Origin of the sequence: Xenorhabdus sp. PR6a, assembly GCF_028599065.1 — a bacterium.
In the GTDB taxonomy this organism is placed as follows: domain Bacteria; phylum Pseudomonadota; class Gammaproteobacteria; order Enterobacterales; family Enterobacteriaceae; genus Xenorhabdus; species Xenorhabdus doucetiae.
Map to the genome: position 1 here is coordinate 1 of NZ_JAQRFJ010000023.1, position 48,472 is coordinate 48,472.

The following is a 48,472-nucleotide window of genomic DNA, read 5'->3' on the forward strand; positions in this document are numbered from 1 at the left end:
TAAACAGGCATTTTGCCATACCTGATTTCATCAAGAGCACGTTTGCCCGGCTCCCGTAAGGTAAGAAAACGATTATGAATGATGCTAAAACCCCTCAAAATCAGCAATTCATTGCTACTCTCACCCATATTGTTGGATCTTCCCATATTCTCATTGAACCCCGAAAGACGGAACGTTACCGCAAAGGCTTTCGCTCTGGACAAGGGAATGCCCTTGCGGTTGTTTTTCCGGGGTCATTATTGGATCTGTGGCAAGTATTTAAAGCCTGTGTTGATGCCGATAAAATTATTTTGATGCAGGCAGCCAATACCGGGTTAACGGAAGGTTCTACACCGAGTGGCGATAATTACGACCGCGATATCGTCATTATTAACACCTTACATATGGATAAAATCCAGATCCTTCAAGCAACGAACCAAGTTATTGCTTTTCCGGGGAGTACCTTATGGCATTTGGAAAAGGTATTGAAACCCTTGGGGCGTGAACCGCATTCCGTGATTGGTTCGTCCTGTATTGGTGCTTCTGTGATTGGGGGAATTTGCAATAACTCAGGCGGTTCTTTGGTGCAGCGTGGGCCGGCTTATACCGAAATGGCACTTTATGGACGTGTCAATGAAAAGGGAGAAGCTGAGCTGATTAACCACTTGGGTATATCGTTGGGTGACCAACCTGAAGATATTTTGGCTTGTCTGGAAGCGCAGCGTTATCGAACCGAAGATATTCAGCACAATGACAAAGTGGCCTCTGATCATGAATATTCCCAGCGTGTCCGTGATGTTGATGCTGACACACCATCGCGGTTCAATGCAGATGAGCGTAGGTTGTTTGAGGCTTCCGGTTGTGCGGGTAAATTAGTTGTTTTTGCCGTCCGTCTTGATACTTTCCCCGCAGAGTCCTCTTCACAAGTTTTCTACATCGGAACCAATCAACCGGATGTACTGACGGAGTTACGCCGTCATATTTTGTCGAATTTCCGGCACTTGCCCGTTGCCGGGGAATATATGCATCGGGATATATTTGATATCGCAGAAATCTATGGGAAAGACACCTTTGTGATGATTGATAAACTCGGTACAGATAAAATGCCAATGTTTTTCAATTTGAAGGGTCGGGCAGATACCATATTAGGTAAAGTGCCGTTTTTACCCTCACATCTGACCGATCGTATTATGCAGGGATTGAGCCGCTTATTGCCTTCTCATTTGCCCGCCCGCCTGAAAGTGTACCGGAACCGCTTTGAGCATCACTTGATGCTAAAAATGTCAGGTGAAGGCATTAAAGAGGCGGGTGAGTGGTTGGAAAGTTATTTTAAGCAAGCGGATGGAGAATATTTTGCTTGTACTCCAGAAGAAGGTGCAAAAGCATTCTTACACCGTTTTGCCGCCGCAGGGGCTGCTATTCGTTACCAAGCTGTTCACAGTCATGAAGTAGAAGATATTTTGCCATTGGACATTGCCTTGCGCCGTAATGATCGTGAATGGTTTGAAACTTTGCCGGCTGAAATTAACGATGCGCTGGTTCATCGGCTGTATTATGGACACTTTATGTGCCATGTATTCCATCAAGACTATATCGTCAAAAAAGGCACCGATGTTCACGCCCTGAAAATAAAAATGCTGGAAATTTTGAATCAGCGTGGGGCAGAGTATCCTGCTGAACATAACGTCGGTCACTTATATAAAGCCAAACCACAGCTTAAACGTTTTTATCAAATGACTGATCCGACCAACAGCTTAAATCCGGGAATAGGTAAAACTTCCAAGCTGAAACATTGGGCAGGAGAATGTGGCTGCCACACGGTTGAGCATCAACAGGATTAGTTTATTTTCATAATGAAAGCAAAATAGAAAAAGACAACACAGTGCTGGTTGCCTTTTTCTATTATTAAACGAATCTTAGTATCTATTGATTTTACTCGGCTAATTGGACGGCGTAATTAACCAATGCTTTTAACTGACGGCACTTTTCTTCATCAGACTGATATTCAATAAAAAGTGTTTCAATCGTTGCAAGATATTGGCTGATGCTTTCGGGTGTTAACGTATCCTGACGATAACGCAGCCAGCGTTGTTGCTCGTCATCATCCAGTGTCGCCGGATAATTTCTCGCACGATAGCGGAATAACAGCGGTTTAATGCGCGCATCCTGAAATGTTAAATCCAGGGCAGGTAAGTTCTGAGGCAACGTTTCCCGGATAATTTCCATTGCCGTTTTATCGGCATCACTGAAAAAACCGCTATAGAGTTTCGTATCGACATTATCCGATTCAGGAAACGCGTCTGGATGAGAAAACAGTTCAACGACTTTTTCTCTGATTTGCGGGTGATTGCGCAGGATAGCCAGATTTTGCTCACATTGGTTGCGATCTAATCCGACTCGCTCGGCATCTTTCGGCCGTAAGGTATTTTCTGGTGCAATAATTGGGCATTTATTAATATGCACCAGTTTAATCGGGACCGAGCTTTGATCGTGCCGTAATTCATCCCGTCGGGTATACAAGCGTTCGCGTAATTCCTCTGCGCTGAGTTGCAGAATTGGCGTGATATCACCGGCCAGATCGCACATGATAACCGCATTACGGTTACTCGGATGCCATGCCAAAGGCGCGACAAGGCTAATATTGCTGCGCAGAGTCCCAAACATGCCTGATACATGAACCAGAGGTTTCATTTGTGGGATATCAATTTGATTGCTGACTTTCTGTTTATTTCTTAGCTGGAAAAAGTAATCGAATAGCTTAGGTTGGGCTTTTTTCACCAACTTAGCCATGGCGATAGTGGCATAAACATCGGACATGGCATCATGCGCCTGAGTATGCTCAACACCATTGGCTTTTGTCAGATGTTCCAGTTTGAAGCTAGGTAATCCATCCTCATTTTCTGGCCAGACAATCCCTTCCGGGCGCAAGGCATAGCAGGCGCGCAATACATCGAGCAAATCCCAGCGGGAATTGCCTTTCTGCCAGCTATAGGCGTAAGGATCGTAAAAGTTACGGTAAAAGATATTACGGCTGACTTCGTCATCAAAACGAATGTTATTGTAGCCAAGAATACAGGTATTGGGTTTGCTGAACGCTTCATGGATTTGTCGGGCGAACTCCGCTTCGTTGACACCATTTTTCCAGGCTAACTGAGGCGTAATTCCTGTGATCATGACGGCTTCAGGATCGGGAAGATAATCATCAGCGGGAGCACAATACACCACCAAAGGCTCTTCAATGATATTGAAATCACTGTCGGTGCGAACTCCTGCAAATTGTGCGGGGCGATCCAGGGCCGGATGCTTACCAAAGGTTTCATAGTCGTGAAAGTAGAAACTCTGGTTTTCTTTACGGGTATTCAAGGTTGTGTACTCTTCGTTGTCGCCAATTTTAGTATTACTATTTCAGTATTACTACTTCAGTGTTACTACGTATGCTGTACATGGTAAACCATATTATGACGGATCTGAATGATTGAGTATGGATAGCTTGCCGTGGATTTGATCAATAGTTTGATCAATAAATTGTTGAAACTGACTTGTCTATGCGCCACTTGAAATTGTATTGTGTAGTTAGCATAAGAAATTATCGGTCTGATTAAAAAAGGTGTAAAAAATGGACAACACAAATAAACCAACATTCCATAATGTACTGGAATTTGTGCGTATATTTCGTCGCAAAAACAAATTACAGCGCGAAATTGTAGACAATGAGAAAAAGATTCGAGATAACCAAAAACGCGTACTCTTGTTGGATAATCTGGGTGACTACATCAAACCCGGTCTGTCGATTGAAGATATCCAAGGCATTATTGCTCATATGCGCAGTGATTATGAAGAACGTGTTGATGAATATATCATCAAAAATGCCGAGCTATCTAAAGAACGCCGTGAGTTATCCAAAAAACTTAAGGCAATGGATGGTGGCGTTAAGTAAATTTTAGTTGCTTAAACAACCACGCCCAATGGCGTGGTTGTTTTTCGGTTTTAATTCCAATGAGGTTTGAGTTCAGGATCGACTAAGGCATAAATTTGGTAGTAAGTTTGCTCATCTTCCGCCATTTGTGCCAATTGATTTGCCACATCCTCCCGGCTGACCATGCCATGAATTTCTGCTTGATAACGTTTGCAATGCCCGGTGCCGGATTGATCTGTCAGTCCACCGGGGCGGATAATGGTAAAATCCAGTGTGCTGGTTTGCAGGTAACTTTCAGCCAGTGATTTATGCCTGACCGATTGACCAAATAATGATTTGGCCCGTGCTGATAATGACTTCCAGCTTTCACCACACCCAATGGAGGTGACTAATAACATGCGGGAAATTTGCGCTTGTTCCAAGGCATCTATTATTGCCATATTCCCATAATGATCGGCATTTCCGCCGCCAATGGTTGAGAATACAACCAGATTTTCTCCCGCCTGCGCAATCGCTTTTTCTATGCTTTCTCTGTCACAAGCATCACCGTGTATGACGTTAACGCCTACCGCACTGAGTTCCTCAGCTTGTTGTACATTACGAATTAAGGCCGTGACGGGCCGATTTTGTTTTAGGGCAATCGCAGCCAAATGGCGTCCGACACCATTTCCAGCACCAAAAATGAGCCAAGGTTTCATAGACGGGAAGTCCTCCATAAAATTAGTCCGCTTAAATAAACAAGGGTGAATAAAAAATGGCTCCCAATCAGGGAGCCATTTCACCATAAATCACAGCATTCAATTATTCGAATGGCTGTGGCCTAGACATAGCTGAAGTTGCAATACTGGTTGCAGAATGCCCGCCTGCACCGCCTTTGCCTTTAAATGGATAAGCAGGGCGTTGCCATTCAGTGATAATCACTGGCTGGTCCACCCTATTTGGTGCCGGTGCCTTCGTCATTGGGGAATAAGCGTGATGATTTTTTTCCACGATAATCGAAGACTCAATAACTTTTGTCTCTTCCGTTTTAACTTCCTCTGCCTTAGCGCATGTTTCCGTTGCGACAGTTGGCTGTTCTTCATGATGTTCCTGTTCAACAACAATTGGCGTCACAATGATGGAATCCACTGTGTGACGTGTTTCTTCAGAATCAGGTGATACTTTATCCGCTAAAACTTCTGACTGATGTTTTTCATCATGGTTGATGACAGATTCCACGCTTTCTAATTTCGGCTCTGCGGGTAACACGATGGAAGCGTCATCAGTTATTTCAGTGTGAGACACTGCTGTCGTTGATGCGGATTCAGTGATTGACGGCACCAGAATCACGTTTTCCTGTGGTACCGGTGTGGTTTTTTCTTCAACCGTTTCGCTGATGACATCAACAGAAACAGGGAGTTCAGACTCAACAACGCTGACAGGCGTTACAGGATAACGAACCCACACTTTACCTGATGCCAGTTCTGGTGATACGACCGCCATTTTCAATGGGACCGGCGATTGTGTCAGATTACGTTCATCGCGGTAGCGACGGCGACGCTGGCCGCTGACACGCAGGTGGCGCGGAGAACGGCGGGAGCGGCGCGGCATGGTGTTATCTTGCTGCTCACTGTTTTGTGAGGTACTAGTTTGTGAGGCAATAGGTTGTGATGCAGGTGATTGAGAAACAACCGCTTGGGAAACTGCATTTTGTGGTATTGCAGGTTGGTTAGCCGCTGCAACATCAGTAGCAATAACGACGGGGACAGACGCTTTTGTCTCTTTGCCGGCGTTTTCTGCTACCGATTCAGGCAGCACGGCTGGCAAGGCCACAACATTAGCTTCCTGTTTCACTTCGTCAGTGATACGTACTTTTTGCTCAAGCTGACGGCGTTGACGGCGAGGCATAACTGGCTGACGCTCTTCAACTTCTTCTTCGACCACCTCAGGTTGATTGATTGTCTGTTGAGCTTTCGTTTCCAGTTGTTGCTGACGCTTTTCTTCTTGACGACGACGTTGACGTTCAGCTCGTTGTTCACGGCGTTGCTGCTGCTGTGTCTCACGCGCTTCGTTATCTATCGCAGTGCTGTCTTGAACATTGTTTCTCGGTTGGGCATTACGGCCCTTACGCTGTTCATCACGCTCACGGTTGTTGCGTGTTTCACCCTCGTTACGTTCGCGGCGTTGGTTCTGGCGGCGAGGGTTGCGACGTTCTGATGGACGGCGATTATCATTGCCAGAAGATTTTTTGCCCCTTTCCTGAGTCTGTTTTTCTTCTTCGCCACTGAACATCTTTTTCAGGGCACTTAAGAATCGGCTGAACAAACCAGGTTTTTCTGTTGGCTTCTGGCTAGTTGTTACTGCTTTTTTCTCTTTTGTTTTTGCTTTTACTGCCGCGGGTGCTGCTGCTTCTGCCGGCAGATCAAAAGTGGAAATCGCAGGTTGCTCTGGACGCTTGCGTTCATGTTGAACCTCATCCTGAACATGGGCCATTTCTGCTTCATGCAGTTGTGGCAACAAATAGCTTAAAGCTGAAATTTCTTCGCCTTTACGCACACGTAAAACAGAGAAATGCGGAGATTGCATTTGATCATTTGGCACAATGACAACCCCAACACCGCCCTGACGATGTTCAATTGCACTGACCGCCTGACGTTTTTCATTCAGTAAGTAAGAAGCAATCTGCACAGGAACAATCGCATGCACCTGATGGGTGTTTTCTTTCAGTGCTTCTTCTTCGATTAAGCGCAGAATGGACAGAGAGAGTGATTCGTTATCACGGATGGTGCCGGTGCCGCTACAACGGGGACAGACATGGTGGCTGGATTCACCCAGAGATGGGCTTAAACGTTGACGCGACATCTCCAGCAAGCCAAAGCGGGAAATCCGGCCGATTTGAATACGGGCGCGATCTTGGCGCACCGCATCACGCAGCCGGTTTTCAACTTCGCGTTGATGGCGTACCGGGGTCATGTCGATGAAATCGATAACAATCAGGCCACCAAGGTCACGCAGGCGCAATTGACGGGCAATTTCATCAGCGGCTTCCAAATTGGTATTAAACGCCGTTTCTTCAATATCACCACCACGGGTTGAACGGGATGAGTTGATATCAATTGCCGTCAAGGCCTCCGTCGTATCGATGACCACGGAGCCGCCGGAAGGCAGCCGTACTTCACGTTGGAAGGCGGATTCGATTTGCGACTCTATTTGATAATGGCTGAACAGCGGGACTTCGCCACTGTACAGTTTGATTTTACTGGCAAAATCAGGGCGCCCCAGTGCGGTGATATGCTGGCGTGCCAAATCAAGGATTTTGGGGTTATCAATCAAAATTTCCCCAATGTCCGGGCGCAGGTAGTCACGGAATGCGCGCACGATAACATTGCTTTCCTGATGGATCAGGAAGGGGGCGGGATGATTGTCTGCGGCTTTTTTGATGGCTTCCCAATGTTTCAGGCGGAAGTTCAAATCACCCTGCAAGGCTTCGGCAGATTTGCCTACACCCGCAGTACGCACGATAAGCCCCATCCCTTCCGGGACGTCAAGAGAAGAGAGTGCTTCTTTTAATTCGATACGATCATCACCCTCAATGCGGCGAGAAATTCCGCCTGCCCTTGGGTTATTTGGCATCAGAACCAGATAGCTGCCTGCCAAACTGATAAAAGTGGTTAACGCAGCGCCTTTATTGCCTCGTTCTTCTTTATCAACTTGGACGATAACTTCCTGACCTTCTTTAAGGAGATCCTTAATGTTAGGGCGACCGTGGGCGTGATAATTACTTGGGAAATATTCGCGAGCAATTTCTTTTATGGGCAGGAAACCGTGACGCTCCGCACCGTAATCAACAAAAGCAGCTTCCAGGCTAGGTTCAATTCGTGTAATTTTACCTTTATAGATATTTGCCTTTTTCTGCTCATGTCCAGGGCTTTCAATATCCAAATCATAAAGACGTTGCCCGTCAACAAGAGCAACACGCAACTCTTCCTGCTGGGTTGCGTTGATTAACATTCTTTTCATTCTAACTTACTCATTATTTTTTACATTAATATAGAGCTGCGAGTAAAAAAGAGGTGAGCTATCTGGTTACCGATGACCTCGTGTCTTTTACAAAACCGCCAGCCTCACGGCTATCGTCTGTATAGAGGCGCCTATTTGTCGGCGAGCCTGAATTTCATTTGAACACAGTACTCTTTATTGGGATGCTGTAATAAATTGGTACAGATTTTACCCAATCCAGTTAAGCTGCCACCCGCAGCCCATAAATTGTTTGATCAAACATTACGTCTTACGCCATTGCTGCGTTTTTGCCCGATCAAACAGACAACAAACAATTTCAATCTTGCCATTCATAGTTTAGTAAACCGTGGCCAGAAAGCATTATTCCATTGCTATTGGGGTGATAGCAAGGTGACTTTATCGCTTTGCGGGTTTTTTATTAGGAAATAGTGATAAGTTGTTAATCTTTAGTCTTTATCCTAAGACACTTGCAATAATGAAATAGGAAAAATGAATGTTATTTAGACATATTTAAAAATGAGTAGCGCTCTGTTTGTTGGATTATTAGAATCTTGCCCATGAAAATAAATAATCAAGTTGTACAGTTTGTCACGATTGATGACGATGAGGCGGGCCAGCGAGTGGATAATTTTTTGCTGGCCCGTTTAAAAGGTGTACCTAAAAGCATGATCTATCGGATCTTGCGTAAAGGTGAAGTTCGAGTCAACAAAGGAAGAATCAAGCCTGAATATAAATTGGCAGCCGGTGATGTCATCAGAATCCCGCCGGTGAGAGTCGCAGAAAAGCAAGAAACCCCGGTTTCTGCCAAGCTGGATAAGGTTGCTGCGCTGGCGGAGTGTATTTTGTATGAAGATGACCATATTTTAGTCATAAACAAACCGTCGGGAACCGCCGTGCATGGGGGCAGCGGCCTGAGTTTTGGCGTGATAGAAGGGTTACGGGCTTTGCGTCCTGAAGCGCGTTTCCTTGAGCTGGTGCATCGGCTTGACCGCGATACATCGGGCGTTTTGTTGATTGCGAAAAAACGTTCTGCACTGCGGGCATTGCATGAACAATTACGCTTGAAGCAGATGCAGAAAGACTATTTGGCGTTAGTGCGCGGGCAATGGCAATCCCACTGTAAAGTCGTAGAAGCCCCCTTGTTGAAAAATATCCTGCAAAGTGGGGAAAGGGTGGTTAAAGTTAGCCAAGAAGGCAAACCGTCTGAAACCCGTTTCAAAGTTGAAGAACGATATGCGTTTGCGACCTTGGTGCGGGCAAGCCCGGTGACGGGGCGAACCCACCAAATCCGCGTGCATACTTTACATGCCGGTCATCCCATTGCGTTTGATGATCGTTATGGCGATAGCGCATTTGATGCACAGCTTGCAGCAACCGGGCTTAACCGATTGTTTTTGCATGCCAGCTCATTAAAATTTACCCATCCATCCACGGGGGAAACGTTACGTTTCGAAGCCCCAATGGATGATAGGTTGCGGAATTGTTTAAAGATACTGCGGCATAGTCATCATTGAGAACATACCGTCAGTGGGTTTATCCCCTGACGGATAAGCATTTCTGTCAAAGTGATGAGTGGTAAGCCGATAAGTGTGTTCGGATCTTTGCCATCGAGTTTTTCAAATAATGTAATGCCTAAGCCTTCACTTTTGAAGCTGCCGGCGCAATTGAAGGGCTGTTCTTTATTGAGATAATGAATAATTTCTGTTTCGCTAAGATCTCTGAAATAGACATGAAAGAGTTCGCAACGCGTATCAACCACGTTGGTTTTGCTATTAAGTAACGTAATGCCGGTATAAAAAGTGATACATTTTCCACTGGCTTTTTTCAATTGTAAGAGAGCGTTCTCAAAGTTATGGGGTTTGCCGGTAATTTTGCCATCTAAAACACAAATTTGATCTGACGCTATAATTAGATGGCTAGAACATTCACACTGTAATGCACTGGCTTTTGCCTGTGACAATCGCATGACTAATTGTTTTGGGCTCTCATTTTCCAGCGGGCTTTCATCAATATTGGGGGAAACACAAGTAAAAGGTAACCCCAATTTTTTTAACAATAGGCGGCGATATTCAGAAGTTGATGATAAAACAATCGGAAGCATCATTTTTCCATAAAATACGTAGAGAAATATTTGCAGGCATTTTAAACTATACGCCGCTTAATAAGCGAATATTTGACGGAAAGGTGCAGATGTTTGGCCTTTTTCTTTGACTATGTCTCATTACAAAGATAATATGCGCGCCTTATGCAGAAGGTAAAATTACCCCTGACCATTGATGTGCTTCGAGCCGCCCAAAAAAGATTGGATTACCACGGTAGTTACTCTGCTGGGCAGGTTTCTCGTATTGCAGAATCCGTGGTCAGTGTGGATGGTGATGTAGATAGCTCATTATCATTTCAAATTGATAATCAGCGTCTGGCAGTTGTAAAAGGGCATTCCGATGTGGATGTTACGCTTGCGTGCCAGCGTTGTGGCAGTAATTTCAGTCATCATGTTCACACAACGTATTGTTTTAGCCCGATCGTCAATGATGAACAGGCTGAGGCATTACCGGAAGAGTATGAGCCAATAAACGTTAACGAATTTGGCGAAATAGATTTGCTGGCAATGATTGAAGATGAAATAATTCTCTCTCTGCCGGTGATTCCGGTACATGATTCTGAACACTGTGAAGTGTCCGACGCGGACATGGTGTTTGGTGTACTGCCTCCTGAAGCAGAAAAACCAAACCCATTTGCCGTATTAGCCAGTTTAAAGAAAAGTACTTAAGGAGTAAGGTCAATGGCCGTACAACAGAATAAACCAACTCGTTCTAAGCGTGGTATGCGTCGTTCTCATGACGCACTGACTGCAACACTTGTCTCTGTAGACAAAACTTCTGGTGAAACTCACCTGCGTCATCACGTGACTGCTGATGGCTACTACCGTGGCCGCAAGGTAATCAACAAGTAATCTCAGCTAATCATTAGCAAGTTGATATCTTGGCTAATCTAACCTTAGCGTTAGATGCTATGGGCGGGGACTTTGGTCCTCGCGTCACGGTGCCTGCTGCATTGCAGGCACTGGCATCTAATCCACAATTGAAGCTATTGTTGGTCGGTAATCCCGAAACCATCTTTCCTCTGCTTGCAAACCAAAATGCCGAGCTGCTTAGCCGTTTGCAAATTGTCCCTGCGGAACATATCGTTTCCAGCGATGCAAGGCCATCTCAGGCTATTCGTTCCAGTCACGGTACTTCAATGCGTATCGCACTCGACTTAGTTAAGTCCGGCGAAGCGCAGGCTTGTGTCAGTGCGGGAAATACCGGTGCGTTGATGGGATTGGCTAAAATGATGCTGAAATCCATTGAAGGCATTGAACGGCCTGCATTAATGACAGTGATACCTAATCTAAAACAGCAGAAAACCGTTGTATTAGATTTAGGCGCTAACATTAATTGTAATAGCAGTATGTTAGTTCAGTTTGCGATTATGGGTGCTGTGATGGCAGAGTATGTTGCGGGTGTGGATAATCCACGTGTTGCGCTACTCAATATCGGGGAAGAGGAATCCAAGGGGCTGGATAATATCCGCGAAGCCGCTATAACCTTGCGCAATGCCCCGGCGATTAATTATATCGGGTATGTGGAAGGCAATGAGTTACTGACGGGGAAAACAGATGTGCTCGTATGTGACGGCTTCGCAGGTAATGTTACGCTAAAGACAATGGAAGGTGCGATCAGGGTGTTTTTATCTCTGATAAAGTCACCGGATGGTCAGCAGAAAAAATCATCTTGGTTGATGAAACTATTCAAGATGAAGATATTCAAAAAATGGTTGCTAAGACAGGTAACCAAGCGGTTTGGCCATCTAAACCCTGACCAGTATAACGGGGCAACGTTATTAGGGTTGCGCGGCATCGTGATAAAAAGTCACGGTGCCGCCAATGAACGCGCTTTTAAGGCTGCAATTGATCAAGCCATTCAAGCTATAGAGAAGCAGGTTCCTGACAGAATCGCTGCCCGGCTGGATGCAGTATTACCCAAGAGTGAATAAGCATAAATGTATACAAAGATCTTAGGTACGGGCAGTTATTTGCCTGCGCAGGTGCGTACTAACGCAGATTTAGAAAAAATGGTAGATACGTCTGACGAGTGGATTGTCACTCGGACGGGCATTCGTGAACGCCGCATTGCTGCGGCAGATGAAAATGTTGCCATTTTGGGTTTCAAAGCCGCTGAAAAAGCGATTGAAATGGCTGGCATCGATAAAGCACAAATTGACTTAATCGTTGTCGCCACAACCAGTTCAACCCACGCTTTCCCTAGTGCGGCCTGCCAAATTCAGCAATTGCTGGGGATTCCAGGTGTTGCCGCTTTTGATGTTGCAGCCGCCTGTGCTGGCTTTACTTACGCGTTGAGCGTGGTAGACAAATTTATTAAAACAGGTGCAGCTAAACATGCCCTGGTGATCGGTTCTGACATTATTTCACGGGTTGTCGATCCTAACGATCGCGGTACAGTGATCCTTTTCGGCGATGGGGCGGGAGCCATGGTCGTGGGGGCGTCAGAGGAACCGGGTATCCTATCCACACATCTTCATGCTGATGGGCGTTATGGTGATTTACTGTCACTGCCTCATCAAAGCCGAGTGAAGTGTGATACACCAGAATATGTGACGATGGCGGGTAATGAAGTCTTTAAAGTGGCTGTCCGTGAATTAGCGAATATTGTTGAGGAAACATTAGAAGCCAATAACATACCTCACTCTCAGCTTGATTGGCTCGTCCCTCATCAGGCGAATTTGCGTATTATTTCGGCAACCGCCAAAAAATTAGATATGACAATGGATAAAGTGGTTGTGACGCTGGATCATCATGGCAACACCTCGGCAGCATCTGTTCCGACAGCATTTGATGAAGCGGTACGCGATGGCAGAATCCAACGCGGCCAACTAATTTTACTTGAAGCATTTGGCGGTGGCTTTGCCTGGGGCTCAGCGCTGGTACGTTTTTAATTTAACAGGAAAATAAACATGTCTAATTTTGCAATGGTGTTTCCCGGTCAAGGTTCTCAATCTCTGGGTATGTTGGCAGATTTAGCCGCAGAATTTCCACTGGTTGAGCAGACGTTCGCAGAGGCCTCGGCGGTTTTGGGATATGATTTATGGACATTAGTTCAGCAAGGGCCTGTAGAAGAACTGAACAAGACTTGGAAAACTCAGCCTGCTCTGCTGGCAGCGTCGGTGGCAATTTGGCGTGTATGGCAGGAAAAAGGGGGCAAGGCTCCTTCCATCATGGCAGGTCATAGTCTTGGCGAATATTCTGCGCTGGTCTGTGCGGGTGTGATTGAATTCCAGCAAGCCATTAAACTGGTTGAATTGCGTGGGAAGTTGATGCAGGAAGCTGTCCCCGAAGGGCAGGGAGCAATGTATGCCATTATTGGTTTAGATAATGAATCCATTGCAAAGGCATGTGAAGAGTCAGCACAAGGTCAGATTGTTTCACCGGTTAATTTTAACTCACCTGGGCAGGTTGTTATCGCAGGTGAGAAAGAGGCGGTAGAGCGTGCGGGAGCGGCATGTAAAGCCGCGGGTGCCAAACGCGCGTTGCCGTTATCTGTCAGTGTGCCTTCGCACTGCGCACTGATGATGTCCGCAGCCGAGCAATTGGCGGCCGCACTGCAAAAAGTTGTGTTTAATCAGCCACAATTTCCTGTCGTGAATAACGTCGATGTAAAAGTAGAAGAATCTGCCGATGCTATTCGAGACGCCTTGGTTCGTCAGTTGTATAATCCGGTTCGTTGGACAGAATCAGTGGAATATATTGCTGAACAGGGAATTGAACAACTGTTAGAGATCGGACCAGGTAAGGTACTCACCGGGCTAACGAAACGTATTGTTGATACTTTAAGTGCTGTCGCAGTAAATGATGTATCATCACTCACAGTTGCTCTGAATAAATGACTGAGGAAAACATGAGCTTTGATGGAAAAATTGCACTGGTCACTGGCGCCAGCCGTGGCATAGGTCGCGCGATTGCAGAATTATTGGTTGAACGTGGTGCGCGTGTTGTTGGCACTGCAACCAGTGAGAAGGGAGCTGAAGCGATCAGTGCCTTCCTGGGTGATAAAGGCAAAGGTTTTGTACTGAATGTCACAGATTCAGAATCCATTGAAAATGCACTATCGAATATTCGTGCTGAATTTGGTGAAATAGACATTTTAGTTAATAATGCAGGCATCACTCGTGATAACTTGTTGATGCGCATGAAAGATGATGAGTGGCAAGATATTATTGACACGAATCTTTCTTCGATTTTTCGTCTGTCAAAAGCAGTAATGCGTTCTATGATGAAAAAACGTTATGGACGTATTATTTCCATCGGCTCTGTTGTTGGAACGATGGGAAATGCAGGGCAGGCGAATTACACGGCAGCGAAAGCAGGAGTTATTGGTTTTAGTAAATCATTGGCTCGTGAAGTCGCTTCCCGTGGCATCACTGTCAACGTTGTTGCACCGGGTTTTATCGAAACGGATATGACCAGAGCGTTGACAGACGAACAACGTGCGGGCATTGCTGCTGGAATACCTGCCAATCGTCTTGGTGATGCAAAAGAAATTGCCAGTGCTGTAGCGTTTCTTGCTTCTGACGAGGCCGCTTACATCACGGGTGAAACATTACATGTCAATGGTGGCATGTACATGATCTAAAAATGAGCGAACCCCCTGTTTTTGATGTGTTTTTTGTGCAAAAAAAGCAGATTGTGGTTCGACCAGCCGGGATTTGGTTGCATCTTTTCCTGTATTTTATAAACTACGAAAACCATCGCAGAAGCGAGTTTTGATAGGAAATTTAATAGTATGAGCACTATCGACGAACGCGTTAAGAAAATCATCGTTGAACAACTGGGTGTTAAAGAGGAAGAAGTTGTGAACACAGCTTCATTTGTTGATGACTTGGGCGCTGATTCTCTTGACACAGTTGAACTGGTAATGGCTCTGGAAGAAGAGTTCGATATCGAGATCCCAGACGAAGAAGCTGAAAAAATCACTACAGTTCAGGCTGCTATTGACTACGTTGAAAACGCAGGTAAATAAGCACACATACCTAGGCGGTCATTCGACCGCCTATGTTTTTCGTCCTAAATTTTTTCCCTCCCTGGAGGATAACCGTGTCTAAGCGTCGAGTAGTCGTGACCGGACTAGGCATGTTATCTCCTGTCGGCAATACAGTAGAGTCTTCCTGGAACGCTGTGTGTGCCGGACAGAGTGGTATCGGCCTTATCGAACATTTTGACACCGCGAACCATGCAACTAAGTTTGCAGGTGTGGTGAAGAATTTTAATCATGAAGACTTCAATATTTCGCGCAAAGAAGCACGGAAGATGGATCTCTTCATTCAATATGGTATTGCTGCGGGCAAACAAGCTATTGAAGACTCAGGAATCGAAGTAACAGAAGCCAATGCTAGCCGCTTTGGTGCTGCTATTGGTTCTGGTATTGGTGGCTTGGGTCTGATTGAAGAAAATCACAGTACATTATTATCGGCAGGGCCTCGTAAGGTCAGCCCATTCTTTGTACCTTCAACCATTATTAATATGGTGGCAGGCCATTTGAGTATTCTCTATGGTTTGCGTGGTCCGAGCATTTCCATTGCAACTGCCTGTACTTCTGGTGTACACAATATCGGCCATGCCGCTCGCATCATTGCCTATAATGACGCTGACATTATGCTGGCTGGTGGGGCAGAAAAAGCGAGTACTGAGTTTGGGGTTGCCGGATTCGGGGCTGCACGTGCATTATCAACCCGTAATGATGATCCGCAAGCTGCAAGTCGTCCTTGGGATAAAGATCGTGATGGTTTTGTGCTGGGCGATGGTGCAGGTGTTGTTGTACTTGAAGAGTATGAACACGCGAAAAGACGTGGCGCAAAAATCTATGCGGAAGTGGTTGGCTTTGGCATGAGCAGCGATGCTTACCATATGACATCACCGCCTGAAGATGGCGCAGGTGCTGCTTTAGCAATGCAAAATGCCCTAAAAGATGCGGGAATCTCACCAGAGCAAGTGGGATATATCAATGCTCATGGTACTTCAACACCCGTTGGCGATATTGCAGAAGCTCGTGCAGTGGAGTATGTTTTTGGTGAGGGCACTAAGGTATTGGTGAGTTCAACCAAGTCAATGACAGGCCACTTGTTGGGAGCAGCAGGAGCAGTTGAATCTATTTTCACGATCCTTTCTCTACGTGATCAGATTGTTCCTCCAACCATTAACTTGGAGAATCAAGATGAGAATTGTCGTTTCGATTTAGTTCCAGGTAAAGCACGTAAAGTTGAAGGAATGGAATACGCACTGTGTAACTCTTTTGGTTTCGGTGGCACCAATGGGTCATTGATTTTCCGCAAGATCTAAACTCACTTTATGTTTATAAAAGCCTCAACATTTGTTGGGGCTTTTTTATCAAAAATTGGGGAAACTAACATGACGTATTGGATTAATGGTCATCAGTGCGATGACTTACCTGTTAATGATCGTGCTGTACAATTTGGTGACGGCTGTTTTACCACCATAAGAGTTGAGCAGGGGTTACCCGCCTTGCTACCTTTGCACATAAAGCGGTTACAGAGAGGTGTTGAGAAACTCTTTATGCCAACACGGGACTGGCCTCAACTTGAGACTCACATTAAGCAGGTAGCGAAAGGGTGTGAATTGGGTGTGTTGAAAGTCATTCTTTCCAGAGGTGCGGGAGGTCGTGGCTACAGTTTTGATGATACGATTGAGCCCACACAGATCGTATCTTTAAGTTCGTATCCTGAACGGTATATTACTCAGCGTCAAAAAGGGGTTTCATTGTCCCTGAGTCCTATTTCGATGGGAATTAATCCCTATCTGGCGGGCATTAAACATTTAAATCGTTTGGAGCAGGTTCTGATCAAACGGTTCATTGACCAAACCAAAGTCGATGAAGCTCTGGTACTCGATAGTAACGGCCTATTGGCTGAATGCTGTACTGCCAATATTTTCTGGCGAAAAGGAAAAAATGTTTATACGCCAGATCTCAGTCAGTGTGGTGTCGAAGGTGTCATGCGATACAAGATAATCGAATTGTTGGCGGAAAGTGATTATCACTTATCATGTGTCATGCGCTATCCTGAGGTTCTGGCTCATGCAGATGAAGTGTTTATTTGTAATTCCTTAATGCCAGTGATGCCAGTAAATCAAATTCAAGCGCATAAAAACCAATCTGTGTGGGAATATCAATCAAGAGAATTGTGTGAATATTTATTACCTGAATGTTTGAAACCTTAGTGAGTATTCAGAAGCACAAATAAAGTGATGATCGAATGAAACTAAAAAAGCGCATTTTTATCCTGCCCGGATTGATTATCGCGATTGCTGTGATCCTATTTTTTTCTTTTATGAAGAAAATAGAAAACTTTGCTGATCAAGATATTCATCTTAGCCAAGAACTTATATTTACTGTGCCGGCGGGAACGGGACGCGCTGGGCTGGAAGTCTTACTGACTCAGCATAAATTAATTGAAGATAACCAATTACTGTCATGGTTATTTCGCCTTGAACCGGAACTGGCGAAGTTTAAGGCCGGAACTTACCGCTTGCAGAAAGGCATGTCCTTAAGGGCTGTCCTGCAACTGTTTGCCAGTGGCAAAGAAACTCAGTTTGCCATTCGCTTTGTGGAAGGCAGTCGTCTTTCTGATTGGTCAAAAACATTGCAGAATGCGCTCTATGTAAAGCATGAAACAGAAAGCAAAACGCCGAAAGCGCTGCTTGATATTTTAGGGATGAAAGAAGGAGAGTCACTGGAAGGTTGGTTTTATCCTGATACCTACCTGTATACCGCAGGCACAAGTGACTTGGAATTACTCAAACGAGCCCATGACAAAATGAAAATGGTAGTCGGGCAGGCGTGGGAAAACCGGGAGAAGAACCTGCCTTATAAAAGTGCCTATGAAATGTTGATCATGGCCTCTATCATTGAAAAAGAGACAGCAATTGAGTCTGAACGCACCAAAGTTGCCTCTGTATTCATCAATCGTCTACGGTTAAAGATGAGATTGCAAACTGATCCGACGGTGATTTATGGATTGGGTGATAAATATACGGGAACAATTTTCCGCAGCAACCTCAACACATTCACCGCCTACAACACTTATATGATTGATGGATTACCACCTACCCCCATCGCTATGCCGGGTTTGGCTTCAATTAAGGCAGCAGCGCACCCCGCTGTGACACAATACTTATATTTTGTCGCCAATGGTGATGGGGGCCATACATTCACCACCAATCTGACAGAACATAATAAAGCAGTCAGTTTTTATCGCCAAAGGTTAAAGCAGGATAAATGAACAGCAAATTTATTGTAATTGAAGGGCTTGAGGGCGCGGGAAAAACAACAGCAATCCAAACAGTGGTTGAAACCTTGAAACAGTCTGGGATTGCTGATGTGGTACTGACCCGTGAACCCGGCGGAACGCCGTTGGCAGAAAAATTACGTGAGCTGATTAAACAAGACGTTAAAGGAGAATCACTGACAGATAAAGCTGAGCTACTGATGTTATATGCTGCCAGAGTCCAATTGGTGGAAAATATTATCAAGCCAGCCTTGTCAAAGGGAACTTGGGTTGTGGGTGATCGCCATGATCTCTCTTCTCAGGCCTATCAGGGAGGAGGCAGGGGTATCGATCAGCACTTGATGGCGTCATTACGTGAAGCTGCGTTGGGTGATTTTTATCCAGATTTAACCCTCTATCTTGATTTACCGCCGGAAATCGGCTTACAACGCGCTCTCGAGCGCGGTGAATTGGATCGGATTGAAAAAGAGTCTTTGGATTTCTTCCACCGTACCCGTGCAAGGTATCTTGAACTGGTGGCGAAAGATGGCAGTATCAAACAGATTGATGCAACTCAACCTCTGGAAAAAGTGCAGGATGATATTCGCCATACCCTACTTGATTGGTTAAAACAACATGGGTCAAAAGAACAGGAAATTCAGGCATGAACTGGTATCCGTGGCTCAATCATCCGTATCGTCAATTAGTTGAACTCCATCAACAGGGACGTGGGCATCATGCTATTTTGTTTCATGCTCATACGGGAATGGGAGCCGATGCTTTATTGTATGGCTTGAGTCGCTGGTTAATGTGCCAGAATAAACAGGGGACGAAAAGCTGTGGCAAATGCCACGGCTGCCATTTAATGTTGGCGGAAACGCACTCTGACTGGCACGTCCTTTCCCCTGAGAAGGGCAAAAATACCATAGGGGTAGACGCAGTACGCCAGCTCAGTGAGAAGCTCTATGAATATTCTCAGCAGGGAGGCGCCAAAATTGCCTGGATTACCTCCGCAGAATCCCTGACTGATGCGGCTTCTAATGCCTTGTTGAAGACCCTGGAAGAACCCCCAAAAAACACCTACTTTCTGTTGCAGTGCCAGAGTCCGGTCAATTTGCTGGCAACACTACGCAGCCGCTGTTTTTACTATTTTATTCCCGTGCCTGAATTTTCAGTCGGGCTTTATTGGCTACAAAAACAACTTCCCGCGATCGCCTCGTTGGATGCACAAACCGCATTAAAACTCTCTCAAGGCGCGCCACTGGCAGCAGAACAATTGCTCCAGACTGAAAAATGGCAGCAGAGAAACGCGTTTTGCCAAGCGATTGAACAGGCATTACGTAAATGTGATACCCTGTCACTTTTGCCATTGCTAAATCGTGATGATGTACAGCAATCTTTGCATTGGTTGATCAGTTTATTGTCCGATGCAGTGAAATGGCGGCGGCAGGCACAGAATTACTGTGTTAACCAAGATCAACACGTGTTGATCCATTATCTGGCTTCCAGCCAAAGTGTGGAAACATTATTAAATTCCGTTGATGATTGGGTACATTGTCGTCATCAATTATTCTCTGTGGTGGGCGTCAATCGGGAATTGTTGCTAACGGAACAATTACTCAATTGGGAAAGGCAGCTTTGTCCTGCCCAGTCACTTATTTAGATACGAGCATATTATGTTTTTAGTTGATTCGCATTGTCATCTCGATTGCCTTGATTATGAAACACTGCACAAAAGTGTCGATGATGTTGTGGCGAAAGCGTCCGAGCGGGACGTGAAATATCTGTTAGCCGTAGCAACCACATTGCCTGGTTTCCGGCAAATGAAGAATTTGATTGGTAAGCGGGAAAATGTCGCCTATTCCTGCGGTATCCACCCATTGAATTTGGATGAAGGCTACGATTTCGAAGAGCTTGCCCGTCTGGCAGCGGATGAAGAGGTTGTCGCCATGGGGGAAACGGGACTGGATTATTATTATCAGAAAGAGAATGCTGAGCTCCAGAGAACTGCATTTCGTGAACATATTCGCATTGGCCGTGAACTCAATAAACCAGTGATTGTGCATACCCGTGAAGCAAGAGACGATACGTTGATGGTTTTGCGGGAAGAAAAAGTCCAGGATTGTGGCGGCGTGTTGCACTGTTTCACGGAAGATAAAGAGACGGCAAGAGCTTTGTTGGATCTGGGTTTTTATATCTCTTTTTCCGGCATTGTCACTTTTCGTAATGCTGAGCAGATCCGCGAAGCGGCAAAATTTGTGCCACTGGATCGCATCCTAGTAGAAACTGACTCACCTTATCTGGCACCGGTTCCCCATCGTGGTAAACAGAACCAGCCGGCTTATGTCCGTGATGTGGCGGAATATATGGCCGTATTGAAAGGGGTCAGCATTGATGAACTGGCGGCGGTGACGACAAGAAATTTTTGTGAACTGTTTCATATCGATATTAACGCAAACTAAGTTAACCCTATCACACGTTATTTTTAGGTATCACAACCAAAAGGAGAAGTAAGATGGCTGAAGAAACGATTTTTAGTAAAATCATCCGCCGGGAAATTCCTTCTGATATTATTTATCAGGATGATTTGGTCACTGCATTCCGCGATATTTCCCCTCAGGCACCCACCCATGTTTTGATCATCCCTAATGTCTTGATCCCAACGGTGAATGATGTGACCGCTGATCATGAGCTTGCTTTGGGGCGTCTGTTTACCGTAGCCGCTAAAATTGCGAAAGAAGAAGGCATTGCAGAAGATGGCTACCGTTTGATCATGAACTGTAATCATCATTCAGGACAGGTCGTTTTCCATATCCACATGCATTTGGTGGGTGGCCGTCCATTGGGACCGCTATTAGCAAAATAATAAACCGGCAGAATAAATTAACTTATGAGTATCGGTACAAGGTAGCGATGTAACTGGAGTCGATTATTAATGAAAAGAATTCTCTTTGTTATGTTATCAGCAATATTGCTGGCGAGCTGTGTAGCGCCAGAAACTCAGCAGCCTGCTCCTGTTACACCGGCGAAGCCAGAGAAAAAACCGGAGCCGTCGGTAGGGCCATCAGAAAAAGTTCCTCAACCCCCTAAAATTCAGTCGATTGATTGGCAAGGTATTGTTCAGCCATTAGTTGACCAGATGATTAATGCTAATGGTGTGGAAGCGGGAAAATTACTGCTTGTTGATTCTGTCAAGAACAACACGAATAGCTCATTGCGAACCCTGAAAGCTACTGATGCGCTCATGAGTGCAATTAGTAATAAACAGGCTTTTCAGGTTGTACCGAAATCCCAAGTTCATGTTGCCAGACAGGCACTGGGTTTATCCGCGGAAGATAGCCTGGGGTTGCGCAGTAAATCTATTGGCTTGGCCCGTTATTTAAATGCCGATTACGTTCTCTATTCCGTCGTCGCCAATAATCAGGGGCAGCGTGATCTGGAAATGCAGTTAATGCTGGTTAAAACTGGCGAGATACTCTGGTCAGGCCGTGGCGACGTTAACTAACGGCAACGCTTTGCTCAGGGTGTTGTGTCAGTTATGGCCTGATATTCCGGCAGGATCTTGGGAAATCAGGCCGTTAACGGGTCTGACACAGGGAAGTTATTATATTGCTAATCATGATATGACCCATGATGTGCGCCAGATGATTGGACGCGCACAAACATCGCATAGCGAAACACTTGGTGTGGATCGTCAACGGGAAAATCAGATCTTGCGTCGGTTATCTTCCACAGGCATTGCGCCCAGGGTCATTGCTATGCACGGCATCTGGCTATTGCTGGAGTGGTTCACTGGCACCAAAGTGAAATCGGATACATTGGGCCAGACCACTTTGCAGCAATCATTGGCTCAAACGCTCGCTGTTCTTCATAGCCACCCTCTACTGGGCTATCCCCTTCAATTAAAAAAACAACTGGCATCCCAGTGGCAGCAGATTGACAGAAAGCGCCGGTCTCCTGGTTGGCTGCGTCTGCACAAATTTTTTATGGCAACCCGCGTGCCCTCCGCGTTAAAGCTGGCGCCGGCGCATATGGATGTTCATCCTGATAATCTGTTAATAACCGAAGAAGGGCTAAAATTAATTGATTGGGAGTATGCTGCGGATGTCGATATCGGCTTATCACTGGCGGTACTGTTCAAGGGAAATCAATGGGATGAGATGCAGCAAAAAACGTTTCTGAATTATTATTGTACCCAGACATCAGGCTATTCACATCTCCCTCTATTGCAGCGACAAATTCAGCGATGGGAGCCGTGGGTCAGTTATATGATGCTGATGTGGTATGAAGTGCGCTGGCAGCAGACAAAAGAACAACAATTTTTATTGCTGGCGCATCCTTTGCGTCAGGCTTTTAAACTGTCGTAATGAATTAAAATGGCAATCAATAAACAGAAGTGAGGAAAGCTATGGGGCCAGTAATGTTAGATGTTGTTGGCTATGAACTGGATAACGAAGAGCGCGAAATTCTACAGCATCCCTTAGTGGGTGGTTTAATTTTGTTTACCCGCAACTTCCACGATACACAGCAGTTACGTGAATTAGTTCGCCAAATTCGCGCCGCTTCCCGCCACCGTCTGGTGATTGCGGTTGATCAAGAAGGCGGGCGTGTTCAGCGTTTTCACGAGGGATTTACGCGTTTACCCGCCGCACAATCTTTTGCTTGTGTCCATGACATGCGGATGGGAGCCCATCTGGCAGAAGAGTCGGGTTGGCTGATGGCTTCGGAAATGATCGCAATGGATATCGATATCAGCTTTGCACCGGTGCTGGATTTGGGTCATAAATGCACCGCAATTGGTGAGCGTTCATTCCATGAAGAGCCTGAACCTGCAATGGTGATGGCAGAGAAATTTATCAAGGGCATGCATTCTGCGGGAATGCGCTCGACAGGGAAACATTTTCCGGGACATGGGGCAGTAACGGCGGATTCCCATAAAGAAACGCCAAGGGATAACCGTTCCATGGATGCCATTAACTGCCATGATATGCTGATCTTCCGCGATTTCATCCAGCGTAACCTGCTGGATGCCATTATGCCTGCCCATGTTATTTATCCTCAGATAGATCACCGCCCTGCCAGTGGCTCACCCTATTGGCTGAAATCCATACTTCGTGAGCAACTAGGCTTTGAAGGCGTGATTTTTTCCGATGATTTGTCCATGGAGGGCGCCGCGGTGATGGGCAGTTATGCTGAACGGGCGAAAGCCTCACTGGATGCCGGCTGTGATATGATTTTGGTGTGCAACCATCGGGAAGGCGCGGTCAGCGTGCTGGATAACCTTCCGCTGATTGATTCACCCAAAGTCAAGCGGTTATACCATCAAGGAAAACAGTTCAGTTTGGAAGAATTACAGAAATCTGCACGTTGGCAAAAGGCGAATCAGGCATTACATGATTTGTGCGAAAAATGGTTAGGGTGCGAATAATCATAAGATGTTGGATTAGGTAAATTTGTCTTAATAAAATTTGCTTACTCCTTGTGGCACGAGGAGTAAGCAATCCTCATCATTTGCGTGTATGACGATGATAAAAACTGATTTATTCCACCCCAATATTTTTTGTTCTTGCCGACAGCGCAGTTTGACCCCTTTAAGGGCTGCTATTCACATAATATTAACACTGTAAATATCAGTGATTAATAAATCTGATTTATATCTAATTTATTGAAAATCAGTATGCAATTTTTGTGATTGATGTCTAATTAATCAAAAGAATTTAATTGAGGTCATTTTTGGTATGACCAACTGACCGGCCATGATATTCTGGCAATATTTGCGATATGAAATTTGTTTAGCCTGAAGTTATTTAAGGCCGTTATTCAAGGTTTTTACGCAAGTTTTTTACACAAAGAAACTCGTTTAACGCTTTACATAACATTAGTTGTATTTTCAGTGGGGTAGTCATGACAACGCCAAAGACAAGAATTGTCATCATTGGTGGGGGCGCTGGTGGTTTAGAACTGGCAACGCGTTTGGGGCATAAATTAGGGCGTAACAAGAAAGCCGAAATTACGTTGGTGGATCGTAACAACAGCCATTTATGGAAACCACTATTGCATGAAGTTGCAACAGGGTCTCTTGATGATGGCGTTGATGCATTGAGCTATTTGGCTCATGCCAGTAATCATTATTTCAATTTCCAGCTAGGTACACTCACGAATATCCATCGTGAAGAGAAGAAAATTACGCTGGCTGAGATCCGTAATGAAGACAGTGACCTGTTAGTGCCAGAGCGTGAACTGGCTTACGACATTCTTGTCATGGCATTGGGCAGCCAATCTAATGATTTTGGGACGGCTGGTGTGAAGGAAAATTGTATTTTCCTTGATAACCCGCAACAGGCACACCGTTTCCACAATGAGATGTTAAACCTGTTCCTGAAATATTCTGCCAATCAATGTGCAGAAGAAAAAGTGAATATTGCGATTGTGGGTGGTGGTGCGACTGGTGTAGAGCTTTCCGCAGAACTCTATAATGCCGTTAAGCAACTGAACAGTTATGGCTTCGAAAGCCTGAATTCAGATGCCCTGAATGTGACTTTGGTTGAAGCGGGAGAGCGAATTCTGCCTGCATTGCCGACACGTATTTCCAGTGCGGCTCATCAAGAGCTGACGAAACTGGGCGTTAAGGTATTAACCAAAACAATGGTGACCAGCGCCGATGAGCATGGGCTGAATACAAAAGAGGGTGAACAGATCAAAGCGTCCCTGATGGTTTGGGCTGCGGGAATCAAAGCACCTGACTTTATGAAAGAGATCGGGGGATTGGAAACCAACCGTATCAACCAATTGGTTGTAAAACCGACTTTGCAAACCACACTGGATGATCATGTTTTTGCCATTGGAGATTGTGCATCCTGCCCGAAAAAAGAAGGGGGTTTTGTTCCTCCTCGTGCCCAGTCCGCTCATCAGATGGCAAGCCGTTGCTATGATAATATTCTGGCATTGTTAAATGAAAAACCATTGAAAGAGTATGTTTATAAAGATCATGGCTCATTGGTTTCATTATCCAGGTTCAGTACTGTTGGTAGTCTGATGGGTAACTTGATGCGTGGCTCAATGATGGTTGAAGGCCGTATTGCTCGTGTGGTTTACATCTCTTTGTATCGTATGCATCAGGTCGCTTTGCATGGATACATTAAAACTGGCTTGATGATGCTGGTTGGAGGCATTAACCGCGTTATTCGTCCACGCTTGAAGTTGCATTAATTAGCGAAAAAATGGCTCATCTTAAAGTAATTAATTGAGGTGAGCCATTGACCTGCCATTATATTTATTATTATACATACCATAATTATTCTTCTCTAAAGTGACTTCAAGTGTTTATTCTAATGAATAGAACGTATTCAAATAAAATCTGAATCGCATTTCAATTAATTCATTATTGTTATATATAATATTGTTTTTTAAATAATGACCTGATTATCAATCGGTTTTTATAATAGTGGCATACACAATAAGAGTGATTTTTACAAATTATGAGGATAACTTATCAGTATATTTAATTAATCTATCTAATAAGGCTAGATTTGGTCAGGTTACTCTGGTATCACAATTTTGTTCGGTCTGTAGTATTAAGTAGTAAATAGTAATATTAAACCGTAGTATTAAAGGACATTGGAACGATTTTTTATGTAATATGAAATTTGGGGATATTAAATTAGTCTTTATGCACTAAATTCTTATGAAATTATTCTTTCAATCAAATTGTGTGGGAAATTATCAATATATCAAGGTGCTATGTGGTTAAACTAACGATAAGACAGTATGTAATTGGTATCATAATCACTATCATTACTATTGCCATCATTGGTGCCGCGGCAACGTTTTATTTTGACTCTCCACGCCCTGGCGTTGCGCACGTATTATCTTCAAAACCGATCAGATCAACGGTTGTTTTTCGTCAATCCTATTGCCCTGTTACGGTATTTCCCATTCCCATTACGGTAAAAGCGATATCCGGAAATCACTTTATTACCTATCAATATCGTATCTTAACCCTGCTTGAACACCTGAAAGCCAATAGGGAATATCCGGCTTTAATCCATTCAGTGTTAGAAAATTGCACAGAATTTAATTTTAAGAAGCCACATATTGTCGCGTATGACGTCAATTATGTCATTGGAGAGCAGCCGGGAAAAATCAGGATGGAGTACAAACCCGATGACACTATCCCTTTAAATGAGAAAGGTCAATTAGTTCTGAAATCATATTGACAACAATGAATAACTCTTACTTTTTAGCAAATTAGCGGAAGGCAGAGTAAAAAACAGAAGATAGAATAAAAAAGGTTGCACTGTTTCGTGTTAGTGCAACCATGGTATCACCTTTTCATCGTTACTTTTTCATCGTTTAAATGCCAGATTGATCCCGATTAGGCATCGCGCTGGTGCTGAACGAAATTTTCTAGTAATTGTTGGATAAAAGATAAACGAGAAGCCCGCTCGGTTAAGTCAGCCATGAATTTCAATTTAAAGGGACCATCCAACCGGTAAATCTTAGGCTGCGTTTGTAATAAGCCAATGAGATAATTCGGTTCGACTTTATTGTGATGGCCAAATTCAATAAAGCCGCCTTTTTCATGGGCTTCAATGCGTTTGATACCGAGTTGTTGGGCGATCAGACGAATAGCAGCAGATTGCAACAGTTGACGTCCCGGATCAGGCAGAACGCCAAATCGGTCAATAAGCTCAACTTTCAGCTCATCCAATTCGCTATTATCCTGTGCGCTGGCGATGCGTTTATAGAACGATAAGCGCATGTTGACATCCGGAATATAGTCATCCGGTATAAGCACAGGCATACGTAGTTCTATCTCAGTCTGATTGTTGGTGAGATCTTCAAGCGAAGGTTCCCGTCCCTCCTTAAGCGCATCAACCGCACTTTCCAATAATTCCATATAGAGTGTGAAACCGATACTGGCCATCTGCCCACTTTGGTCTTCACCCAATAATTCGCCAGCGCCTCTAATTTCCAAGTCGTGAGTCGCCAGGGCAAAACCTGCCCCCAGATCTTCGAGCGAAGCAATGGCCTCCAGCCGTTTTTTCGCATCGCTGGTCATGGCTTTGGGATGGGGGGTCAGCAAATAAGCATAGGCTTGGTGATGAGAGCGCCCGACACGCCCACGTAATTGGTGTAATTGGGCTAAACCAAAATGATCGGCACGTTCAATGATAATGGTATTGGCACTGGGAATATCAATACCGGTTTCGATAATCGTGGTACACACCAACACATTAAAACGCTGATGATGGAAATCGGTCATCACGCGTTCTAAATCGCGCTCACGCATTTGCCCGTGTCCTACCACAATTCTGGCTTCGGGAACGAGTTCTTCCAGCCGGCCTTTTGCTTTTTCGATATTTTCAACATCGTTATACAGATAGTAAACTTGCCCGCCGCGCAAAATTTCACGCAGGATAGATTCACGTACCACGAGGCTATCATATTCACGCACAAACGTTTTCACGGCCAGGCGACGGGCAGGCGGCGTGGCGATAATGGAGAGATCACGCATACCACTCATTGCCATATTGAGGGTTCGCGGGATCGGGGTTGCCGTCAGTGTCAGAACGTCAACATCTGCCCGAATTGATTTAATCCGCTCTTTATGACGAACCCCGAAGCGGTGCTCCTCATCGACGATTAATAAACCGAGATCTTTCCAGCGCAGATCGCTTTGCAGGAGCTTATGAGTACCAATAATGATATCCACTTTGCCTTCCGCCGCCATATCGATGACCTGCTGTTGTTCTTTTGCACTACGAAAGCGTGACATCACTTCAATGTGTACCGGCCAATTTGCAAAGCGATCGCGGAAATTATCGTCATGCTGCTGAGCCAATAAGGTAGTGGGTACAAGGACTGCAACTTGTTTATTGTTGATAATGGACAGAAATGCGGCGCGCATCGCCACTTCTGTTTTCCCAAACCCAACATCGCCACATACCAGTCTGTCCATGGCAATCGGCTCGCACATATCATCAAGTACCGCGTTGATGGCCTGCTCTTGATCAGGGGTGGTATCAAAGGGAAAACTCTGGCAGAACAGTTGGTATTGTTCGCGATCGTTTTCGAAAGCAAAACCGGGTTTAACGGCACGTTGTGCGTAAACATCCAGAAGTTCGGCGGCAACATCACGCACCTTTTCAGCCGCTTTCTGGCGGGCTTTGCTCCATGCCTCTCCTCCCAATTTATGCAATGGGGCGCTCTCCTGAGCACTACCGGCATAACGGCTGATGAGGTGCAGGGAAGAGACAGGCACATATAATTTATCTTCTCCGGCATAAGTCAGGATAAGATACTCGGCCTTAATGCCACCCGCTTCTAACGTGATTAACCCCTGATAACGCCCAACACCATGCTCAAGGTGAACCACCGGCTGTCCGTGCCGTAATTCAGCGAGATTGCGGATAAGGGTATCGGTATTGATGGTTCGCCGATTATCTTGACGGCGGCGGCTGACCCGTTCGCCAAGCATGTCACTTTCACAAATCAACGCGAGATGGTGGTCTTCATCAACAAAACCGTGCTCTGCGGCGCCAACCATCAAATAATGGCCGGGGCTGTCGGCGTCAGTGAGCTGGTTTATTTTTATCGGATTGATTTTGATGCGGGATAGTAATTCCTGTACGGATTCCCGGCGTCCCTCACTTTCCACTGAAAATACGATTTTGCCTTCACCACTGAATTGCTCCATGAAACGGCGTAATTTATCCAATGAGGCTTTTTGTTGTGCCGCAACCGATAAATCAGGCAGCGGATGATAGGCAAGGTTGGTATTCTTTGCTTTTTGCGGCAGGGGATCGTTATCGACTTCAATGCGGGGCCAGTTTTTCAGTTCTGAAAATAGCTTATTGACCGGCAACCATAACTGTTCAGGCGCGAGCAACGGGCGCATGGGGTCAACTTTGCGGCTCTCAAAGCGTTGTTTCGCATCTTGCCAGAAACGTTCCGCAGCATGGGTCAAATTCTGGGTAATTAACAGTGTATTTTCGGGCAAATAGTCAAAGATGGCAGGCAAAGGTTGTTCAAAAAACAACGGTTGCCAATACTCAATGCCCGCCGGCAGCATTTTTTTACTGACTTGCTGATAAACATGTTCAGCATCACGACGGACTTCAAACTGTTCACGCCATTGGCTGCGAAACAGCTCAATCGCCTCTTGGTCGGTGGGGAATTCATGTGCCGGCAGTAAACTGATTTTTTCCACTTCGGCCAAGGTACGCTGGCTATCCACATCAAAAGTACGCAGGCTGTCGATCTCATCATCAAAAAAATCGATGCGGTAAGGGTGTTCACTGCCCATCGGGAAAAGATCAAACAAGGCGCCGCGCGTCGCAAACTCGCCATGTTCCAGTACCTGTTCAACGCTACGATAACCTGCCTGTTCTAGCTCTGCCCGCAGCTTATCACGTGAAAGACGCTGCCCTTTGTGCATAACCAGCGCATGGCCCTTGAGATAATCGTGTGGGCAGACCCGCTGCATCAGGGTATTGACGGGAAGGATTAATGCCCCTTTCGTCATAAAGGGTAAATGATAAAGCGTGGACAGGCGGTTGGAGATGATTTCTTGGTGAGGAGAAAAACTGTCGTAGGGCAAAGTTTCCCAATCTGACATAGTATTGATGGGGGCGTGGGTGAACTGTTGAATTTCATCACGCAATCGCAGGGCATTCTGCATATCTTTGGTCACCAGCAGTATTGGCCCTGAGTGACGTTCAATGATTGCGGCACATTCAACGGCACAGGCTGCGCCGGTCAAATGGCCCAGGGAGCGGCTATCACCGCGGCGTTCAGGAAGTTGATAACGGTATTTTGCTGACATAAGTGTTTGATATGTGTTCTCTAAGATTCAGTCCATTCCCAACACATTTTTAACCCAGTAGCCTTACAATAAATACGCTGGCAGGTTGAGAGAAAGTAAAAAAAACCGCAGAACCGGGATACGGGTGGTTCCATAAAGTATTGCTACCCTTTATTATCCCCGAACACTTTGCTTTGGCAACAGGGGCGTAACAGATTTCATGTTCCAATCTGTCTCATTATTTATAGGATTGCGCTATATGCGCGGGCGGGCGGTCGATAAATTTGGCCGTTTTGTTTCATGGCTGTCGGCGATTGGCATTACGCTGGGCGTCGCGGCGTTGATCACGGTGCTGTCAGTGATGAATGGCTTTGAGCGTTCACTGGAAAGCAGCATTCTGGGTTTTATGCCACAGGCTGTCATTACTTCGGAAAAAGGCTCTGTCAGCCCGGCAGAACATCCGAGCAGCCAGCTTGCGGGGTTAAAGGGAGTCAATCGCATTACCCCTATCGTGCAAGGGGATGTGGTATTGCAGAGTCACCACAATGTTGGGGTGGGTGTCATGTTGGGGATTAACCATGACGAATATGCACCGCTGACAGAACATCTTGTCAATGTTGACCGAAGCCAATTACAACCCGGACGTTATTTTGTCATTCTGGGCGAAAAACTGGCGGCAAAATTGGGGGTAAAACGAGGTGATCAAATTCGGATCATTGTGCCGAGTGCCAGCCAGTTAACGCCAATGGGCAGAATTCCCAGCCAGCGTCTATTCACTGTCGCGGGCACATTTTTCGCCAACAGTGAAGTGGATGGGACAGAAATGCTGGTCAATCAACAGGATGCGGCCAGATTGCTGCGCTATCCGATGGGTAATATTACCGGCTGGCGTTTGTACCTCAATCAGCCGCTGTTAGTCGATGAGTTGAGCCAACAGACCCTTCCGGCAGGGCTGGTATGGAAAGATTGGCGCGAACGCAAGGGCGAATTCTTTCAGGCGGTTCGTATGGAGAAAAATATGATGGGGTTATTGTTGAGCCTGATTATTGCGGTCGCGGCGTTTAACATTATCACTTCTCTCTCTTTGTTGGTGATGGAAAAACAGGGTGAAATCGCTATCTTGCAGACGCAAGGGCTGACTCGCCGTCAGGTCATGGCCATTTTTATGATCCAAGGGGCGGGCGCTGGCATCCTCGGTGCTCTGTTGGGAACGGGATTGGGCGTGCTGCTCTCCAGCCAGTTAAATCATCTCATGCCAATTATCGGTTTGCTGGCCGAAGGCATTCAATTACCCGTGGCGATTGATACTGCACAAGTAGTGATGATTGCCCTCAGTGCCATGTTGATCGCCTTAATCTCGACTTTATACCCTTCCTGGCGCGCGGCTGCCACCCAACCTGCTGAGGCTTTACGTTATGAGTAATCACCCGTTATTAGTGTGTCATCACCTGTGCAAAAAATATCAGGAAGGAAAAATTGCGACAGAAGTGTTGAAGAATGTCACTTTTTCCATGCAGCAAGGCGAAATAATGGCCATTGTCGGCAGTTCAGGGTCGGGTAAAAGCACACTTCTGCACTTATTGGGTGGTCTGGATTCACCGACATCGGGTGAAGTGCTTTTTAAGGGACAATCCCTTAACCAAATGTCTTCGTCTGCGCGGGCAGAACTGCGTAACCGTGAAATTGGTTTTATTTATCAGTTTCACCATTTATTGCCTGATTTTACGGCACTGGAGAATGTGGCGATGCCCCTGTTGATTGGGGGGCAAAAACGCCATGCTCAACAAAAAGCGCGGGAGATGCTGGCCGCGGTTGGACTGGAACAGCGGGCGCATCACCGGCCATCCGAACTGTCGGGAGGAGAACGTCAACGTGTCGCCATTGCACGGGCACTGGTCAACCAACCTTCACTGGTATTGGCGGATGAGCCAACGGGTAACCTTGACCAACGCAATGCCGACAGTGTGTTTCAACTGCTGCAAGAATTGAACCACCAGCAAGGCACGGCATTTCTGGTGGTCACCCATGATCTGAAATTAGCCCGGCAACTGACACGGCAGGTGGAAATGCGTGATGGGTATTTACAGGATGAATTAACCCTGACGGGGGAGATGTAATGGTAAATCTGCCTCTTGCATTATTTACCGCATTACGATTTAGTCGGGGCCGGCGTCGTTCAGGGATGGTTTCCCTGATCTCAGTCATTTCAACGCTGGGCATTATGCTGGGCGTCGCGGTACTGATTATTGGTCTGAGTGCCATGAATGGTTTTGAGCGGGAACTGAAAAACCGGATACTTTCCGTGGTTCCACATGGGCAAATTTATGCGGTGGAGCAGCCTTTTCAGGATTGGGAAACGGCACTCAGGCGGGTAAAACAGACAGCGGGTATTGTCGGCGCCTCACCCTATATTGAATTTACTGGCCTGATGGAGCGTGGTGAAAAGCTCCATGCGATACAGGTGCGGGGTGTCGATCCGGAGACAGAGAACAGCGTGAGTAGTTTGCCTCAGTTTGTGCGTAATGGGGCATGGAAAACATTCAGGGCAGGAGAAAATCAGGTGATTCTGGGGCAGGGAGTGGCTAATTCGCTGCACGTGAAACAAGGTGATTGGGTGACGGTCATGATCCCCAATAACGATGCCAGCCTGAAACTGTTACAGCCTAAACGCATCCGCTTACACGTTGCGGGTATTTTCCAGTTGAGCGGCATGTTGGATCACAGTTTAGCCCTTGTGCCTTTGCCTGATGCCCAGCATTATCTGGATTACGCCAATGCCATCACAGGGATTGCGATTAAAGCAGATAATGTTTTTGTCGCAGAGCAGCGTGTTTGGGACGCCGGTAACGCGACGGGAAAATATGTGTATATCAGCACCTGGATCAAAGATTACGGTTATATGTACAACGATATCCAGATGGTGCGCAGCATTATGTATCTGGCGATGGTGCTGGTTATCGGCGTCGCTTGCTTTAATATTATTTCAACGCTGATTATGGCTGTGAAGGATAAAAGCAGCGATATCGCTATACTACGTACACTGGGTGCCAAGGATAGCCATATCAGGGCCATTTTTTTATGGTATGGATTGCTCACCGGTATGATAGGCAGCCTGGTCGGTGTGGTGGTTGGGGTTTTCACATCATTAAATTTGACGACTATCATTAAGGGATTGGAAAAGCTGCTTGGGCACCAACTCCTTTCAGGCGATATCTATTTTATCGATTTTCTGCCGTCAGAATTACACCTCACGGATGTGCTTTATGTTTTGCTAACGGCATTGGTATTAAGTTTATTGGCGAGTTGGTATCCTGCCCGTCGAGCCAGTAAACTTGATCCAGCGCGGATTTTGAGTGGTCAATAACATGCGGGTTCTTCATCGGCATAGCAAATTTTACCGAATAAGACGGTTACGGCGTCGGCGATTACATAGACAAAACTTTTACAGGGATATCCGATTGGCAAATAAAATAGAAAAACCTTATGTGGTGGTGCTGACCGGGGCAGGCATTTCTGCTGAGTCAGGCATTCGAACATTTCGCTCTTCCGATGGCCTGTGGGAAGAACATCGTGTCGAAGATGTTGCGACGCCAGAAGGTTTCCAGCGTGATCCTGACTTGGTTCAGGCATTTTACAATGCCCGCCGAGAGCAGCTCCGGCAACCGCAGATCCAGCCTAATGCCGCACATGATGCTCTGGTGGAACTCGAACACGAGCTGGGTGACCATTTTTTGTTGGTGACACAAAATATTGATGATTTGCATGAACGTGCGGGAAGTCACCGTGTCCTGCATATGCACGGTGAATTACTGAAAGCCCGCTGTTGTCAGTCCGGGCAGGTGGTTGAGTGGGTCACCGATCTGACGATGGAAGATCGTTGCCATTGTTGCCAGTTTCCGTCGCCACTGCGTCCTCATGTCGTGTGGTTTGGGGAAATGCCATTGGGCATGGAACAGATTTATTCTGCCTTAGCCGATGCCGATATTTTTATTGCGATCGGCACATCGGGTCATGTTTACCCCGCAGCCGGTTTTGTGCATGAAGCTAAATTGTCCGGGGCGCATACTGTTGAGTTGAATCTTGAACCGAGTCAGGTCGAAAACCTGTTTGATGAAAAACATTATGGTCATGCCAGTAAAATCGTCACCCAATATGTTCAATCCTTAATTCAGCAGATGAAGGCAGGTAAAAGCTGATTTGACGCAATACCGACGCTATCCATCTTTTTCATAATGAATTCACGTGAACTAAACCGTGTTTCAAAATGGCAGGCGTCAACCTTATCCCGCGCACTGCGCGGGATAAGGTTGCAAACGCTGACTATGATAAAGCTATTTAGGGAGGAAAAGATGGATAGATTATTAGAGCGTTTTTTAAAATACAGTGTATTTAATACCCAAGCAAAATCATCCGCTAAAACTATTCCCAGCAGTGACGGTCAATGGGATCTTGCCAAGGCATTGTATGAGGAACTGATCCAGTTTGGCTTTGCTGATGTGACGCTCAATGAGCAGGGATATGTGATGGCAACTTTGCCGGCCAATGTTGCAATATCGGTTCCTGTCATTGGTTTCATTGCCCACCTCGATACCTCACCCGATTTTTCCGGCAGGCATATTAATCCTCAAATTGTCGAAAACTATCGTGGCGGCGATATTGCCTTGGGGGTAGGAGATGAAGTGTTATCGCCGGTCATGTTCCCGGTATTACATCGTTTGTTGGGGCAAACATTAATTACGACTGACGGGAAAACCCTGTTGGGTGCTGATGATAAAGCCGGTATTGCTGAAATCATGACCGCAATGGTGCGTTTGAAACAGAAAAATATTCCACATGGTGATATTCGGATTGCGTTTACACCAGATAAAGAAATTGGCAGGGGAGCGTCCCATTTTGATATAGAGGCTTTTGGTGCAGAGTGGGCCTATACCGTTGATGGTGGTGGGGTGGGGGAATTGGAATGCGAAAATTTCAATGCGGCCTCAGTGGCAATCAAGATTGTGGGTAATACGGCTCATCCGGGAAGTGCCAAAGGCGTCATGGTTAACGCATTGACATTGGCAACGCAAATTCATCATGCCCTGCCTGTTGAGGAAACGCCTGAACAGACAGAAGGCTGTGAAGGTTTTTATCATTTGCTGAGTATAAAAGGCTCCGTTGAGCGTGCCGAGATGCACTACATCATCCGGGATTTTGACCGCGCCAATTTTGAAAAACGCAAAAAAAACATGCTGGCTATTGCGGAAAATGCCGGCAAAGGCTTGCATCCCGACTGCTATATTGAATTGGCGATTGATGACGATTATTACAACATGCGTAGTGAGGTGCTCAAATACCCTCATGTTATTGCGATTGCTAAACAAGCAATGCTGGATTGTAATATTGAGCCGGTAATCCAGCCGAACCGTGGTGGTACTGATGGTGCAGAATTATCTTATCGCGGCCTTCCTTGCCCGAATATTTTCACAGGTGGATATAACTATCACAGCAAGCACGAATTTATTTCACTGGAAAGCATGGAGCAGGCCGTTAACGTGATTATGCGGATTGCGGAATTGACGGTAAGTCACGGCAATAATCTATTATCTGAATAATTATCAATGGTTAAATCAACACACTGACAAAGGGGCCGTTCCTTTTGCCCCTTTGCCCAGATTAACCTGTTTGGGTTAATCGTTAAAATACCAATAACCGCTATTGACCAAGGCGGTCAGCAGACTGACAAATCGGACATCATCAATGGCATCACCCAGAAGTTCAGCATTAACTTTGTCATATTGGCACAGGGCATCAGCAGCATGGAGATGGGGCGTATCTATCAACTCACCATTGACGAAACACTGATCGCCGACACGCAGGACGCGCAGGCCACTCAATCGGTTTAATTCTTCGCCTTGTTTCAGTAAATCATAAATCTCATCGCTCTCATAAGGCGGTTCAGGTGGAGCCAGATCCAGTTCATGGCGCGATTGAGAGATAAATTCACCAAACCAGTTTTGGAATGTTTCTGGTTGTTCCAACAGCTCACGCATCATTGAACGCAGTGTGTCCAGCTCATTTGTCTGAATCAGGGCGGGATTATCACGGAATGTCAGTTCAGGATCGCTGTAGCGATGGCTGCCGAGTTCGTTTGCCAGAATATAGTCAGCAAATCCGCTGAATAATTCACGGGAGTTGGGGGCACGGAATCCCACTGAATAGTTCAGTGAATCCTCAATCGCATAGCCTTCATGGGGGAAACCCGGTGGAATATAAAGGATATCGCCCGGTAACATCTCTTCATCAATGATGGCCTCAAAGGGGTCAACCTGCAATAAATCAGGATGAGGGCAATGTTGTTTCATCGGGATTTTTTCACCGACTCGCCAGCGTCGGCGGCCTTTTCCCTGAATAATAAAAACATCATATTGGTCAAGGTGAGGGCCGACACCCCCGCCGGGAACTGAGAAAGAGATCATCAAATCATCCATGCGCCAATCAGACAGGACACGGAATGGCTTCATGAGTGCAGAGGAGGGGAGATGCCAATGGTCAACGGCTTGTACAAGCAGAGACCAGCCTTTTTCGCCTAAATGATCATAAGTCTCAAATGGCCCGTGGGAAACTTCCCAGCGCCCATTTTTCTGACTGACCAAACGGCTATCGATTTCATTTTCCATCGCCAGTCCCGCCAACTCATCGGGGGAAAGGGGATCAATAAATTGATGGAAACCCTGTTTAATCAGCAATGGTCGTTTTTGCCAATGGTTTTGCAAAAACGCCTGCCAGTCCAGATTTAGCTGATAATCCATGGTGACATCCTGAAGTGAGAGGTGAATTTCTCGCTATTATAACGAATAGTCAACCACGATATCAGATTTGGTTGCAATATTTCGAGGCTGAGCTAAATAATCGCTTACCTCATTGTTATCGTTATTGCATTTGCGGTTAGTGAGTGGTAGCTGAATTGTGTTGGGCCCGAAATATCACGCTGACTCTGGTGCCACCCAGTGGGCTATCATCAATGCTGATTTCACCTTCATATTGCTCGACAATTTCAGACGCTATCGACAAGCCGAGACCTTGGCCTGAGCGCAATGTGTCGGCCCGTAAGCCACGCTGGAAAATCATTTCTCGCTTATCCGAGGGCACTCCCAGTCCATCATCATCGACAATAATGGTGACCGCGTTTTCTCCCATTGTGGCGGTAACCTTGACAAATTTCAGGCCATATTTACAAGCATTATCCAAAATGTTTCCCATCACTTCCAGAAAGTCATTTTTTTCCCCCAGCCATGTTACTTCGGGAGAGACATCCAGGGTAATTTTGATACCTTTATGTTGATATACCTTTGTTAAGGCACTAATTAATCCATCCAGCAAGATTGGGACAGAAGAAATTTGCCTCAAAAGCAAACTGTAATCGCTGCGCATATTGGCCTTGTGCAGATAGTAACCAATTTGTTGGGATATTCGGTCAATTTGTTCAAGCATAATAGGTTCAGCTTGTTCAATGGTCAGTTTTTGTGGAGGCCGCATAGAGCGTAGCGTTGATTGCAATACGGCTAACGGTGTTTTCAGGCTATGGGTTAAATCCGAGAGAGTTGTGTGATATTTGGCATAACGTTTACGTTCATTGAATAGTAAGTTGTTTAAGTTTCTGACCAACCCTTTTAATTCGGTAGGCGGATTCTCGTCCAGTTTTTCCCTTTCGCCATTTTCGAGTGAACTGATTTGGGTAATTAAGGATTTTATTGGCCTAAGACTCCAGTCAGCAGCAAGCCAAACTAATGGGATGATTAGCAGTAAATTGGCGATTAAAACATAACCAAACCATTCCCATACTTTTGCTGATTCCTGTACATCTTGTGGAATGGTATCAATGATCACAATAGTCATTGCAGGCAGTTTTTCAGTGGCAGGATAAATGTTGACAGCAACTGAATAGGTTAATAACACATCCTTATTATTTTCTACCTTTTTTGCATTACCCTGATCGGGTGTGGCTGCTGGATGATAAAAAAAATCGCCTTTTTCTTTAAAATACGCTTCTAGCGTATAGAATCCATCTTTTTTCAGCCAATCAGGATCAATCATTCTTTCCAATTCAGGTACATTATTTTGGCGCCAAATAACCGTCCCTTTATTGTCATAGATCAGGGCTAATGAGCGGTAATTCATGGAAAAATCTTTGGGAACGAGAATATCTAGCTTGTTATCTTCCCATCTGGCTAATGTGAAAAAGAGATTGCTTTGGCTACGGAGTATGGAATAGCTTGTTTTATCAAAACTGACTAAATATCCGGCAATGGCAACAATTCCATATGATAGCGTCAGGGCGAGAATAATAGCCGCCGTAGCCATGAGAAACCGAGTTCTCAGGGAAAAAGGCTTTTCAGAGCGTTTAGGCATCATGAGATTTCACATCGAAACGATATCCTTGGCCACGCACAGTAACAATGACCTCTTCTGGCCATTCATTCAATATTTTTTTTCTCAGACGCCCCATTAATACATCAATTGTATGACTTTCACGTAATTCAGCGTCTGGATACAATTGGCGCATTAACGTTTCTTTACTGACAACCTTACCATTGTTGCGCATTAAAGTTTCGATGATGGTGTATTCAAAGGCAGTCAATTTAATATTAGCATCATTGATAGAAAACTCTTTTCTTGAGAGGTTAATTGAAAATGGTGATATTTCAACTAGTTGTGAAGCCAGGCCACTATTACGCCGCATTAATGCCTGTATGCGAGCATTAATTTCTTCCAGATGAAAGGGTTTAGTCACATAATCATCTGCACCAGCATTTAGCACAGTGACTTTTTCTTGCCAGCTCTCACGAGCGGTAAGAACAAGGATAGGCAAATTAATTTGCTCACTGCGCCAGCGCCGTAGCATGCTAAGGCCATCTTCTCCCGGTAACCCTAAATCGACAATAGCCATATCAGGGTGACTCTCTTTAAGGTAATAATCTGCTTCTTTGGCATTCTCCGCAGCATCCACTTGATGCCCAATATCCCGCAGTTGTACGGTTAAGTGATGGCGAAGTAATGCGTTATCTTCAACGATCAATATCCGCATAATGATTCCTTATGCTAATCAGTAATGTTAATCAAATAAATTTAAAATAGCTAAGTAATCAATTTCGTCAATAAAGATTGAATAAAATTATAGATATATAATTATGCGTAAGCTAAGTATAGTAACTATTTAGCTTTTGTTGGTATATTAATGATTGGTTCATTTAAAAACAAACAGTTAGGGTGAAATAATAAATAAATTTACAATTTATTTATCTTCTATATAAGAATCATATATCTAATCACGTTCAAGTGACGGTATGCGACGATCAGGAAGTTTGCTGGGATTGGCGTCTGGTATTGAAATTAAGGCGTGGAAATCACACTGGGCGGGATAAAACCCGCCCATTGACATGACTAAATAACGGTTATTTTAACTGGTCAACCAGTGAGGTCGCGTATCCAATGTAATTTGCTGGCGTCATGGTTTTGAGGCGTTCTTTTTCCGCTTCAGGCAGTTCAAGGCCATCAATAAACGCTTTCATGCCTTCGGCATCAACCCGTTTACCACGCGTCAGTTCTTTCAATTTTTCATACGGTTTTTCAATGCCATAACGGCGCATAACCGTCTGGATAGGCTCAGCCAAGACTTCCCAATTGTTGTCCAGTTCATTCAGTAAATGCTGCTCATTGACTTCCAGCTTATTCAACCCTTTCATCGTGGATTGATAAGCAATCAGGGCATATCCCAGACCGACGCCCAGATTGCGCAGTACTGTTGAATCCGTCAGGTCACGCTGCCAGCGGGAGACAGGAAGTTTGCCGGCAAGATGCCCCAGCACCGCATTGGCCAATCCCAGATTGCCTTCTGAGTTTTCGAAATCAATCGGATTGACTTTATGTGGCATTGTAGAAGAACCAATTTCTCCGGCAACGGTTTTTTGTTTGAAATGGTTTAAGGCGATATAGCCCCAGATATCGCGATCAAAATCAATGAGGATGGTATTGAAACGTGCCACACAATCAAACAACTCTGCAATGTAATCATGAGGTTCAATCTGAGTGGTGTACGGATTCCACTGGATACCCAAAGAGGTCACAAATGACTCACTGAATTGATGCCAGTCTACTTGTGGGTAAGCGGACAAGTGCGCATTGTAGTTACCCACCGCCCCGTTGATTTTACCCAGAATGTCTACCTGCCCAAGCTGGCGGAATTGGCGCTCCATACGATAGGCCACGTTAGCAAACTCTTTGCCAACCGTAGACGGTGTGGCGGGCTGGCCGTGTGTGCGCGACAGCAGTGGCAGATCACGATAATCATGTGCCATGCGGGTCAGGGTATCGATCAATTGACGCCACAGCGGCAGCAAAACTTTCTCACGGGCGGTTTTAAGCATCAAGGCATGTGACAGGTTATTGATATCTTCTGATGTGCAGGCAAAGTGAATAAATTCTGCCACGTGATGCAGGGCAGGGACAGGCGCGACTTTTTCTTTCAGAAAATATTCAACCGCCTTAACGTCATGATTGGTTGTGCGCTCAATCTCTTTGATCCGCAGTGCATCCTGTTCATTGAAATGGGCAATGATTTCATCAAGGTAAGCGTTTGCGTCAGCGTCAAAAGCAGGAACTTCTTTAATTTCTGGTGTCGCGGCCAGTTTTTGCAGCCAACGTACTTCGACCTGCACACGGAATTTTAGTAAGCCGAACTCACTAAAGATAGCGCGTAGTGCGCTGACTTTATCGCCGTAACGGCCATCAATTGGAGAAACAGCGGTCAGTGAGGATAATTCCATTGGTAGCAACTCCCGGATTTTATTTAACAATTTACGTTTAACAGCGTTGGTTTAACAGTTTTTTGGCTAACTGTTTTTTAACAATTCGTTTTCTAACAATTAGCCAGGATCTCTTTTGCCTGTCGGATCAAGCGTTGACGAGAAAACATGATTTGCAGGCGGCTACCGCCAACTTGTTGCCATAAGACGGCGCTGCGGATACCGGCCAGCAACGCCGCCCTGACTTTTGCCTGAATCAGCGTATTACGCAATACGTCAGGTGACCCCGTCACTTGAATACGTGGCCCCAGTGGGCTGATAACATCGACATAAATGCCCGCAAGGGCGTTGAGCATTCCCTCTGACATTGGTTCAAAATAGGCTTGCTGACGCTCTAATTGTTCAATGCGATTGGCTAATTGATTGGCGGCAGATTGATTTTTATTTAAACGGCGTTCCAGCGCCATCAAACCTAGCATATAGCGGGTAAGATCGGCAGAAACACCACTATGCGAACCATTGAACATGCCTAACATGGCATCAAGGCCAATACGCAGATTACAGGCATTATTGCCAAAGACATCCAGTGTGGATGTTGGGTTCATGTTCAGGATACTGTTGAGCGTGACCTCAAAAGCATCCGTATCACATTGGCCTTCGTGGGCAAGTTTTTGTACCAGACGGCCTGACTGGCAGATACCTGCCAGTGCCAGTGTAATATCGTAATAATTTTTAGCCACAACTACTCCTGTATACGTTGTTCGATCACACCACCACCAAGACAGATTTCATCTTGATAAAACACGGCTGATTGACCGGGGGTGACGGCGGCAACAGGGCTATCGAACCGAACCTCAATTTTATCTTCGCCCAAGGGGACGACAGTGCAGGGAATATCATGCTGACGGTAGCGTGTTTTGACGACACAGCGCATTTCGGCTTGCAGTAGCTGGCGATCAACCCAATCAAGTTGCTGTGCAATCAAACCGACAGACATCAGGCGAGGGTGTTCATGGCCTTGGGCAACAATCAGGATGTTGTTTTCGACATCTTTATCAACCACATACCACGGATCTTCACTGCCTTCTTTCGTGCCCCCGATCCCCAGCCCCTTGCGCTGGCCGAGGGTATGGTACATCAAGCCAGTGTGTTGGCCGAGGGTCTCTCCATCCACCGTCATAATTGGACCCGGTTGGGCAGGCAAATAACGCCCAAGGAAATCACGGAACTTACGCTCACCGATAAAGCAGATACCCGTCGAATCTTTTTTCTTGGCGGTGACGAGACCAATTTCTTCGGCAATGCGGCGTACTTCGGGTTTTTCCAGTTCCCCGACTGGAAACAGGCTCTTGGCAACTTGCCGGTGGCTTAAGGTGTATAAGAAATAGCTTTGGTCTTTATTACCATCCAGGCCACGCAGCAATTGGCTGACGCCATCCACATCCCGACGGCGGACATAATGCCCGGTTGCGATATAGTCAGCCCCTAAATCCTCTGCGGCAAACTCCAGAAATGCTTTGAATTTGATTTCTTTATTGCAAAGAATGTCAGGATTTGGGGTTCTGCCTGCTTTGTATTCAGCAAGAAAATGTTCGAATACATTGTCCCAATACTCAGCAGCAAAATTGATCGTATGTAACTCGATGCCCAGTTTGTCACAAACGGCTTGGGCATCGGCAAGATCGGAAGCCGCCGAGCAATATTCTTCACTGTCGTCTTCTTCCCAGTTTTTCATGAACAGGCCAGCTACCTGATAGCCTTGCTGTTGCAGAAGGTAGGCGGAAACGGATGAATCAACACCGCCGGACATGCCGACAATGACTTTTTTCTGGCTGTTATCTGACATGGATATATCTCACTGCGGAAAAAAACAAACGCGATACTTTAGCACGTTGGCAACCAAGGTGCACCAAACGTCTTCATACTCGTTTATCCCATGCTTGTTTATCATATTGTTTACTACGGTTATTTATTACGATCCTTTGGCGACAGGCGGATCATAATAATCCAGTAGCGAGAGTGGATAAACTTTGCGCTCCAAATAACAGAGAATACTTTCGGCGACCAGAGGGGAACGTAGCTGTGAACTATTCAGGATCTCTTCCGCGCTTAACCAGTGGCAGCAATAGATATCATCATCCTGTGGATGCGTGTCCATGATTTTTTCCACTTCAACCAAGAACAGAAAGCGGATAAAGGGCGTTCCGTCCGGCGCAACCCATTGGTGCAATTTTAACAAGGCTTGCGGTTGCGCACGAATGCCGGTTTCTTCCCATAATTCGCGTTCGGCGGCGGCGAGCAGTGTTTCATCCGCTTCAAGATGACCGGCTGGCTGATTCCAGAGCGGTTTGTCGTTGATGAATTCTTCAACAATCAGAAACTTATTTTCTGCATGAACAATGCAGGCAACAGTCACGTGTGGATTAAACAAGATTAATTTCTCTCCATTCTCCGGGGGATAATGAATCTAATTGTATTGAGCCAATACTGAAACGAATCAGGCGCAGTGTAGGATAACCCACATGAGCGGTCATTCTACGTACTTGTCGGTTGCGTCCTTCATATAATGTAATTTTAAGCCAGCTTACCGGAATGTTTTTGCGTTCCCGAATAGGAGGCGTTCTTTCCCAGAGCCATGCAGGTTCTGCCACCCATTCAGCTCCGGCTGGCAACGTCGGGCCATCTTTTAATGTGACGCCGTTGCGAAGTTTATTCAGCGCCGCTTCATCAGGAATACCTTCAACCTGAACGTAATAAACTTTAGCGGTTTTTTTATGGGGCTGAGTCAGTTTGGCCTGTAATTTGCCATCATTGGTCAACACCAGTAAGCCTTCACTATCACGATCCAGACGGCCAGCGGCATAAACATCCGTAAACGGGATAAAATTTTTTAACGTTGTTCTGCCCATTTCATCAGTGAATTGGGGCAAGACATCATAAGGCTTGTTAAAAATCAATACCCGACGGGGAGTTGTTGGTTTTTTTATAGGTTTGTTATTTTTTCTTTGGCTGAATCGGTTAAGTTGGCGTTTTTTAAAAGCGATATTTGTCATGATAAGCGATTGTGAAAAGTGAGGGTGCGTATTATACCTTAAATTTGTGAGCGTTGGCGTTTGCAGAATATTCAAGTAGTATTGACACGTCCCTTACAAAAAATTAACAAGGCATTGCGCTTATTTGAAAGGAGAGGTTAATGGAAAGCAAAGTAGTTGTTCCGGCGGAAGGTAAAAAAATTACGATTGATGCCAAAGGTAAATTAAATGTTCCGAATAACCCTATTATCCCTTACATCGAAGGGGATGGCATTGGTGTTGATGTGACGCCGGTCATGCTGAAAGTTGTTGATGCTGCGGTTCAGAAAGCGTACAGCGGTGAGCGCAAAATTGCGTGGATGGAAATCTACACGGGTGAAAAATCCACGCATGTCTATGGTAAAGATGTTTGGTTGCCGGATGAAACGCTGGATTTGATCCGTGATTACCGTGTTGCCATCAAAGGTCCCCTGACAACGCCAGTGGGTGGTGGTATCCGTTCGCTGAACGTCGCACTGCGTCAGCAATTGGATCTGTATGTCTGCCTGCGTCCGGTTCGTTACTATCAAGGTACGCCAAGCCCTGTTAAGCAACCTGAACTGACCGATATGGTGATTTTCCGCGAAAACGCCGAAGATATTTATGCGGGTATTGAGTGGAAAGCGGGTTCTGCGGAAGCGGACAAAGTGATCAAATTCCTCCGGGATGAAATGGGTGTGAGTAAGATCCGTTTCCCTCAACAGTGCGGTATCGGTGTAAAACCGTGTTCAGAAGCAGGCACTAAACGTTTAGTCCGCGCTGCGATTGAATATGCGATTGATAATGACCGTGAATCAGTCACTCTGGTTCATAAAGGCAATATCATGAAGTTCACCGAAGGTGCTTTCAAAGATTGGGGTTATGAACTGGCTCGCACTGAGTTCGGCGGAGAACTATTGGATGGCGGCCCGTGGGTTAAGATCAAGAATCCTAAAAACGGCAAAGATATCATCATCAAGGACGTGATTGCAGATGCTTTCTTGCAACAGATCCTGCTGCGTCCGGCAGAATATGATGTTATTGCGTGTATGAACCTGAATGGTGACTACATCTCTGATGCGCTGGCGGCACAGGTAGGGGGTATCGGTATTGCCCCAGGTGCCAATATTGGTGATGAGTGCGCATTGTTCGAAGCAACCCACGGCACGGCACCTAAATATGCGGGTCAGGACAAAGTCAATCCGGGTTCTGTGATCCTTTCCGCTGAAATGATGCTGCGCCACATGGGATGGTTTGAAGCCGCCGACCTGATTGTTAAGGGAATGGAAGGTGCGATTGCGGCCAAAACCGTGACCTACGATTTTGAGCGCCTGATGGAGGGTGCTAAGCTACTGAAATGTAGCGAGTTCGGCGATGCCATGATCTCTCATATGTAATTAATTGCGTCACTGAATAGATAACGGGAGCTTAATGGTTCCCGTTGTTTTATTATCACTCTCGGAACGGTTATCAAAATAAGTTATCAAAACCTGCCAAATTTTAAGCATTTTAAACAATGATTTTTATCCAATTCTTACCACGATCATCATGGTATTTATCTGTTTGTTTCTGACTCTTGTGTCCCAATAAATCTTTTGTATTAACGCCCTGATCACGATAAAGACGTTCAGATAACGAGCGTTGCTCATGAAAGGTTGCCGGTGTTCTTTCACCCCAATCAATATCGGTTTTGTCCCTTGCTTTTTTAAAATTTGTTGTCAGTGTGTTTGCCGTTACCTTTCCGCCTCGTTTAGATTATGATGTGGTATGAAAATATCTATGGTCTTCCCCCATTTTTGCAACACTAATTTTGATGTATGGTTGGCTTGCTTAAATCTATCCGGCGTCTCTATGAGTATGGATACCCGCGCCACGATGAGTTCCGCGCCTGATGAACCTAAAAATGGACTCGGCTTCAATAAGCCACTTTTTAGTTCAGGTTATTCATCAGGCCGATTGGCCGTTCATGTCATCAATAATCAGTCTTCGCAAAACCAGATGGATAACGTGTATTTCACTGTTTAATCATTAATTTATTGAGTCAGTATCTATTAGGCCTGATACTCATTTTGCCGAGTGGTGATTGCCCAGGCTATTCGTGCCAGCTTGTTAGCCAGTGCACAGGCAACCACATTCGAATGCTTCTTGCTGAGTTGTGCCTGAACCCACTCTGCAAGTCTGCCATGCTGATGTTCAAGCCGCATCATAAACGCGCGGGCGCACTGAACCAGCAATCGGCGCAAATTTTTGTTGCCGCGTTTGCTGATACCTAGCAGGGTAGGTTTCCCTCCCGTACTGTATTGCCGGGGAACAAGTCCCATTGAGGCAGCAAAATCGCGGCTGCATGAAAATTGTTTGCCATCACCGAGCTGGGATGAGAGTAAGCTGGCCGTAATTGGCCCCACACCCGGAATTGTCATGATGCGTTGAGCGGTGTCATCTACACTGATGGACTGATTTAATTCTGCTCCCAGCGCGGTTATTTGCTCGACAAGATAAAGGTAGTGGGCATGTAATTTCATCAGCAAACGGCTCAGATAATCGGGCACGTCGTGTTCTGCCAAAACCAGAGATAACCGTTTAATGACCGCCTCGCCTTTTGGCAGACTGATACCAAACTCCAGCAAAAAGGCGTGCATTTGGTTAGTGGTTTTTACCTTATCTCTGATGAGTGATTCTCTGACACGATGCAGCGCTCTCATCGCCTGTTGAGTCTCTGTTCTCGGCTGGACAAAACGCATGGAGGGACGTGATGCCGCTTCACATATCGCCTCTGCATCAACGAAATCATTTTTGTTACTTTTGACAAAAGGACGAACAAACTGCGGAGATATCAGCTTTGCATCATGGCCTAAATCAGCGATCCGGCGAGCCATAAAATGTGCACCCGCACAAGCTTCCATCACGACGGTAGTGGATGTACACCCAACTAAAAATTCCATTAATTTTGTACGGGTAAATTTTTTACGTAGCATAGTCTTGCCGAATTTGTCCTGACAATGGATATGGAAAGAATGCTTGCCGAGATCGATACCAATAAGTGTGACGTTTTGCATGATGGCCTCTCCAGAAAGAAAATACCCTATAAGAGTATCGCTCACAGGGTGGGGAAGACCATCTCATTATGGACGATGCCGCTCCAAGATTGGCGTCTTGCAATGAGTCGATTTATGATTGAATTCGGTGACCGTTTAAACGGTCACATATAATGAATATGAAATGGCGATTACACAAAATCGTAAACAGGGCCCTCAAAAGTTGCTCCCGACGTTAAACGTGACAAGATCTTAAGTCAGTTCTCTATCACTAAAGATACGCACATCTTAAATGAAGTTCATATACTAATGAAATGGACACCTCCCTAAAACGGCTTTCGTGAGCCATGCTGAATACATCAGCAAAAAGATGAAGAGGTGTCCAATGGAACAAGTTATCGGAATTGATCTGGCAAAGCGAGTGTTTCAAGTACATATTGCGTCCCCGCTTGGCAAAATGATTAGAAATACGGTGCTCTCACGCGAGAAACTGACGGCTTTCATTGCGCAGCAGCCTCCTTCAAAAATCGTGATGGAGGCGTGTGGCAGCGCAAATTACTGGAGTCGCCAATTTAAACGCTTTGGTCACGAAGTGAAGCAAATTAGTCCCCAGTATGTTGTCCCCTTCAGAATGGGCAGCAAGAACGATAAAAATGATGCGATGGCTATTGTGGAAGCAGACAGTCGTCCGGGAATGCGTTATGTCCCGGAAAAAACGCAGGAACAACAGGATATTCAGTGTTTGCACCGGGTCCGCCAGCGGCTCATGAAAAACAGAACGGCGCTGATCAATCAAATCCGCGGACTGGGCTTAGAATATGGCATTGCCATCCCCGAAAGCGCCCACAAGGTTGAGCAATGTTTGCCTGACCATCTGGAAAATGCCGAAAATGACCTGACCTCAATGAGCCGCGAGCTGTTTCAGGAACTGTTGCTTGAACTTAAAGAACAGCAGCAGCGTCTGAAGGAACTGGATAAACGCCTCAACCATCTGAATGCGCAACAGGAAGACATCGGGCGGTTACTGGCACTGCCGGGTATCGGTCCGCTGGGCGCATCGGCGCTGATGATAGCCTTGGGCGACAGTAAGGACTTCAGAAATGGCCGCCATTTTGCCAGCTATCTGGGGCTGCTACCAAGAGAACATAGCAGTGGTGGCAAAATCAGGTTATTGGGTATTACAAAACGTGGGGATAGCGATTTGCGGGGGATCCTGATCCACGGTGCCCGCTCAGTGGTTTATCGGGTGCAAAAACTCCCCGACGAACGATGTAATGGATTGCAACGTTGGTTAAAAGGCGTGATAGCCCGCAGCGGACTTAATAAGGCGGCTGTCGCACTGGCAAACAAAAATGCCCGAATCGCGTGGGTTCTGATCAACCAACAATCGAATTATGAAGCACGATGAGTCTCGTTTCATGTAGCAAAAGTCCATAAGTTGATGTACTGACAGGTAGTACCGACTCTCTGTGAACCTGGTAAGATCCTTAGCCTAATGGGCCGTTGTACTAATGAGGGCAGAGAGTGCGGATTTTCATCAGGGCTCATTGAAGCCGAATATATGTTTG

Annotated in this window: 44 protein-coding genes and 1 pseudogene; 30 read left to right on the top strand and 15 right to left on the bottom strand. The window is 45.7% G+C overall.

From position 1 onward, the window contains the following. The first annotated feature begins 74 nt into the window (after nt 1-74). Nucleotides 75-1,820 (top strand): D-lactate dehydrogenase, encoded by a 1,746-nt coding sequence (gene dld / locus PSI15_RS08260; RefSeq protein ID WP_273583111.1) that lies wholly within the window; start codon nt 75-77, stop codon nt 1,818-1,820. Between the two features lie 91 nt (nt 1,821-1,911). On the opposite strand, the gene sbcB is transcribed toward dld, so the two are convergent. Then, entirely contained in the window at nt 1,912-3,342 is a 1,431-nt protein-coding gene (sbcB, locus tag PSI15_RS08265) for an exodeoxyribonuclease I (protein WP_273583112.1), read from the bottom strand. Nucleotides 3,343-3,595: 253 nt separating this feature from the next. On the opposite strand from sbcB, the gene tmaR reads away from it, so the two are divergent. Next, the gene (gene tmaR / locus PSI15_RS08270; RefSeq protein WP_273583113.1) at nt 3,596-3,916 is read left to right on the top strand and encodes a PTS system regulator TmaR; all 321 of its coding nucleotides are present in this window, start codon (nt 3,596-3,598) and stop codon (nt 3,914-3,916) included. 50 nt (nt 3,917-3,966) lie between these two features. Here tmaR and PSI15_RS08275 read toward each other — a convergent pair whose 3' ends face one another. Continuing rightward, nucleotides 3,967-4,593 (bottom strand): SDR family oxidoreductase, encoded by a 627-nt coding sequence (locus PSI15_RS08275; RefSeq protein WP_273583114.1) that lies wholly within the window; start codon nt 4,591-4,593, stop codon nt 3,967-3,969. A 103-nt stretch (nt 4,594-4,696) separates the two neighbouring features. Further along, nucleotides 4,697-7,894 carry a ribonuclease E gene (gene rne / locus PSI15_RS08280; protein WP_273583115.1) on the bottom strand — a complete coding sequence of 1,066 codons (3,198 nt, stop codon included), beginning with the start codon at nt 7,892-7,894 and terminating at the stop codon, nt 4,697-4,699. A gap of 557 nt (nt 7,895-8,451) precedes the next feature. Between rne and rluC the strand changes: the two genes are divergently transcribed. Further along, nucleotides 8,452-9,408, top strand: a complete 957-nt coding sequence (gene rluC / locus PSI15_RS08285; protein ID WP_273583116.1) for a 23S rRNA pseudouridine(955/2504/2580) synthase RluC — start codon at nt 8,452-8,454, stop codon at nt 9,406-9,408. Here rluC and PSI15_RS08290 read toward each other — a convergent pair. Further along, nucleotides 9,402-9,995, bottom strand: coding sequence for a Maf family protein (locus PSI15_RS08290; RefSeq protein WP_273583117.1), 594 nt, complete (start codon nt 9,993-9,995; stop codon nt 9,402-9,404). The two genes, rluC and PSI15_RS08290, sit on opposite strands and share 7 nt — an antisense overlap. Before the next feature lie 144 nt (nt 9,996-10,139). Between PSI15_RS08290 and yceD the strand changes: the two genes are divergently transcribed. The 19 genes from yceD (at nt 10,140) to umoD (ending at nt 26,445) form a co-directional block, all read left to right on the top strand. After that, nucleotides 10,140-10,664 carry a 23S rRNA accumulation protein YceD gene (gene yceD, locus PSI15_RS08295; protein ID WP_045971312.1) on the top strand — a complete coding sequence of 175 codons (525 nt, stop codon included), beginning with the start codon at nt 10,140-10,142 and terminating at the stop codon, nt 10,662-10,664. Between the two features lie 12 nt (nt 10,665-10,676). After that, complete coding sequence (rpmF, locus tag PSI15_RS08300) at nt 10,677-10,847, top strand: 50S ribosomal protein L32 (protein ID WP_004253223.1); 171 nt, start codon at nt 10,677-10,679, stop codon at nt 10,845-10,847. A 29-nt stretch (nt 10,848-10,876) separates the two neighbouring features. Continuing rightward, a complete protein-coding gene (gene plsX / locus PSI15_RS08305) occupies nt 10,877-11,929 on the top strand; it encodes a phosphate acyltransferase PlsX (protein ID WP_273583118.1) in 1,053 nt (350 codons plus the stop codon). Nucleotides 11,930-11,935: 6 nt separating this feature from the next. Then, nucleotides 11,936-12,889, top strand: coding sequence for a beta-ketoacyl-ACP synthase III (locus PSI15_RS08310; RefSeq protein WP_273583119.1), 954 nt, complete (start codon nt 11,936-11,938; stop codon nt 12,887-12,889). Nucleotides 12,890-12,907: 18 nt separating this feature from the next. Beyond that, complete coding sequence (gene fabD / locus PSI15_RS08315) at nt 12,908-13,837, top strand: ACP S-malonyltransferase (protein WP_273583120.1); 930 nt, start codon at nt 12,908-12,910, stop codon at nt 13,835-13,837. An 11-nt stretch (nt 13,838-13,848) separates the two neighbouring features. Beyond that, nucleotides 13,849-14,583 carry a 3-oxoacyl-ACP reductase FabG gene (fabG, locus tag PSI15_RS08320; protein ID WP_045973532.1) on the top strand — a complete coding sequence of 245 codons (735 nt, stop codon included), beginning with the start codon at nt 13,849-13,851 and terminating at the stop codon, nt 14,581-14,583. A gap of 150 nt (nt 14,584-14,733) precedes the next feature. Next, nucleotides 14,734-14,970: an acyl carrier protein gene (gene acpP, locus PSI15_RS08325; RefSeq protein WP_012989255.1), complete on the top strand. Its 237-nt coding sequence runs from the start codon at nt 14,734-14,736 to the stop codon at nt 14,968-14,970. A gap of 74 nt (nt 14,971-15,044) precedes the next feature. Beyond that, the gene (gene fabF, locus PSI15_RS08330; protein WP_273583121.1) at nt 15,045-16,286 is read left to right on the top strand and encodes a beta-ketoacyl-ACP synthase II; all 1,242 of its coding nucleotides are present in this window, start codon (nt 15,045-15,047) and stop codon (nt 16,284-16,286) included. 69 nt (nt 16,287-16,355) lie between these two features. After that, complete coding sequence (gene pabC, locus PSI15_RS08335; protein ID WP_273583122.1) at nt 16,356-17,183, top strand: aminodeoxychorismate lyase; 828 nt, start codon at nt 16,356-16,358, stop codon at nt 17,181-17,183. Between the two features lie 35 nt (nt 17,184-17,218). After that, nucleotides 17,219-18,244: an endolytic transglycosylase MltG gene (gene mltG / locus PSI15_RS08340; RefSeq protein WP_273583123.1), complete on the top strand. Its 1,026-nt coding sequence runs from the start codon at nt 17,219-17,221 to the stop codon at nt 18,242-18,244. Next, nucleotides 18,241-18,897, top strand: coding sequence for a dTMP kinase (gene tmk, locus PSI15_RS08345; RefSeq protein ID WP_045971297.1), 657 nt, complete (start codon nt 18,241-18,243; stop codon nt 18,895-18,897). The genes mltG and tmk overlap by 4 nt, the downstream gene beginning before the upstream one ends. After that, nucleotides 18,894-19,892 (top strand): DNA polymerase III subunit delta', encoded by a 999-nt coding sequence (holB, locus tag PSI15_RS08350; protein ID WP_273583124.1) that lies wholly within the window; start codon nt 18,894-18,896, stop codon nt 19,890-19,892. The genes tmk and holB overlap by 4 nt, the downstream gene beginning before the upstream one ends. Nucleotides 19,893-19,905: 13 nt before the next feature. Beyond that, nucleotides 19,906-20,691, top strand: a complete 786-nt coding sequence (locus PSI15_RS08355; protein WP_273583125.1) for a metal-dependent hydrolase — start codon at nt 19,906-19,908, stop codon at nt 20,689-20,691. A 53-nt stretch (nt 20,692-20,744) separates the two neighbouring features. Further along, nucleotides 20,745-21,095: a purine nucleoside phosphoramidase gene (gene hinT / locus PSI15_RS08360; protein ID WP_273583126.1), complete on the top strand. Its 351-nt coding sequence runs from the start codon at nt 20,745-20,747 to the stop codon at nt 21,093-21,095. 69 nt (nt 21,096-21,164) lie between these two features. Further along, nucleotides 21,165-21,734, top strand: coding sequence for a penicillin-binding protein activator LpoB (lpoB, locus tag PSI15_RS08365; RefSeq protein ID WP_273583127.1), 570 nt, complete (start codon nt 21,165-21,167; stop codon nt 21,732-21,734). Continuing rightward, a complete protein-coding gene (locus PSI15_RS08370) occupies nt 21,718-22,596 on the top strand; it encodes a phosphotransferase (RefSeq protein WP_273583128.1) in 879 nt (292 codons plus the stop codon). The genes lpoB and PSI15_RS08370 overlap by 17 nt, the downstream gene beginning before the upstream one ends. A gap of 41 nt (nt 22,597-22,637) precedes the next feature. Next, nucleotides 22,638-23,657 carry a beta-N-acetylhexosaminidase gene (gene nagZ, locus PSI15_RS08375; RefSeq protein ID WP_273583129.1) on the top strand — a complete coding sequence of 340 codons (1,020 nt, stop codon included), beginning with the start codon at nt 22,638-22,640 and terminating at the stop codon, nt 23,655-23,657. A gap of 476 nt (nt 23,658-24,133) precedes the next feature. Continuing rightward, nucleotides 24,134-25,438 (top strand): NAD(P)/FAD-dependent oxidoreductase, encoded by a 1,305-nt coding sequence (locus PSI15_RS08380; protein ID WP_273583130.1) that lies wholly within the window; start codon nt 24,134-24,136, stop codon nt 25,436-25,438. 533 nt (nt 25,439-25,971) lie between these two features. Then, nucleotides 25,972-26,445 (top strand): UmoD family flagellar biogenesis regulator, encoded by a 474-nt coding sequence (gene umoD, locus PSI15_RS08385; RefSeq protein WP_273583131.1) that lies wholly within the window; start codon nt 25,972-25,974, stop codon nt 26,443-26,445. A gap of 158 nt (nt 26,446-26,603) precedes the next feature. Here umoD and mfd read toward each other — a convergent pair whose 3' ends face one another. After that, nucleotides 26,604-30,056 carry a transcription-repair coupling factor gene (gene mfd / locus PSI15_RS08390; RefSeq protein WP_273583132.1) on the bottom strand — a complete coding sequence of 1,151 codons (3,453 nt, stop codon included), beginning with the start codon at nt 30,054-30,056 and terminating at the stop codon, nt 26,604-26,606. 199 nt (nt 30,057-30,255) lie between these two features. Between mfd and lolC the strand changes: the two genes are divergently transcribed. The 5 genes from lolC to pepT all read left to right on the top strand — a co-directional run bounded on the left by lolC (nt 30,256) and on the right by pepT (nt 35,629). Further along, on the top strand, nt 30,256-31,458 hold the full coding sequence (gene lolC, locus PSI15_RS08395; protein WP_273583133.1) for a lipoprotein-releasing ABC transporter permease subunit LolC: 1,203 nt from the start codon (nt 30,256-30,258) through the stop codon (nt 31,456-31,458). After that, nucleotides 31,451-32,152, top strand: a complete 702-nt coding sequence (gene lolD, locus PSI15_RS08400; protein WP_273583134.1) for a lipoprotein-releasing ABC transporter ATP-binding protein LolD — start codon at nt 31,451-31,453, stop codon at nt 32,150-32,152. Before lolC ends, lolD begins: the two co-directional genes overlap by 8 nt. Further along, the gene (gene lolE / locus PSI15_RS08405) at nt 32,152-33,399 is read left to right on the top strand and encodes a lipoprotein-releasing ABC transporter permease subunit LolE (RefSeq protein WP_273583135.1); all 1,248 of its coding nucleotides are present in this window, start codon (nt 32,152-32,154) and stop codon (nt 33,397-33,399) included. Before lolD ends, lolE begins: the two co-directional genes overlap by 1 nt. Before the next feature lies 1 nt (nt 33,400). Beyond that, nucleotides 33,401-34,231 carry a Sir2 family NAD+-dependent deacetylase gene (gene cobB, locus PSI15_RS08410; protein WP_273583136.1) on the top strand — a complete coding sequence of 277 codons (831 nt, stop codon included), beginning with the start codon at nt 33,401-33,403 and terminating at the stop codon, nt 34,229-34,231. Between the two features lie 153 nt (nt 34,232-34,384). Beyond that, nucleotides 34,385-35,629, top strand: a complete 1,245-nt coding sequence (gene pepT / locus PSI15_RS08415) for a peptidase T (protein WP_273583137.1) — start codon at nt 34,385-34,387, stop codon at nt 35,627-35,629. A gap of 75 nt (nt 35,630-35,704) precedes the next feature. Here the strand turns inward: pepT and PSI15_RS08420 are convergent, their stop codons facing one another. The 8 genes from PSI15_RS08420 to rluE all read right to left on the bottom strand — a co-directional run bounded on the left by PSI15_RS08420 (nt 35,705) and on the right by rluE (nt 43,872). Further along, the gene (locus tag PSI15_RS08420; protein ID WP_273583138.1) at nt 35,705-36,826 is read right to left on the bottom strand and encodes a ribosomal protein uL16 3-hydroxylase; all 1,122 of its coding nucleotides are present in this window, start codon (nt 36,824-36,826) and stop codon (nt 35,705-35,707) included. Between the two features lie 136 nt (nt 36,827-36,962). Next, nucleotides 36,963-38,429, bottom strand: a complete 1,467-nt coding sequence (gene phoQ / locus PSI15_RS08425; protein ID WP_273583139.1) for a two-component system sensor histidine kinase PhoQ — start codon at nt 38,427-38,429, stop codon at nt 36,963-36,965. Beyond that, nucleotides 38,419-39,102, bottom strand: a complete 684-nt coding sequence (phoP, locus tag PSI15_RS08430) for a two-component system response regulator PhoP (protein ID WP_273583140.1) — start codon at nt 39,100-39,102, stop codon at nt 38,419-38,421. Before phoP ends, phoQ begins: the two co-directional genes overlap by 11 nt. 367 nt (nt 39,103-39,469) lie before the next feature. Continuing rightward, nucleotides 39,470-40,840 carry an adenylosuccinate lyase gene (purB, locus tag PSI15_RS08435; RefSeq protein ID WP_273583141.1) on the bottom strand — a complete coding sequence of 457 codons (1,371 nt, stop codon included), beginning with the start codon at nt 40,838-40,840 and terminating at the stop codon, nt 39,470-39,472. Nucleotides 40,841-40,932: 92 nt separating this feature from the next. Beyond that, a complete protein-coding gene (gene hflD / locus PSI15_RS08440) occupies nt 40,933-41,559 on the bottom strand; it encodes a high frequency lysogenization protein HflD (RefSeq protein ID WP_273583142.1) in 627 nt (208 codons plus the stop codon). 2 nt (nt 41,560-41,561) lie between these two features. Beyond that, complete coding sequence (gene mnmA / locus PSI15_RS08445; RefSeq protein WP_273583143.1) at nt 41,562-42,665, bottom strand: tRNA 2-thiouridine(34) synthase MnmA; 1,104 nt, start codon at nt 42,663-42,665, stop codon at nt 41,562-41,564. Nucleotides 42,666-42,791: 126 nt separating this feature from the next. After that, nucleotides 42,792-43,250, bottom strand: coding sequence for an NUDIX hydrolase (locus tag PSI15_RS08450; RefSeq protein WP_273583144.1), 459 nt, complete (start codon nt 43,248-43,250; stop codon nt 42,792-42,794). After that, nucleotides 43,243-43,872 carry a 23S rRNA pseudouridine(2457) synthase RluE gene (gene rluE / locus PSI15_RS08455; RefSeq protein ID WP_273583145.1) on the bottom strand — a complete coding sequence of 210 codons (630 nt, stop codon included), beginning with the start codon at nt 43,870-43,872 and terminating at the stop codon, nt 43,243-43,245. Before rluE ends, PSI15_RS08450 begins: the two co-directional genes overlap by 8 nt. 140 nt (nt 43,873-44,012) lie before the next feature. Between rluE and icd the strand changes: the two genes are divergently transcribed. Next, nucleotides 44,013-45,266, top strand: a complete 1,254-nt coding sequence (gene icd, locus PSI15_RS08460; RefSeq protein WP_273583146.1) for an NADP-dependent isocitrate dehydrogenase — start codon at nt 44,013-44,015, stop codon at nt 45,264-45,266. Nucleotides 45,267-45,378: 112 nt separating this feature from the next. Here icd and PSI15_RS08465 read toward each other — a convergent pair. Further along, nucleotides 45,379-45,624 (bottom strand): annotated as a pseudogene (locus PSI15_RS08465) (integrase); the annotation flags it as partial. 96 nt (nt 45,625-45,720) lie between these two features. On the opposite strand from PSI15_RS08465, the gene PSI15_RS08470 reads away from it, so the two are divergent. After that, entirely contained in the window at nt 45,721-45,894 is a 174-nt protein-coding gene (locus PSI15_RS08470) for a hypothetical protein (RefSeq protein WP_273583147.1), read from the top strand. A 26-nt stretch (nt 45,895-45,920) separates the two neighbouring features. On the opposite strand, the gene PSI15_RS08475 is transcribed toward PSI15_RS08470, so the two are convergent. Then, nucleotides 45,921-46,925, bottom strand: coding sequence for an IS110 family transposase (locus PSI15_RS08475; RefSeq protein ID WP_273583148.1), 1,005 nt, complete (start codon nt 46,923-46,925; stop codon nt 45,921-45,923). Nucleotides 46,926-47,289: 364 nt separating this feature from the next. Here PSI15_RS08475 and PSI15_RS08480 point away from each other — a divergent pair, with 364 nt between their 5' ends. Continuing rightward, nucleotides 47,290-48,312 carry an IS110 family transposase gene (locus PSI15_RS08480; RefSeq protein ID WP_273583149.1) on the top strand — a complete coding sequence of 341 codons (1,023 nt, stop codon included), beginning with the start codon at nt 47,290-47,292 and terminating at the stop codon, nt 48,310-48,312. Nucleotides 48,313-48,472 lie beyond the last annotated feature (160 nt).

What these genes read in the sequence shown, in the direction of transcription:
- dld (WP_273583111.1), top strand. Translation starts at nt 75, where the DNA reads ATGAATGATGCTAAAACCCCTCAAAATCAGCAATTCATTGCTACTCTC.
- tmaR (WP_273583113.1), top strand. Translation starts at nt 3,596, where the DNA reads ATGGACAACACAAATAAACCAACATTCCATAATGTACTGGAATTTGTG.
- PSI15_RS08275 (WP_273583114.1), bottom strand. Translation starts at nt 4,593, where the DNA reads ATGAAACCTTGGCTCATTTTTGGTGCTGGAAATGGTGTCGGACGCCAT.
- rne (WP_273583115.1), bottom strand. Translation starts at nt 7,894, where the DNA reads ATGAAAAGAATGTTAATCAACGCAACCCAGCAGGAAGAGTTGCGTGTT.
- rluC (WP_273583116.1), top strand. Translation starts at nt 8,452, where the DNA reads ATGAAAATAAATAATCAAGTTGTACAGTTTGTCACGATTGATGACGAT.
- PSI15_RS08290 (WP_273583117.1), bottom strand. Translation starts at nt 9,995, where the DNA reads ATGCTTCCGATTGTTTTATCATCAACTTCTGAATATCGCCGCCTATTG.
- yceD (WP_045971312.1), top strand. Translation starts at nt 10,140, where the DNA reads ATGCAGAAGGTAAAATTACCCCTGACCATTGATGTGCTTCGAGCCGCC.
- rpmF (WP_004253223.1), top strand. Translation starts at nt 10,677, where the DNA reads ATGGCCGTACAACAGAATAAACCAACTCGTTCTAAGCGTGGTATGCGT.
- PSI15_RS08310 (WP_273583119.1), top strand. Translation starts at nt 11,936, where the DNA reads ATGTATACAAAGATCTTAGGTACGGGCAGTTATTTGCCTGCGCAGGTG.
- fabD (WP_273583120.1), top strand. Translation starts at nt 12,908, where the DNA reads ATGTCTAATTTTGCAATGGTGTTTCCCGGTCAAGGTTCTCAATCTCTG.
- fabG (WP_045973532.1), top strand. Translation starts at nt 13,849, where the DNA reads ATGAGCTTTGATGGAAAAATTGCACTGGTCACTGGCGCCAGCCGTGGC.
- acpP (WP_012989255.1), top strand. Translation starts at nt 14,734, where the DNA reads ATGAGCACTATCGACGAACGCGTTAAGAAAATCATCGTTGAACAACTG.
- pabC (WP_273583122.1), top strand. Translation starts at nt 16,356, where the DNA reads ATGACGTATTGGATTAATGGTCATCAGTGCGATGACTTACCTGTTAAT.
- mltG (WP_273583123.1), top strand. Translation starts at nt 17,219, where the DNA reads ATGAAACTAAAAAAGCGCATTTTTATCCTGCCCGGATTGATTATCGCG.
- tmk (WP_045971297.1), top strand. Translation starts at nt 18,241, where the DNA reads ATGAACAGCAAATTTATTGTAATTGAAGGGCTTGAGGGCGCGGGAAAA.
- holB (WP_273583124.1), top strand. Translation starts at nt 18,894, where the DNA reads ATGAACTGGTATCCGTGGCTCAATCATCCGTATCGTCAATTAGTTGAA.
- PSI15_RS08355 (WP_273583125.1), top strand. Translation starts at nt 19,906, where the DNA reads ATGTTTTTAGTTGATTCGCATTGTCATCTCGATTGCCTTGATTATGAA.
- hinT (WP_273583126.1), top strand. Translation starts at nt 20,745, where the DNA reads ATGGCTGAAGAAACGATTTTTAGTAAAATCATCCGCCGGGAAATTCCT.
- lpoB (WP_273583127.1), top strand. Translation starts at nt 21,165, where the DNA reads ATGAAAAGAATTCTCTTTGTTATGTTATCAGCAATATTGCTGGCGAGC.
- nagZ (WP_273583129.1), top strand. Translation starts at nt 22,638, where the DNA reads ATGGGGCCAGTAATGTTAGATGTTGTTGGCTATGAACTGGATAACGAA.
- PSI15_RS08380 (WP_273583130.1), top strand. Translation starts at nt 24,134, where the DNA reads ATGACAACGCCAAAGACAAGAATTGTCATCATTGGTGGGGGCGCTGGT.
- mfd (WP_273583132.1), bottom strand. Translation starts at nt 30,056, where the DNA reads ATGTCAGCAAAATACCGTTATCAACTTCCTGAACGCCGCGGTGATAGC.
- lolC (WP_273583133.1), top strand. Translation starts at nt 30,256, where the DNA reads ATGTTCCAATCTGTCTCATTATTTATAGGATTGCGCTATATGCGCGGG.
- lolD (WP_273583134.1), top strand. Translation starts at nt 31,451, where the DNA reads ATGAGTAATCACCCGTTATTAGTGTGTCATCACCTGTGCAAAAAATAT.
- lolE (WP_273583135.1), top strand. Translation starts at nt 32,152, where the DNA reads ATGGTAAATCTGCCTCTTGCATTATTTACCGCATTACGATTTAGTCGG.
- cobB (WP_273583136.1), top strand. Translation starts at nt 33,401, where the DNA reads ATGCGGGTTCTTCATCGGCATAGCAAATTTTACCGAATAAGACGGTTA.
- pepT (WP_273583137.1), top strand. Translation starts at nt 34,385, where the DNA reads ATGGATAGATTATTAGAGCGTTTTTTAAAATACAGTGTATTTAATACC.
- PSI15_RS08420 (WP_273583138.1), bottom strand. Translation starts at nt 36,826, where the DNA reads ATGGATTATCAGCTAAATCTGGACTGGCAGGCGTTTTTGCAAAACCAT.
- phoQ (WP_273583139.1), bottom strand. Translation starts at nt 38,429, where the DNA reads ATGATGCCTAAACGCTCTGAAAAGCCTTTTTCCCTGAGAACTCGGTTT.
- phoP (WP_273583140.1), bottom strand. Translation starts at nt 39,102, where the DNA reads ATGCGGATATTGATCGTTGAAGATAACGCATTACTTCGCCATCACTTA.
- purB (WP_273583141.1), bottom strand. Translation starts at nt 40,840, where the DNA reads ATGGAATTATCCTCACTGACCGCTGTTTCTCCAATTGATGGCCGTTAC.
- mnmA (WP_273583143.1), bottom strand. Translation starts at nt 42,665, where the DNA reads ATGTCAGATAACAGCCAGAAAAAAGTCATTGTCGGCATGTCCGGCGGT.
- rluE (WP_273583145.1), bottom strand. Translation starts at nt 43,872, where the DNA reads ATGACAAATATCGCTTTTAAAAAACGCCAACTTAACCGATTCAGCCAA.
- icd (WP_273583146.1), top strand. Translation starts at nt 44,013, where the DNA reads ATGGAAAGCAAAGTAGTTGTTCCGGCGGAAGGTAAAAAAATTACGATT.
- PSI15_RS08470 (WP_273583147.1), top strand. Translation starts at nt 45,721, where the DNA reads ATGAGTATGGATACCCGCGCCACGATGAGTTCCGCGCCTGATGAACCT.
- PSI15_RS08475 (WP_273583148.1), bottom strand. Translation starts at nt 46,925, where the DNA reads ATGCAAAACGTCACACTTATTGGTATCGATCTCGGCAAGCATTCTTTC.
- PSI15_RS08480 (WP_273583149.1), top strand. Translation starts at nt 47,290, where the DNA reads ATGGAACAAGTTATCGGAATTGATCTGGCAAAGCGAGTGTTTCAAGTA.